Annotated in this window: 45 protein-coding genes; 19 read left to right on the top strand and 26 right to left on the bottom strand. The window is 64.0% G+C overall.

The genetic code is table 11. The features are described 5' to 3' along the window. Positions 1-1,253, top strand: a 1,253-nt coding sequence (locus M0D67_RS05505) for a molybdopterin oxidoreductase family protein (RefSeq protein ID WP_266237651.1), incomplete at its 5' end; no start/stop codon positions are given. Positions 1,254-1,261: 8 nt separating this feature from the next. Further along, the gene (locus M0D67_RS05500) at positions 1,262-1,513 is read left to right on the top strand and encodes a formate dehydrogenase subunit delta (RefSeq protein WP_266237650.1); all 252 of its coding nucleotides are present in this window, start codon (positions 1,262-1,264) and stop codon (positions 1,511-1,513) included. A gap of 60 nt (positions 1,514-1,573) precedes the next feature. On the opposite strand, the gene M0D67_RS05495 is transcribed toward M0D67_RS05500, so the two are convergent. The 3 genes from M0D67_RS05495 to M0D67_RS05485 all read right to left on the bottom strand — a co-directional run bounded on the left by M0D67_RS05495 (position 1,574) and on the right by M0D67_RS05485 (position 5,048). Continuing rightward, complete coding sequence (locus M0D67_RS05495) at positions 1,574-3,298, bottom strand: FAD-dependent monooxygenase (RefSeq protein ID WP_154559973.1); 1,725 nt, start codon at positions 3,296-3,298, stop codon at positions 1,574-1,576. A 68-nt stretch (positions 3,299-3,366) separates the two neighbouring features. Next, positions 3,367-4,704, bottom strand: coding sequence for a cation diffusion facilitator family transporter (locus M0D67_RS05490; RefSeq protein ID WP_266237648.1), 1,338 nt, complete (start codon positions 4,702-4,704; stop codon positions 3,367-3,369). Then, complete coding sequence (locus M0D67_RS05485) at positions 4,701-5,048, bottom strand: helix-turn-helix transcriptional regulator (protein ID WP_233464818.1); 348 nt, start codon at positions 5,046-5,048, stop codon at positions 4,701-4,703. Before M0D67_RS05485 ends, M0D67_RS05490 begins: the two co-directional genes overlap by 4 nt. A 138-nt stretch (positions 5,049-5,186) precedes the next feature. On the opposite strand from M0D67_RS05485, the gene M0D67_RS05480 reads away from it, so the two are divergent. Then, positions 5,187-7,034 (top strand): tetratricopeptide repeat protein, encoded by a 1,848-nt coding sequence (locus tag M0D67_RS05480; RefSeq protein WP_154559971.1) that lies wholly within the window; start codon positions 5,187-5,189, stop codon positions 7,032-7,034. 104 nt (positions 7,035-7,138) lie between these two features. Here M0D67_RS05480 and M0D67_RS05475 read toward each other — a convergent pair whose 3' ends face one another. Beyond that, the gene (locus M0D67_RS05475; protein ID WP_154559970.1) at positions 7,139-8,440 is read right to left on the bottom strand and encodes an MFS transporter; all 1,302 of its coding nucleotides are present in this window, start codon (positions 8,438-8,440) and stop codon (positions 7,139-7,141) included. Between the two features lie 310 nt (positions 8,441-8,750). Between M0D67_RS05475 and M0D67_RS05470 the strand changes: the two genes are divergently transcribed. Together M0D67_RS05470 and M0D67_RS05465 are read left to right on the top strand one after the other, a co-directional pair. Then, the gene (locus M0D67_RS05470) at positions 8,751-9,275 is read left to right on the top strand and encodes a GNAT family N-acetyltransferase (RefSeq protein ID WP_154559969.1); all 525 of its coding nucleotides are present in this window, start codon (positions 8,751-8,753) and stop codon (positions 9,273-9,275) included. A gap of 279 nt (positions 9,276-9,554) precedes the next feature. After that, positions 9,555-10,610 carry a hypothetical protein gene (locus tag M0D67_RS05465; protein ID WP_171927759.1) on the top strand — a complete coding sequence of 352 codons (1,056 nt, stop codon included), beginning with the start codon at positions 9,555-9,557 and terminating at the stop codon, positions 10,608-10,610. 119 nt (positions 10,611-10,729) lie between these two features. Here the strand turns inward: M0D67_RS05465 and M0D67_RS05460 are convergent, their stop codons facing one another. From M0D67_RS05460 to M0D67_RS05450, 3 genes are all read right to left on the bottom strand, one after another. Next, on the bottom strand, positions 10,730-11,449 hold the full coding sequence (locus M0D67_RS05460; protein ID WP_171927760.1) for a DUF2968 domain-containing protein: 720 nt from the start codon (positions 11,447-11,449) through the stop codon (positions 10,730-10,732). Between the two features lie 479 nt (positions 11,450-11,928). Then, positions 11,929-13,449: a gamma-glutamyl-gamma-aminobutyrate hydrolase family protein gene (locus M0D67_RS05455; RefSeq protein WP_154559966.1), complete on the bottom strand. Its 1,521-nt coding sequence runs from the start codon at positions 13,447-13,449 to the stop codon at positions 11,929-11,931. A 127-nt stretch (positions 13,450-13,576) separates the two neighbouring features. Continuing rightward, positions 13,577-15,334, bottom strand: a complete 1,758-nt coding sequence (locus M0D67_RS05450) for a cation:proton antiporter (RefSeq protein WP_154559965.1) — start codon at positions 15,332-15,334, stop codon at positions 13,577-13,579. A 209-nt stretch (positions 15,335-15,543) separates the two neighbouring features. On the opposite strand from M0D67_RS05450, the gene M0D67_RS05445 reads away from it, so the two are divergent. The 10 genes from M0D67_RS05445 to guaD all read left to right on the top strand — a co-directional run bounded on the left by M0D67_RS05445 (position 15,544) and on the right by guaD (position 28,611). Then, positions 15,544-16,230: a DUF2848 domain-containing protein gene (locus M0D67_RS05445; RefSeq protein ID WP_154559964.1), complete on the top strand. Its 687-nt coding sequence runs from the start codon at positions 15,544-15,546 to the stop codon at positions 16,228-16,230. Positions 16,231-16,237: 7 nt separating this feature from the next. Continuing rightward, a complete protein-coding gene (locus tag M0D67_RS05440) occupies positions 16,238-17,590 on the top strand; it encodes an MFS transporter (RefSeq protein WP_154559963.1) in 1,353 nt (450 codons plus the stop codon). A 144-nt stretch (positions 17,591-17,734) separates the two neighbouring features. Beyond that, entirely contained in the window at positions 17,735-18,415 is a 681-nt protein-coding gene (locus tag M0D67_RS05435) for a GntR family transcriptional regulator (protein ID WP_154559962.1), read from the top strand. Between the two features lie 88 nt (positions 18,416-18,503). Then, on the top strand, positions 18,504-19,883 hold the full coding sequence (locus M0D67_RS05430) for an amidase (RefSeq protein WP_154559961.1): 1,380 nt from the start codon (positions 18,504-18,506) through the stop codon (positions 19,881-19,883). Between the two features lie 135 nt (positions 19,884-20,018). Further along, positions 20,019-20,528 (top strand): disulfide bond formation protein B, encoded by a 510-nt coding sequence (locus M0D67_RS05425; protein ID WP_154559960.1) that lies wholly within the window; start codon positions 20,019-20,021, stop codon positions 20,526-20,528. Positions 20,529-20,873: 345 nt separating this feature from the next. Continuing rightward, entirely contained in the window at positions 20,874-22,421 is a 1,548-nt protein-coding gene (gene xdhA, locus M0D67_RS05420; RefSeq protein WP_171927763.1) for a xanthine dehydrogenase small subunit, read from the top strand. Further along, positions 22,421-24,868 (top strand): xanthine dehydrogenase molybdopterin binding subunit, encoded by a 2,448-nt coding sequence (gene xdhB, locus M0D67_RS05415; protein ID WP_266237640.1) that lies wholly within the window; start codon positions 22,421-22,423, stop codon positions 24,866-24,868. Before xdhA ends, xdhB begins: the two co-directional genes overlap by 1 nt. A 127-nt stretch (positions 24,869-24,995) precedes the next feature. Then, positions 24,996-26,009, top strand: coding sequence for a xanthine dehydrogenase accessory protein XdhC (gene xdhC, locus M0D67_RS05410; RefSeq protein ID WP_154559957.1), 1,014 nt, complete (start codon positions 24,996-24,998; stop codon positions 26,007-26,009). Between the two features lie 96 nt (positions 26,010-26,105). Continuing rightward, on the top strand, positions 26,106-27,158 hold the full coding sequence (locus M0D67_RS05405) for an adenosine deaminase (RefSeq protein WP_154559956.1): 1,053 nt from the start codon (positions 26,106-26,108) through the stop codon (positions 27,156-27,158). A gap of 106 nt (positions 27,159-27,264) precedes the next feature. Beyond that, positions 27,265-28,611 (top strand): guanine deaminase, encoded by a 1,347-nt coding sequence (gene guaD / locus M0D67_RS05400; protein WP_154559955.1) that lies wholly within the window; start codon positions 27,265-27,267, stop codon positions 28,609-28,611. A gap of 124 nt (positions 28,612-28,735) precedes the next feature. Here the strand turns inward: guaD and M0D67_RS05395 are convergent, their stop codons facing one another. Further along, entirely contained in the window at positions 28,736-29,989 is a 1,254-nt protein-coding gene (locus tag M0D67_RS05395; protein WP_154559954.1) for an NAD(P)/FAD-dependent oxidoreductase, read from the bottom strand. Between the two features lie 106 nt (positions 29,990-30,095). Here M0D67_RS05395 and M0D67_RS05390 point away from each other — a divergent pair, with 106 nt between their 5' ends. Beyond that, a complete protein-coding gene (locus tag M0D67_RS05390) occupies positions 30,096-30,824 on the top strand; it encodes a class I SAM-dependent methyltransferase (RefSeq protein WP_168435659.1) in 729 nt (242 codons plus the stop codon). A gap of 85 nt (positions 30,825-30,909) precedes the next feature. Here M0D67_RS05390 and M0D67_RS05385 read toward each other — a convergent pair whose 3' ends face one another. The 18 genes from M0D67_RS05385 to M0D67_RS05300 form a co-directional block, all read right to left on the bottom strand. Then, a complete protein-coding gene (locus M0D67_RS05385; RefSeq protein ID WP_154559953.1) occupies positions 30,910-31,332 on the bottom strand; it encodes a signal peptidase in 423 nt (140 codons plus the stop codon). Between the two features lie 35 nt (positions 31,333-31,367). After that, complete coding sequence (locus M0D67_RS05380) at positions 31,368-32,597, bottom strand: beta-ketoacyl synthase N-terminal-like domain-containing protein (protein WP_154559952.1); 1,230 nt, start codon at positions 32,595-32,597, stop codon at positions 31,368-31,370. After that, positions 32,594-33,820 carry a beta-ketoacyl-ACP synthase gene (locus M0D67_RS05375; RefSeq protein ID WP_266237635.1) on the bottom strand — a complete coding sequence of 409 codons (1,227 nt, stop codon included), beginning with the start codon at positions 33,818-33,820 and terminating at the stop codon, positions 32,594-32,596. Before M0D67_RS05375 ends, M0D67_RS05380 begins: the two co-directional genes overlap by 4 nt. Next, positions 33,820-34,545: a 3-ketoacyl-ACP reductase FabG2 gene (locus M0D67_RS05370; protein ID WP_154559950.1), complete on the bottom strand. Its 726-nt coding sequence runs from the start codon at positions 34,543-34,545 to the stop codon at positions 33,820-33,822. The genes M0D67_RS05375 and M0D67_RS05370 overlap by 1 nt, the downstream gene beginning before the upstream one ends. Next, entirely contained in the window at positions 34,542-35,027 is a 486-nt protein-coding gene (locus M0D67_RS05365; RefSeq protein WP_154559949.1) for a hotdog family protein, read from the bottom strand. The genes M0D67_RS05370 and M0D67_RS05365 overlap by 4 nt, the downstream gene beginning before the upstream one ends. Positions 35,028-35,035: 8 nt before the next feature. After that, positions 35,036-36,232 (bottom strand): beta-ketoacyl-[acyl-carrier-protein] synthase family protein, encoded by a 1,197-nt coding sequence (locus M0D67_RS05360; protein ID WP_154559948.1) that lies wholly within the window; start codon positions 36,230-36,232, stop codon positions 35,036-35,038. Then, entirely contained in the window at positions 36,229-38,637 is a 2,409-nt protein-coding gene (locus M0D67_RS05355; RefSeq protein ID WP_266237631.1) for an MMPL family transporter, read from the bottom strand. The genes M0D67_RS05360 and M0D67_RS05355 overlap by 4 nt, the downstream gene beginning before the upstream one ends. After that, positions 38,637-39,329: an outer membrane lipoprotein carrier protein LolA gene (locus tag M0D67_RS05350; protein WP_154559946.1), complete on the bottom strand. Its 693-nt coding sequence runs from the start codon at positions 39,327-39,329 to the stop codon at positions 38,637-38,639. Before M0D67_RS05350 ends, M0D67_RS05355 begins: the two co-directional genes overlap by 1 nt. Further along, positions 39,317-39,748: a thioesterase family protein gene (locus M0D67_RS05345; protein ID WP_154559945.1), complete on the bottom strand. Its 432-nt coding sequence runs from the start codon at positions 39,746-39,748 to the stop codon at positions 39,317-39,319. The genes M0D67_RS05350 and M0D67_RS05345 overlap by 13 nt, the downstream gene beginning before the upstream one ends. Continuing rightward, positions 39,745-41,364 carry a histidine ammonia-lyase gene (hutH, locus tag M0D67_RS05340; protein WP_266237627.1) on the bottom strand — a complete coding sequence of 540 codons (1,620 nt, stop codon included), beginning with the start codon at positions 41,362-41,364 and terminating at the stop codon, positions 39,745-39,747. The genes M0D67_RS05345 and hutH overlap by 4 nt, the downstream gene beginning before the upstream one ends. After that, the gene (locus M0D67_RS05335) at positions 41,351-43,138 is read right to left on the bottom strand and encodes a glycosyltransferase (protein WP_154559979.1); all 1,788 of its coding nucleotides are present in this window, start codon (positions 43,136-43,138) and stop codon (positions 41,351-41,353) included. The genes hutH and M0D67_RS05335 overlap by 14 nt, the downstream gene beginning before the upstream one ends. Beyond that, on the bottom strand, positions 43,138-44,880 hold the full coding sequence (locus M0D67_RS05330; RefSeq protein WP_266237625.1) for an AMP-binding protein: 1,743 nt from the start codon (positions 44,878-44,880) through the stop codon (positions 43,138-43,140). Before M0D67_RS05330 ends, M0D67_RS05335 begins: the two co-directional genes overlap by 1 nt. Continuing rightward, positions 44,877-45,539, bottom strand: coding sequence for a hypothetical protein (locus tag M0D67_RS05325; protein WP_154559942.1), 663 nt, complete (start codon positions 45,537-45,539; stop codon positions 44,877-44,879). Before M0D67_RS05325 ends, M0D67_RS05330 begins: the two co-directional genes overlap by 4 nt. Then, positions 45,539-45,790, bottom strand: coding sequence for an acyl carrier protein (locus M0D67_RS05320; RefSeq protein ID WP_020069032.1), 252 nt, complete (start codon positions 45,788-45,790; stop codon positions 45,539-45,541). Before M0D67_RS05320 ends, M0D67_RS05325 begins: the two co-directional genes overlap by 1 nt. Positions 45,791-45,792: 2 nt before the next feature. Next, complete coding sequence (locus tag M0D67_RS05315) at positions 45,793-46,092, bottom strand: phosphopantetheine-binding protein (protein WP_154559941.1); 300 nt, start codon at positions 46,090-46,092, stop codon at positions 45,793-45,795. Next, a complete protein-coding gene (locus M0D67_RS05310; RefSeq protein WP_093639093.1) occupies positions 46,067-46,861 on the bottom strand; it encodes a 1-acyl-sn-glycerol-3-phosphate acyltransferase in 795 nt (264 codons plus the stop codon). Before M0D67_RS05310 ends, M0D67_RS05315 begins: the two co-directional genes overlap by 26 nt. Beyond that, positions 46,845-47,624 (bottom strand): beta-ketoacyl synthase chain length factor, encoded by a 780-nt coding sequence (locus tag M0D67_RS05305; RefSeq protein WP_171927768.1) that lies wholly within the window; start codon positions 47,622-47,624, stop codon positions 46,845-46,847. The genes M0D67_RS05310 and M0D67_RS05305 overlap by 17 nt, the downstream gene beginning before the upstream one ends. 584 nt (positions 47,625-48,208) lie before the next feature. After that, a complete protein-coding gene (locus tag M0D67_RS05300) occupies positions 48,209-48,907 on the bottom strand; it encodes a DUF4136 domain-containing protein (protein WP_154559939.1) in 699 nt (232 codons plus the stop codon). A gap of 216 nt (positions 48,908-49,123) precedes the next feature. Here M0D67_RS05300 and pepN point away from each other — a divergent pair, with 216 nt between their 5' ends. The 3 genes from pepN (at position 49,124) to M0D67_RS05285 (ending at position 52,770) form a co-directional block, all read left to right on the top strand. Next, complete coding sequence (gene pepN / locus M0D67_RS05295; RefSeq protein WP_171927769.1) at positions 49,124-51,820, top strand: aminopeptidase N; 2,697 nt, start codon at positions 49,124-49,126, stop codon at positions 51,818-51,820. A 196-nt stretch (positions 51,821-52,016) separates the two neighbouring features. Further along, complete coding sequence (locus M0D67_RS05290; RefSeq protein ID WP_154559937.1) at positions 52,017-52,298, top strand: type II toxin-antitoxin system RelE/ParE family toxin; 282 nt, start codon at positions 52,017-52,019, stop codon at positions 52,296-52,298. 16 nt (positions 52,299-52,314) lie between these two features. Next, a complete protein-coding gene (locus tag M0D67_RS05285) occupies positions 52,315-52,770 on the top strand; it encodes a HigA family addiction module antitoxin (RefSeq protein WP_054037300.1) in 456 nt (151 codons plus the stop codon). Positions 52,771-52,856 lie beyond the last annotated feature (86 nt).

Genomic DNA, 52,856 nt, shown 5'->3' with positions numbered 1-52,856 from the left:
TCGGCGTCACCGAACACGCGCAAGGCTCGACGATGGTGATGGGTATCGCGAATCTGGCGATGGCGACCGGCAACATCGGCCGCGAAGGTGTCGGCGTGAATCCGTTGCGTGGCCAGAACAACGTGCAGGGTTCGTGCGACATGGGCTCGTTCCCGCACGAACTGCCGGGCTATCGGCATATCAGCGATTCGATCACGCGCGCGTTGTTCGAGGAAGCATGGAACGTCACGCTGCAGCCCGAACCGGGCCTGCGCATTCCGAACATGTTCGACGCCGCCGTGCACGGCACCTTCAAGGGCCTGTACTGCCAGGGCGAAGACATCGTGCAATCCGATCCGAACACGCACCACGTGTCGGCGGCGCTGTCGTCGATGGAATGCATCGTCGTGCAGGACATTTTCCTCAACGAGACCGCAAAGTACGCGCACGTGCTGCTGCCGGGTTCGTCGTTCCTCGAAAAGGACGGCACCTTCACCAACGCGGAACGCCGCATCTCGCGCGTGCGCAAGGTGATGCCGCCGGTGCCGGGTTACGCCGACTGGGAAGTCACCGTGATGCTCGCGCGCGCGCTCGGTTATGAAATGGACTACGCGCATCCGTCGCAGATCATGGACGAGATCGCACGTCTCACGCCGACTTTCCACGGCGTGTCGTACAGGAAGCTCGACGAGCTCGGCAGCATCCAGTGGCCGTGCAACGAGGACGCTCCAGACGGTACGCCGACCATGCACATCGACACCTTCGTGCGCGGCAAGGGCAAGTTCGTGATTACGAAGTTCATCGCAACGCCGGAAAAGGTCACGCGCAAGTTCCCGCTGCTGCTTACTACGGGCCGCATCCTGTCGCAGTACAACGTCGGCGCACAGACACGCCGCACCGAAAATTCGCGCTGGCATGACGAAGATCGTCTCGAGATCCACCCGCACGATGCGGAAGAACGCGGCATCAGGAATGACGATTGGGTCGGAATCGAATCCCGTGCCGGACAAACCGTATTGCGCGCGAAGGTGACCGAGCGGATGCAACCGGGCGTCGTCTACACGACGTTCCACTTCCCCGAATCGGGCGCGAACGTGATCACCACCGATAGCTCGGACTGGGCGACCAACTGTCCCGAGTACAAGGTGACCGCGGTGCAGGTGATGCCGGTCGAACAGCCGTCGCAATGGCAGCAGGACTATTCGCGCTTCAACACGGAGCAGCTCGATCTGCTGAAGCAGCGCGAGCTGGCCAACGCAACATCGGGTAAGTGAGGCAAGCCATGGACAATCAGAATCTGATCGACATGGCGAACCGGATCGGCGACTTTTTCGATTCGATGCCGGACCGTGAGGAAGCACTCGCCGGTATCGCCGATCATATCCGCCGCTTCTGGGAGCCGCGCATGCGGCGCGCGCTGCTGGCAGTGCTCGATGAGCCGGATGCAAGCGGTATCGAAATGTCGGGCATCGTCAGGGAAGCGCTCGTCAAGCATCGTGACGGGTTGACGCCGGCGGCTGCGGCTGCGGTGTAAGCGAAGGCCGGTCAGCCAGCGGATACGACGCGCGCGAGGCGCGTTCGTGTCAGCGCCTCCTCACAGCGCCGTCTGCTCCGGTATCACGCCACCCACTGCGAACCATGCTTCGCAGTGCCGCAGCAAGCCGTGCAGGTCGGACCCCGTGCGTCCGCGCGCGCTGATGTAGCCGTCCGGCCGCACCAGATAGAACGACGGCCGCGTGCGTCCATACGATTCGGACAGCGCCGGGCCGCCCTCGCCGCTCGTATCGGTCACGCGCCAGATGCGCACCGCGCCCGGCAACAATCTCTCGACTTCCGCAGCCAGCCGCTCCAGTTCCGGGTCCGGCGGCGGTGCGTGCTTCGCGGCCGGATCGAGCGGCGTGTCGTCGACGGCCAGCGGCGGGACCAGCAGGAACAACGAGAAGAACGCCGGATCGTGCAGATCGAAAATGCAACCGACGCCCGGCGCGCGGCCAAGCGGCCCATCCACTACGTGCACCAGCGCATCCGGCGCGCGCTCGCCGGCACGCGGGCCGCCGTCGAGCAGGCGTTCGAGCGTCAGCGGACTGCGCCGATACTGGACCGACAACTCGCTGATCGTCATACGCGCCGCATCGCGCAGCGGACCGAGCGCGGCCAGCACCGGCATCACGCGCTCGCGTAGCAGCTTCAGCGGTCCATGATCGGCCTCGGCCATATGCGTGATGAAGCCCGTTTGCCGCAGCACGTCGCGTTCGATCGGATGCCGTTCACTGTGATACGTGTCGAGCAGACGGTCAGGCGCCGCGCCTTTCAGAACGCGCGCGATCTTCCAGCCCAGATTGAACGCTTCCTGAATGCCCGTGTTCATCCCTTGCGCGCCGGCCGGGCTGTGTACGTGAGCCGCATCCCCCGCGAGGAAGATGCGGCCGACGCGCAGCCGCTCCACCATTCTGCTGTTCAGATGGAAATACGACGACCATGCCAGCTCCGACACGTCGACACGTTCCCGCACGCGCCGGGTAATCAGCGCCTTGCATTCGGCGAGCGACGGCGGCGAGACGTGATTGAGTGGCGGCTCGCCGAGCACAGCGGGCGTGACCGGCGCCGGGACCGGGGTCGGTTCGACCGGATGGTCCGCAATCAGACGGTGACGGCCATGACCCATCGGAAACAGTGCGACGAGACCCTCGCCCGACGCGAAGATATGGAATTCGTCCTCGGGCCAATCGGTTTCGGCATGCACATCGGCCAGCAGGAACGTCTGTTCGAAGGTGCTGCCCGCAAAGCTCACGCCGAGCCGGTGGCGGATCGTGCTGTGCGCGCCGTCAGCCGCGATGACGTACGACGGGCGCAGGGTCTCGGTACGGCCGTCCGCGCGACGCAGCGTCACCTGAATGCTGGCGGAACCCTGCACGAACATCATCAGTTCAACGCCGCGTTCGACGGTCACGCCGAGCGTCGCGAGATGCTCCGTCAGCAACCGTTCGGTTACGGATTGATCGAGAAACAGCAGATAGGGATAGCGCGTGCGCAACGGATCGAAATCGAGGCGCGCGAGACGCATGCCATTGGAAAAAAGATTGGCGATGCGCGCGCGATGACCGAGTTCGAGAAACGGCTCAATCAGGCGGTGCTGTTCAAACAGTTCGAGCGTGCGTGCCTGAATGCCGATGGCCCGTGAATGCGGGTTCGGTTGCAGCGCTTTGTCGATCAGACGCACGGGGATGTGGGCACGCGCCAGACTCATTGCCGCGGCGAGCCCGGTCGGACCCGCCCCAACGATCAGCACCGGCGACGCATCGTGTGCGGCAGCGTCCATGCGGGACTCCGGAGACAACAGATCGTTCTAGTGTACGCCGCCGATAACCCGCTCAACGGTGCGCTGCATCAATCGTGGGGATGATCCATCGCGCATCGATGCTCGGTGGTGCCGAGATCGACTTGCAGCGTGGCGTGCTGCATCGAAAAACGTTCGCGCAGTGTGACGACGATGGCGTCGATCGACTCGTCGCCGGGATGGCCTGCCGGCATCACCAGATGCGCGCTGAGCGCATTGCCGGTGGTCGACAGCGCCCAGACGTGCAGGTCGTGCACGTCGGTGACGCCGGGCTGTTCGGCGAGATAGTCGCGGATATCCTGCAGACTGACGCCGGGCGGCACGGCGTCGAGCGCCATGCGCACCGAATCGCGCAGCAGACCCCACGTGCCAACCACCACAACCGCGACCACGAACAGGCTCATCACCGGATCGAGCCACGTCCAGTTGGTATAGAGAATCACGAGACCGCTGATCGCGACCGCGGCCGAGATGGCGGCGTCCGCGGCCATATGCAGGAACGCGCCGCGAATGTTCAGATCTTCCTTCTGGCCGCGCATGAAGAGCCACGCCGAGAAGCCGTTCACGACCACGCCGACCGCCGCGACGACGAACACCACCAGTCCCGCGACGGGTGCCGGGTTCATCAGGCGACCGATCGCCTCCGCGACGATCACGCCGCACGCGAACAGCAACAACCCCGCGTTGGCGAGCGACGCCAGGATCGACGAACTGCCGTAGCCGAAGGTATAGCGCGCCGACGGACGACGCGCGGCGAGCCACGTTGCGCCCCAGGCGAGCAGCAGGCCGAGCACGTCGGAGAGATTGTGGCCGGCGTCGGCGAGCAGCGCGGTGGAATGCGCGATCACGCCGTAGACGGCTTGAACCAGCACGATCGCTACGTTCAGCCCGACGGCGAGCGCGAAGGCACGGCCGTGGCCTGGGGCGGGTGCGTGGGCGTGGCTGTGGCCGCTGTGGCTGTGGCCAGCGTGATTGTGGGCGCTGTGGCTGTGGCCGGCGTGGCTGCCGTGGTTGTGGTCGCTGTGACTATGGTCGGCGTGACTGCCGTGGTTGTGGTCGACGTGGCTGCTATGACTGTCGGCGCTGCGGTTATGGTCCGCGCCGTGATCATGCGCGATCTGCTTACACATACCGTGCGTGCTCGCCTCGCGCTCATGCGCTTCGTGCCCCTGCGTGCCGTGCCCCTCCGTGCCGCTCCCACCTGCATCGTCGACCTCAGGACGAACCGCGCCGTGCCGAAGCTCGCCCTGATCGCGAGCATCGCCTTCCTGCCCCCCGCCCTGCGCATCTTCCCCATCGATGCCATCGAATTCCCCCTCGAGCCACACCGGCGCGTGGTCGTCCTCGCGCTCTTCGGCGGCCCGGTTCGGGGCGGTAATTTTCTTCATGACGGGTCCAAAGAAAATTCGCCGGCCGGCTCAGCGACATGCTCGAGCATGCCGGCCAGCATCGCGCTGATGTGGCGGTCGGCGGCAAGATAGAACACCTGCTTGCCCTGCCGCTCCGCGCGCACGATCCGAGCCGCGCGCAGCAGCCGCAAATGGTGGCTCACCAGCGACGGCGACAGGCCCAGCCCCTGGGCGATCGCGCCGACCGCGCGCCGCTCGTCGACGCACGCGAGCACGATGCGCAAACGCGTCGGATCGCCAAGCAGGCGAAACAGGTCGGCCAGCGGCACAATCGTCTCCACCGGGCGGTCTTCGAAACTGACAGGCGAGATAGCGGAAGCCATGGCAAGCGGCATCATTGACATACATATGAACAGGTATTCATATGTTATAGATATCGAGGTGACAGGTCAAATTGGAGGGCGGCCCGACGAGTGTGGGAAAATGCGGCCTCTGCCTCACCCGAATGCCATCCCTCCGTCATGCAACAAGTATTTGACCGCGCTTTCGCGGCGCATCGTGACGGCCGCCTCGACGACGCCGAACGCGGCTACCGCGCGACGCTCGAGGGCAACCCCGTGCACGTCGATGCGTTGCACCTGCTGGGCGTCCTGCGCCACCAGCAGGGCCAGCACGCCGAAGCCGCCGAGCTCGTACGGCGCGCGGTGAACCTGCGCCCGGAAGACGCCGCGCTGCAGTTGAACCTCGGCAATGCGCTGAAGGCGCTCGGCCAGATCGACGACGCCATCGAACAGTTCCGCAATGCGCTTACGCTTGCGCCGTCTTTCCCGATGGCGCACTACAACCTGGGCAATGCATACGCGTCGGTGGGCCGCCACGAAGACGCCGCCGACGCCTTCGAGAAGTCGCTGCGCCTGCAACCGAACGACGCCTCGTCGCATAACAATCTGGGCAATGCATTGCACGCGCTCGGCCGGCATACGGAGGCGATCGCGTCGTTCCAGCGCGCGCTCGAACTGCGCCCTGGGCATGCGGGTGCGCTCAACAACATGGGCATGTCGCTGAACGCGCTTGACCGCGCGAACGAGGCGATCCCGCGCTTCCAGGCGGCACTGGCAGCCGAACCGCGTTTCGTCGCCGCACATTTCAATCTCGCCAATACGCTCGACGCCACCGGCCGCCACGCAGAAGCGGTCGCCTCTTTCCAGGCGGCGCTCGCCTTGCAGCCGAACCTGCCGCCCACCATCTTCGGGCTCGGCAACGCGCTCGCGGCGCTGGGACGCCATGCGCAAGCGCTGCCGTATCTCGAGCGCGCGGTGGGTCTCGATCCGCAGTTCGCGCTCGCATGGCTGAGTCTCGGCACTGCACACCAGGCACTGGGCGCGCATGCCGCGGCAGTGCGTGCCTTCGATCAGGCGCTGCGCTTGCGCCCCGATCTAGCGTCCGCGCACATGAACCGCGCGCTTGCCTGGCTCGCGTTGCGCGATTTCGCGCGCGGGCTGCCGGAATACGAATGGCGGCTGCAAACCACCGCGCAGCCGGTCATTCAGACGTTGCCGCGCTGGCATGGCGAGCCGATCGAACAACGCACGCTTCTCGTTCATGCCGAGCAGGGTTTCGGCGATACGCTGCAATTCGTCCGCTTCGTGCCACTGGCCGCGCAGCGTGCCGCGCGCGTTGTGCTCGAAGTGCAGCCGCAACTGCTGCCGCTGCTTGCACCGGCCGCGCAAGTGTGGCGCGTCACGCTGATCGCCCAGGGCACACCGCGTCCAGCGGCGGATCTGCAATGCCCGCTGCTGAGCTTGCCACTCGCGCTCGGCACAACCTACGACACGATTCCCGACCGCACGCCCTACCTCAGCGTACCTCCGGCTTACGGCCGCAAATGGCGCGGCTCGCTCGGCGGTCACGCGAAGCGCAAGATCGGCATCGCGTGGTCAGGACGCATCCAGCAGAACGAAACCCGTTCGATGCCGCTCGCCGCGCTCGCTCCGCTGTTCGCGCTCGAAGGGATCGACTGGATCGTGCTGCAACCTGAACTGGGCGCCGAGGAACACGCGGCGCTCGACGCGCATCCGCGCGCGGCGTCGATTCATCGCTTCGATAGGCGGATCGGCGATTTTGCGGATACTGCGGCGATCATCGAGCGGCTCGACGCAGTCGTGTCGATCGATACATCGATCGCTCACCTCGCCGGCGCACTGAAAAAGCCGCTATGGCTTATGCTGCCGTTCGCCGCGGATTGGCGCTGGTTCGTCGACGAGACGCGCAGTCCGTGGTATCCGGGCGCAACGCTGCTGCGCCAGCCACAGCCCGGCGCGTGGGGCGATGTGGTGGAGGCAGTGGCTCACGAATTGCGCCGCGGCTAACTGAGCCGAACTCACCGAAATCGGTCGCCGACGCAACGCTCAAGAAAAAACCCCGCGCTCGTGTGAAGCGCGGGGTTTTTGTTTGTCCGGATGAACGGCGACGCTTAAGCCGCTCGATACTGATTGCGCGACTCCGGCGTGCGATACAGCACCAGCGTCGCGATCAACCCGCAAATCGCCGCCACGCCCAGGAACAGTCCAGGCGCTGCCTTGTTGCCAGTGGTGTGAATGAGCAACGTGGAAATGGCCGGCGTGAAGCCGCCAATCGTCGTAGCCAGACTGTAGGCCAGCGAGAAGCCGGCGGTCCGCACTTCGACCGGCATCACTTCGGTCAGCGCCACCACCATGGCCCCGTTGTAGCTGCCGTACAGGAACGACAACCACAGCTCGACCGCCAGAAGGCGAGCGAACGACGGCTCAGCGACCAGCCATTGCAGGGCCGGGTATGCGGTGATGATCGTCAGGATAGTGAAGGCAATCAGCACCGGACGGCGGCCGATGCGGTCCGACAACGCGCCCGCGAGCGGCAGCCAGATCAGGTTCGACAAACCGATACAGACGGTGACGACGAGCGTATCGATCGACGACAGCTTCAGCACTTCCTTGCCGAAGGTCGGCGTGTAGGCCGTGATCATGTAGAACGACACGGTGGTCATGATGACCATGCCCATACCGCCCAGCACGATGCCCCAGTTGGCGGCCATCGTCTTCATGATCTCGCCCATGCTCGGACGATGCTTGCGCGCCTTGAATTCCTCGGTTTCCTGCAACGAACGGCGGATCAGGAACAGGAACGGCACGATCAGGCAACCGATCAGGAACGGCACGCGCCAGCCCCAGGCGGTCATCTGGTCAGCCGGCAACCACTTGTTCAGGAACACGCCGATCAGTGCGGCGAACACCACGGCAACCTGCTGGCTGCCGGACTGCCACGCGCAATAGAAGCCCTTGTTGCCCTTGGTGGCGATCTCCGACAGATAGACCGACACGCCGCCCAGTTCGACCCCGGCGGAGAAGCCTTGCAGCAGCCGGCCGCCCAGCACTAGCACGGGTGCGAGCACGCCGATGGTCGCGTAGCCTGGTATCGACGCGACCGTGAGGGTGCCGAGCGCCATCAGGCCGAGGGTAAGGATCAGGCCTTTGCGCCGGCCGTGATGGTCGATGTAAGCACCCAGCACGATTGCGCCAAGCGGCCGCATCAGGAAGCCCGCACCGAATACCGACAGCGACAGCATCAGCGAGGCGAATTCGTTACCGCTCGGGAAATAGGTCTTGGCAATCGCGGACGCGTAATAGCCGTAGACCATGAAGTCGTACATCTCAAGAAAGTTGCCGCTAACCACGCGGAAAACTGTCTTGAACTTGGATTCTTCGGATGAGGAAGCGGCGTGTGACGCGGTAGACATGACATTCTCTGATAAACCTGTCGCCACGCAGACGGGCGGCGCTCAGGCGGTTGAAACGATCCACTGCGTTCGGCAAGCGGATGCCGCGGGCAACTCAATTATTAGAACGCGCCGGGGGCGCCGCATTTTCATACTGAACACATTTGCGCGGTATCAGGGTAAACGTTGTGAAATACCCGGAACCCGCAACACGCAATGTTACCGTTCCTGGCGCTGTCGCGCATTCCATACAGTTTCATTACAGACAACATCTGCTCACCCTTGCGGTAGACTTTTCGCAGACAGGCCATTCCCGTTGACCACCATCCCGATGCAAACCTCCCACGCACTTTCACTGCGGCCTGCGACCCTCGCGGACGCGGCGCTAATCGCTTCGATCCATAGCGCCAGTTGGCAGGCCACCTATCGCGGCCTGCTGCCGGACGCGTTCCTCGACGGCGAGGTGACGCAGGAGCGCGCCGCCTATTGGGAAGCGCGCTTGCGCGCACCAGGCGGCGAGCGCCGCATCGTTCTGATCGCCGAGCTCGCGGGCGAGCCGATCGGTTTCGTCTGCGTCGAACGGCAGCCGGAGTCCGCGTGGGGTGTCTTGCTCGACAACCTGCATGCACTGCCTGCGCACCAGGGTATCGGCGCAGGCAAGCTGTTGATGCGTGCTGCCGAAGACTGGGCGCGCGCGCAAGGCGAGACGCAGTTGTATCTCTACGTGCTCGAAGGCAACACACCGGCGATCGGCTTTTATGAAAGGCAAGGCTGGCAGTTCGTCGGCGCCGAACCGGATCACATGGGCGGCGTGGATATTACTGCGTTGCGCTACGTGTACCGGCTGGATCGATGAGACTGGCGTGCCCGGTTTGATCATCGTCCAGAACTCGTCCGACTCAGGACGGACCGGCGCGTCTTTTTCGGAACAATCCGATCGTTAGTTCAGCCACTTCCTGGCATCATCTTCCGCATCCCGATGGCTTCACAGTAACCGCTCATGCGGCGGCGTGCTCGACCTGAGTACGGCGTTTCCATATGGCGTTGTGTACAGCGTTTTCATACGCATCGCTCCGAAGCCAGAGCCCCTGAGCCGCCAGCCGCGGCCCTTTTACGAGGCGCTGCGAAGAAACCGATGTCGACCACTATCCCCCTCACCCTCATCGAAGGCTCCATGGCGCTGCCGAGCCTGTCGCCCCTGGGCCGCCTGCTGCCCCCGCCATTCGGCCGCGACTGGGCGCTGCTGCCGCCAGGACACAGTTTGCGTGCGGAGCTCAAGGCGCTCTATGCGGCCGTCTTACGTACCTTTTGTCTGGATGCGGACACCATCCGCGCGCTCTGCCAGTGGGAGTCGTGGCGCTTGCCGCCGGCTGTGTCCTCAGGCTTCACCTCGCCTGCCAGCTCAACAACCGTGTTCGACACACCGGCCGACGAATCTTTGCGAACGTCCGCCGAAGCCGTACCTTTCTCGCCGGTTCCGGCCTCGCCGCGCGGCGGGTCGTTGCATTGGCGTGCGCTAGCGGGCGGCGCCTGCGCACTCGGCGGCGCCGCGATGCTTGCCTGGATTGGGTTCGGTCATCTGGCGCAGCGTCACACGATTAGCGATGCCAAACCGGCGGGCAAGGTCCCGATCCGTCAGGAGGCGCAGTCGGCGAATCGTCACTCGCCTGATGCTGCTGTTACACCCTACGCAGTTGCTGATACTCGTCCAGCGGTGATTGCGCCGAGCGCCACGACGGAAATCGTCACGCCCGTCACGGCAACACCGGCGCGCGCTATAGCCGGTCAAAACCTATCGCGTCGCCGGGATAAGCTACGCGAAAGCGCCCCGAACCAGTATAAAAGAAGCGGCCGCAGTTCGCAGACCACCATCGCGATGCAGTCGCTAGCGCAGGTGTCACGCATCTCGCCGACGAACTACGAAGTGCCGCAGATTCCACTGTCGGCGAATCCACAACGAGCTTCACCGAAACCCTCGTCGGCGGGAGCCTACTCGCCACTCGCGCCTTCGCAACTCGGCACCGACGAATACGGATCAATGACCCTGTCAGCTCGCACACACCTGCGCGATATTGCGCCGCCATCGCGCCCTGCTTCGACGATCAATCCGCCTGAAACCGGTGGGACAGAATGGATCAATCACGTATCGCAACGTCGCGTGACCGAGGTTCCCGATGAATTCGCGAAGTAACCGCGTCGTGATTGCAAAAACGGGCCGCAAATAAACAAAACCCCACGCTCCGAAAAGCGTGGGGTTGATCAGCAGACCAAGCCCGGCCATGAATGGCCTGGTTTTTTACGCTCGTCCGCCTACTTCTGCGTTGGCAATCCGAACTCGGTCTGCCGCTGCAACTGCATCACTTCACCCTGCACCTGACGCAATTGCGCCTGCGCCTTTTCCTTTTCCGCGTGCAGCGCAACCGCCTCGCCTTGCGTCTGCCGCTGATAGTCGTTGACCTTGGCCTGCTGCGTACGCGCGACGTCGAGGTCGGCCTGTAAGCGCTTAGCACGATCTTCCGACAATGCGATGATGTCTTCGATATACGCTTTCTGCGCCTGCAACTGCGTGCGGCGAATTTCGACGTCCGCGAGTTGCGCCGTCTGCTGAACAAAACCTGCATAGACCGCTTCCGCACGACCTATGTCCTCCGACTTGATCACGCGCCAGAAATGCTTGTCTTGAAAAAGCGCGACGTAGTACGTCATTTCTTGCGGATAGAAAAACAGACTCGCGCCGTAACTACCGTTATATGTGGTGCGCAGTTCGCTCAGCCTGGCGTCGTGAATCATCTCCATCAGTTCGGCGACGTTGCCTTGCGCGTCACCGGCAGTAGCCGGCGGCGTGGTTGATGCCGCACTACGCAGTGCGGCGGCGACCGGTTGCGGCGTGAGCGTATTGATGGCCGGCCGCGTGCCGACCAGAGGCGCGGTCTCGCCGCTTTGCGCCGCCAGTACGAAACCACCATGCTGCAACAGCGCACACGAGGCCGCGAGCAACATGGCGCGCCGTACAATTAAGGGGTACTTCATACGTGCATGCTCCATGCGAATCCAAAACAGCCTTGGATTATCGCGCGGATTAGTCGTTAAGCGAAGCACTCAAGCGTCGCGCTGACGGACTTTAAATCGAGATAAATCGATAGCGAATGATTCGGCCGGATGGACGTACCCGTCGCGAAATAAAAGATTTCAGATAAGACGAAAACGCAACAATTTGACTCGCGCATGACTCATGCGGACGTTTCCCAATCTGCATGGCGTTCGCGCGAATCCAACATCAAGCAGAGCTGCAATATGGAGATAGGCAGCAGCTTGATAAGCCACCGACGATGACCGGTGCATCACCCGCATAACCCGTAAAGGCCCTGATAGCGAAGCGAAGACGAACGGAAAGCCGCAGTGGGAAAACAACCTCACGGGGCGCCGCCGCCAAACATGGCGGCGGCCCGTGACAATCGTGCTTGAAAGACCGGACTCGAAACTCGAAAGCGCGGTTTAAAGGTGTGGCCTTAAAACCGCGTTTCGCGCGCCACTCGCAGGAAGGTGTCGAGCAACGGCGTGCAATCGAGCAACTCCGGACCGCCCGCGCGATGAAACTCCGGGTGCCACTGCACGCCCATCACAAACGGCGCACGCCGATAGCGCACGGCCTCGATGATGCCGTCCGACGCCGACACCGCCTCGATATTCAGATCGCGGCCGATGGTTTTGACCGCCTGATGGTGAATCGAGTTGACGATTGCCTCGCGCCGGCCCGGAAACATATTGGCCAGCGTCGAGCCGTCCGGGAAGTGAATGCCGTGCCGATGCTGATCGTAGTGCTCGTTGACGTGCGTGCCGGCGGTCGGCACTTCGGTGGCGATATCCTGGTACAAGGTGCCGCCGAACGCCACGTTGATCAACTGGCAACCGCGGCACACGCCGAGCACCGGCTTGCCCGACTCGATGAACTCATGCAGCAGTTCAAGTTCGTACATGTCGCGCACGCGGTCGCCCGGCCACTCGGGGCTCGTCGCCTGTTCCGCGTACGATTGCGGCGAGACGTCCGCGCCGCCTTGCAGCAGCAGACCGTCGAGATGCTTCGCGTAGTCGCGCAAACGGATATTGCTCGGGTGCAGCATGCCCTGATGGCCAACCGTCGGAATCATGAACACCAGCACGTCGCGCGACATCACCCAGTGCGCAATCGATTCCTCGAGGTATTGCAGCGTCTTGCCCCGCAGCCCCTTCGCACCCGGTTCCGGGTGAAAGATGCGCGCCGACACGCCGATGCGCAGCGTGCGCTGCGTGATCCGTTGGCCAGCGCGATCGAATAACTGACGCGCGCGCGCCGCGATGATGCGGCCGAACACGGTCCACGCCGAATCGCTTTGCCGCAGATAGCGCGGCGGCGACGGCGGCAACGCATTCGGCGGCGGCGGGTTCGTTGCGGTGAAGTCAGGCGCGGCGCCGAAACCCGGCGGCGGCGAGCCGGCCCGGCGGGCGGAAGCGGCCGCTTCTTGCGCTTTTTCCTCGTTTCCGGTGAGGGCAGCTTCGTCGGCCGGAGCGCTCAATTCGCCGGTGAGCGGTTCGCTGCTCTCGAGCGTGCCAGGAGGTGTGGCTGGACTCTTGTAGGCCTGTCCCGCCTTGCGTGCCGCCCGCTCGTGAACCTCGGCCTCCTGCTGTGCGGTCGACGCAGCCGCTGAACTGCGTGCTTCAGCCGCGTCGCGTTGCCGCGCCGTCTGCGCATCGGTGGGGGTGACAGTGGATGCGCTGTCAGGGTCGTCGGTCGACGATCTCGCCGCGGCCTCCCCGGCAGCCGGCAATGCAGCCGACGGCGCGACCACGTCCTTGATCGGGGACTGGATGGAATCTTCGTGGGAAAGCGGTAACGAGGCCGCCGGCTCAGGCGGCAAAACGTCGGGTTTCGACGCGCCGGGAGTTGCGCCGGACGACGTGGAAGGCCTTAAGGGCGTTGAGGACGCTGGCGTCGCCGAAGGCGACGATGGGCTGCCGGGCTTACCGGTGTTTTCAGGTTTGTTTTCGCTCATGACAGTCAGACAGGCCCCTTCCACGCGAACGAATGAATATGCCCTGATTATCCGCTAGCGCGGCAAGCCCGGCAAACCCGCACACAATTACTCACATTGTTGCGGTTCATAACGCAGGTCGTCCAACTCAGGGATCCGGCTGTTCTTCGAACGTTTCGCGCAGAGCGATCTGCATCGCCGCATGGATTTTCACGCACCAGCGCCACACCAGCGCCAGCAGTAGCGCAGCGCACACCAGCACCACAGTCAGGAGACCCGTCGGCGGCAAGATGCTGCTGGAGAGCGCCGCGACCAGCAGAAACACGCCGACCATCGAGACCACCGGCACCAGGTCGGAGATCGCGTAACGAATCGCACTGGTGAAGCGCCCCGCTGTCGCCGGCTGCACGCTCACCTCGGCGAGCAACAACGCAAGCGACTTGGTCTTGCGATAGACCGCGACCAGGAACGGCATCGACAGCACCAGCGCGATGCTCCACAGCACGACGCGCTGCATCGGCTCGGAATTCATCCACTGCCCGAGCAAGGTGCTGGTATAAGGCGCGCTATACGACACGATCAGGAAGATCGCCGCGACCAGCGCGAGATTGACGGCAATCTGCAAAATGATCCGCCGCGTCATGCTGAACAGCGTCGGCTCGCCGGTTCCCGTGCTCAAACTACGCAGCCACTGCCCGTACATGCCGAACACGTTGACGAGCGTGCGTGGCATCGCCTGCCCGAGACGCTGCGTCAGCGGATCGGCGGCACGAATCAGGTAAGGCGTGAAAAGCGTGGTCAAAGCGGAGACGGCCACCGCTATCGGATACAGAAACGCGCTCGTCACCTTCAAGGTCAAACCGAGCGACGCAATGATGAACGAGAACTCGCCGATCTGCGAAACGGTCATGCCGACCCGCATCGCCGTGCGCCCATCCTTGCCCGCGAGAAAAGTGCCGAGCCCGCACGACACGATCTTGCCGACGATCACCGCCACCGTAATCACCGCAATCGGCCAGGCATAGTCGACCAGCACGGCCGGGTTCAGCATCAGGCCGATCGTCACGAAGAAGATCGCGGAAAAGGCGTCGCGCAGTGGCGCGATCAGGTGCTCGATCCGATGCAGATGGCGCGACTCGGCCATGATCGCGCCGATCAGGAAAGCGCCAAGCGCAATGCTGTAATCGAGCTTCACCACCAGCAGACAGAAGCCGAAGCAGAAGCCGAGCACCGACACCAGCAGCATTTCGTCGCTCTTGGCGCGCGCCACGTAGTTCAGCGCGCGCGGCACGACCAGAATGCCCACCACTAACGACACCGTCATGAAGAGCAGCAACTTGCCGAGCGTCACGACGGCGACACCCGCGCTCAACTGCCCTGTCTGCGCAATGCCGGAGAGCAGCACCAGCATCGCGATGGCGAGAATATCCTCGACGATCAGAATCCCGAACACCAGTTGCGCGAAGCCCTCGCGCTTCAGGCCCAGCTCGGAGAGCGCCTTGACGATGATGGTCGTCGACGAGATCGCGAGAATCGCGCCGAGGAACAGCGAGTCCATCGAACTCCAGCCGAACGCGCTGCCGATCTCATAGCCGATCCAAAGCATCAGCACGATTTCGGAGAGCGCCGCGACGATCGCCGTCGCGCCGACCTTGAACAGCTTGCGCAGGCTGAATTCGAGTCCGAGCGAAAACATCAGGAACACCACGCCGAGTTCACCGAGCGTCTGGATGGTCTGCTCGTCGTGAATCAGTTGGAACGGCGGCGTGTACGGCCCGATGATCACGCCCGCGGCGATGTAGCCCAGCACCACCGGCTGCTTCAGGCGATGGAACAGCACGGTGACGACGCCGGCAAGCGCCATCACGACCGCCAGATCCTGAATGAAGCCGATGCCATGATGCATTGATGCGCCCCTTACAAAAAGTAATGTCTCAAAAACGCAGTGTAACGCACCCGCACGACGCGCCGAATCGCGCAAACGTCGAAAGGGCGTGGGATTGGCCGGATCAGGGGCCTAGCAACCGGACCGTAGGCCCGAAACTTTTTTGACACGCTGGACGCCAGTGAAATATCACAATAATATTTGCCGCATATTTTCTTGGGAGTCGGGTGATGCAGGTGTCCTTCAATGTCGTAAATCGTTCCGGCGACAGTCGCGCCGATATCGTCGAAGTGAATCGACTGACGATCGCCGGTTGGGCCGGGCGCGATCAGGCGGCGATCGAGCATCACATCGCCGAACTGGCGGAACTCGGCGTGAAGCGGCCGTCGACCACACCCTGCTTCTACCGCCTCGGCGCCGAGCTGCTGACGCAGGCCGAACAGATCGACGTGGTTGGTGTGAAGTCGAGCGGTGAAGCCGAGTGCGTGCTGGTGCGCTCGAAGGCGGGGCTCTTCGTCACCGTCGGCTCCGACCATACTGACCGCGAAGTCGAGGCCTACGGCGTCACCGTCTCCAAACAGGTCTGCCCGAAACCGCTCGCACGCGACGCATGGCGTTTCGACGATGTCGCCGGGCACTGGGATCAGCTCGAATTGCGTGCTTTCGCCGTGACAAAGAACGGCGAGCGGCGCGTCTACCAGCAAGGCACCGTCGCGTCGCTGCTGCCGGCCGCCGATCTGCTGGAACGCGCGCCCGTAGCGGATGGCGCCGCGATGTTCTGCGGCACGCTGGCGGTACAAGGCGGCATCGTCGGGATGGCCGACGGCGACGCGCTCGAACTCGAACTGCACGACCCCATCCTGAACCGCACGCTGCGCCACGCTTACCGCGTGCACGCGCTACCTATCGTCGAATGAGGCACCCATGAATCCCCCTTCGCTATCCGCCAACGCCGACGCGTCTTCCGACGCGTGGCTCGAAGCCGCCGCCCTGCGCAAGATCACCTGGCGCATCATGCCGTTCCTGTTTCTCGTCTACGTGCTGTCGTATCTGGACCGCGTCAACATCGGGTACGCGAAGCTGCAGTTCACCGGCGACCTCGGGCTTTCGAACGCGGCTTACGGACTCGGCGCGGGGATCTTCTTCTTCGGCTATTTCGTGTTCGAGGTACCGAGCAATCTGCTGCTGAAGAAGTTCGGCGCGCGCGCCACCATCGCCCGCATCACGATGCTGTGGGGGCTGCTGTCGTGTCTGATGATGTTCGTACGCTCGGAAACGATGTTCTACGTGCTGCGCTTTTTCCTCGGCGTCGCCGAGGCCGGACTGGTGCCGGGCGTGGTGCTGTATCTGACCTTCTGGTTTCCGTCCGACCGGCGCGCGCGGATGGTCGCCGTGTTCATGGCGGCGATTCCGGTGGCAGGGATCATCGGCGCGCCGTTGTCGGGCTTTCTGATGTCGGCGCTGCATGAAGCTCACGGCTTGCGCGGCTGGCAGTGGATGTTCCTGATCGAAGGTATTCCGTCGATCCTCGCCGGCTTCTGGGCGCTCGCCGTGTTGCGCAACACGCCCGCCGAAGCCGCCTGGCTTACCGACGACGAAAAGCGCGTGATCCTCACCCGCCTCTCGCGTGAAAACACGGCCGCTGCGGCAGCCGGCGCCGAGCAGAGTCTGGCGGTTGCCTTGCGCTCGGGCCGCTTCTGGCTGCTGACGCTGATCTACTTCTGCCTCGTCACCGGCAATGCGGGCTTCTCGTTCTGGCTGCCACAGATCGTCAAAGACCTCGGCGTCACGAATCTCGTTACGAACGGCTTCGTCACCGCGATTCCTTATCTCGCGGCGGGCATCGGCATGATTCTGATCGGCCGCTCGTCGGATATCACAGGCGAACGGCGCTGGCATTACGCCGTATGCTGCTTCATCGGCGCGGCGGGCCTGCTCGGCAGCGCCTCGGTGACCAATTCGATTCCGCTCGCCGTCACTGGTTTGTCGATCGCCTACATCGGCATTCTGGCGGGCTTCGGGATTTTCTGGTCGATGTCCACCACGTTCCTGCAAGGCTCCGCAGCCGTGGCCGGCATCGCCGTGATCAACTCGATTGCGAACCTTGCCGGCTATGTGAGCCCGTATGTGCTCGGCATCGTCAAAGATGCGACGCATAGCGTGACCTTCGGGCTGGTGCTGATCGCGGGGGCGTTGATCGTCGGCGGGTTGGTTACGTTGATGATGCCGCGCGTCAAGGTGCAGCACGCAGCGGCGGTGACGCCGAGGAGCGCCTGACACGTTGTGATTGCCGTGATTGCTGTGACGTGTGAGAACCACGCGTCATGCGCAAACGGCGCCGGGTGAGCAACCGCCCACCCGGCGCCGTCCGCGCAAAACCTTGTTCTACAATGCGGACGACAACGCCCGCACCTTCTTCACATGACGCTTTTGCAGACTGCCCGCCGCTCCAGTACCCCCCGCGAGACCGCCACGGCCAGCCTCGCCGAACAGGCCTATGCCTTCGTCAAGCGCGAGATCATCACGATGCGCCTGCGGCCAAGCGAGGTACTCAACGAAGCGGAATTGATGGTGCTGACCGGCATCGGCAGAACGCCCGTGCATCAGGCGCTGCACCGGCTGGTGCACGAGGGCATGCTGACCATCATGCCGAGAAAGGGCATCATGGTCCGCCCGGTTTCGCTCGACGATGTGCTGGCGATCATCGACGTGCGGCTCGTCAACGAAAGCTACTGCGTCGAGCTGGCCGCGCGCCATGCGCAGCAACACGATTTCGACGCGATGCAGGCCTTGTTGGACCGCTCGTCGGTGTGCGTCGCGGCGCACGATATCGAAGGCATGATGGATATCGACCGCGAGTTTCATCTGGCGATTTCGGCGGCGTCGCGCAACCCGGTGCTGGCCGACATTCTGCGTGGGCTGCATGAACGCTCGCTGCGCTTCTGGTTCATTTCGCTGTCCGAGCTGCATCATCTCGAAGACGTCCACGAAGAACATCTGGAGCTGTTTCGCCTGCTGCGCGAACGCGATGCCGAAGGCGCCCGCCAATCGGTGCAAAAGCATATCGAAGCGTTCCGCGCGACGCTTTTCAACCGCATCTGATCGACCGCGTCCCATCGACCGAATCTCTCGACCGCTTCCCATCCACCTTAACCGGCTTCCCCCGGTTCAACCGGATTCTCCCGACATCATGGCCACCGAATTCACGCCCTTCCCGCCGCTCGCCCAGCTTGCCGCCGACCTCGCCGCCGGCCGCACCACGAGCCGCGCGCTCGTTGAAACCGCGCTCGAACGGATCGCCGATCCTGCCGGCCAGGGTGCGGTCGCTTTCATGCACGTCGACGCCGACAGCGCCCGCGCCGCGGCCGATGCGCACGACCGCCTGCGCGCCGCCGGCACCGTCCTCTCGCCGCTCGCCGGGATTCCGGTGTCGGTCAAAGATCTGTTCGATATCGAAGGGCAGCCGACCCGCGCCGGTTCCGTGGTGCTAGCCGACGCGCCCGCCGCCAAAGCGGACGCGGTCGCGGTCGCGCGCCTGAAACGGGCGGGCGCGGTGATCGTCGGGCGCACCAATATGAGCGAGTTCGCGTTTTCCGGACTCGGCCTGAACCCGCACTACGGACATCCGCTGTCGCCGTATCAGCGCGACGTGAAGGGCGACGAGCGGATTTCGGGCGGCTCGTCGTCGGGGGCGGCGGCGTCGGTCGCGGACGGCATGGCGGCCGTCGCGCTCGGCACTGACACCGGCGGTTCGATCCGCATTCCGGCTGCGCTGTGCGGCCTGACGGGCTTCAAGCCGACCGCTGATCGCATTCCGAAGCAAGGCGGCGTACCGCTCTCTTCCACACTGGATTCGTTCGGGCCGATCGGCGTCTCAGTGGCGTGCTGCGCGCTGGTCGACCGCATGCTGGCCGGGCTCGAGCCGCGCATTCCGGCGGCCCGGCCGCTCGAAGGCGTGCGCCTTGGCGTATTGACCAATTTCGTGACCGACGGCGTCGAACCGGCGGTCGCCGCCGCGATCGACACGGCGCTCAAACATCTGGAAGCGGCCGGCGCGATCGTCACGGAAGTGCGCTTTGCACCGCTCGACCGTCTGCCCGAGATCAACCGCTTCGGCTTTTCGCCGATCGAAGCGTATGCATGGCACCGTCCGCTGCTGGAAAAGCACCGCGATCAATATGATCCGCGCGTGCTGGTACGCATCCTGAAAGGCCAGCCGGCCAGCGCCGTCGACTATCTGGACCTGCTCGCCGAGCGCCAGGCCATGCTCGACGAAGCCGCACGCACGCTGTGGCAGCGTTTCGACGCGGTGGTCGCACCGACCGTGCCGGTGGTGCCGCCGCGCGTGGCCGATCTGATCGACGACGATGAAGCATTTGGCCGCACCAACGCGCTGATCCTGCGCAACCCCAGCGTGTTCAACTTCCTCGACGCCTGCGCGCTGTCGCTGCCTTGCCATCTGCGCGGCGACGCGCCCGTCGGCCTGATGCTGGCAGGCGCACCGCACGCCGACGACGCCTTGCTGGCCATCGGCCGCGGCGCCCAGGCGGTGCTCAACGCGATTCGCTGATTGGGGCGCTGAACGGGATACGGCGCAGACACTGAGCGGGGATTGCGACTTAAAAGCGCGATAAGCGCCAGGGCGGGGGTTCGCGCTAGAATCGCGGGCACCCGCCCTTTTCGTTTCCAGACAGCCACACGACCCATGAATAACGACAATGCGATGCTGCGCCGCGAGCGCTCCCTGCTGGTTCTGCTTGGCCTGATCTGCGTCGGCCTCGTCGCCGGCGCGTTGTATCTGCAATACGGCTTGCACGAAGACCCGTGTCCGCTGTGCATCATCCAGCGGTATTTCTTCCTGCTGATCGCGATTTTTGCGTTCCTCGGCGCGCGCTTTAACAGTTGGCGTGGCGTGCGGCTGCTGGAAGTGCTGGCGGCCCTGTCGGCCCTGGGCGGCATCGTGACCGCCGCCCGGCACGTCTATGTGCAGGCCAATCCGGGCTTCAGTTGCGGCTTTGACGCGCTGCAGCCGGTGGTCGACAGCTTGCCGCCCGCGCAGTGGCTGCCGGGCGTCTTCAAAGTGGCAGGGCTCTGCGAAACAGCCTATCCGCCGATTCTGGGCCTGTCGCTGCCCACCTGGTCGCTGGTGGCGTTCGTCGTGGCTTTCGTGCCGCTGGCGCTGAGCCTGGTTAAGAATCACCGCCGGATCGCCTGATCGGCGCTTCCGGTCGATCTGATTGAATCGGCGCCGGCCTTTGATCCGTCTTCTCTGACGGGTTGAAGGCCGGCGTTTTCACGTCCGCTCCGCCCCCTTTTCTCGCCGTGCCCCGTCCCTCAAGGCTTTGCGCCACTCATCCCGCCTCACGCAACTTCCCGCCCTGGCGCGAATCGTACTTATCTCATGACCGCTTCCGAATAAGCTTCATGCGAGTTGGGAAATCTTTTCGGGACGAGGTAGTGCTATCTTCGGAACTGGATGGCGATCTACGTGCGCGAGGCCGGCTTTGGCGCGACCCCATGCGTAACGCGCGCCCGGTCCGCACTGTCTTTCGGATTCGCCATGACAACGCAAACCATCCGCTTTTATCACCAGGGGTCCGTCCGTGAGGTCGCGGGCGTCCCGGCGTCGCGCACCGTGCTTCAGCACCTGCGCGAGGACTTGCATTGCACGGGCACCAAGGAAGGTTGCGCGGAGGGCGACTGCGGCGCCTGCACGGTGGTGATTGGCGAACTGGATGCACAAGGCGGGCTCGCGCTGAAAGCGGTCAACGCCTGTATTCAGTTCCTGCCGACGCTGGACGGCAAAGCCCTCTTCACCGTCGAAGACCTGCGCGCCGCCGATGGCGCCCTGCACCCAGTCCAACAGGCCATGGTCGATTGCCACGGCTCGCAGTGCGGTTTCTGCACCCCCGGCTTCGTGATGTCGATGTGGGCGCTGTATGAAAACCAGCCGGCCGCCGCCGGCCTGCCCACCCGCGATGAGATCAACGCCGCGCTGTCCGGCAATTTGTGCCGCTGCACTGGCTACCGGCCGATTGTCGATGCGTCGCAGAAAATGTTCGACTATCCGCAATACCCACGCGTGACGCTGGACCGCAAGGCGGTCGCCGACAAGCTGCGTGAGATCCAACGCCGCGACACCTTCGAGTACAGCGCGCCCGATACGCGTGGCGCCACGTTCGGCTCGCCCACTTTCCATGCACCGATCTCGCTCGACGCGTTCGCCAAACTGCGCGCCGAGCATCCGCAAGCGCGTCTGCTGGCCGGCAGCACCGATGTCGGCCTCTGGGTCACCAAGCAGTTCCGCGATCTCGGCGACATCCTGTACATCGGCAACGTCGCCGAATTGAAGACGATCGAGCGCGATGCGCAGACGCTGACAATCGGCGCCGCCGTGACGCTCGAAGACGCCTACGCGGCGCTCGCCGTCGACTACCCGGAACTGGCCGAGATGTGGACGCGCTTCGCGTCGCTGCCGATCCGCAATGCCGGCACACTCGGCGGCAACGTCGCGAACGGCTCGCCAATCGGCGATTCGATGCCTGCGCTGCTCGCGCTCGACGCCGAAGTCGTGCTGCGCCAAGGCGCCAAAACCCGCACGCTGAAGCTCGACGCGTTCTACCTCGGCTATCAGAAAACCGCGCTCGCGGCCGGCGAATTCGTCGCAGCGCTGCGCGTGCCGCGTCCGGCGCGTGATCTGCGCTTCCGCACCTACAAAGTGTCAAAGCGTTACGATCAGGACATCTCCGCGGTGTGCGCCGCATTCGCGCTGCACATCGGCGAAAACGGCGCGATCAGGGAAGCCCGTATTGCATTCGGCGGCATGGCTGCGACGCCTAAACGCGCCGCGCAAACCGAGGCCGCGCTGAATGGCGCAACATGGAACGAAAGCACCGCGCGGCAAGCGATGAACGCACTCGTCGCCGATTACCAGCCGCTCACCGACATGCGCGCCTCGAGCGCCTATCGACTGAAGGTGGCGCGCAACCTGTTGTGGCGCTTCCACCTCGAAACGCGCGATGACGCGCCGCTCGCCCTCTTCGACGTGAATGCGTTCGCGTACGAAGCCGGCGCGCCCGACGCGGCCGTTGCGAAGGAGTCGTCGTGATGAACCGGACCGATGCTTTCGTCGAACATGCTGCCAGGCACGCCGCCGCTCAGGAGAGCGAGACGGCGATCGGCATCTCCTTGCCGCACGAATCGGCCGCGCTGCACGTGAGCGGCGAAGCCACCTACACCGACGACGTCCCCGAATTGCAAGGCACGCTGCACGCGGCGCTTGGGCTGTCGCGGCATGCACACGCCCGGATCGTGTCGCTCGATCTGGACGCTGTCAGAAAAGCGCCTGGCGTGATCGCCGTGCTGACCGCCGAAGACATCCCCGGCGAGAACAACTGCGGCCCGGTGCTGCACGACGATCCGATTCTCGCTGTGGACGAAGTGCTGTATCTCGGTCAACCGGTGTTCGCGGTGATCGCCGAAAGTCATGATCTCGCGCGGCGCGCGGCAGCGCTGGCGAAAAGCGATGACGTCGTGCGATATGAACCGCTCGAGGTCGTCCTCACTCCCGCCGAAGCGAAAGCCAATAAGCAGTTCGTCCTGCCGCCGCTGCATCTGAGGCGCGGCGAACCCGATGCGAAAATCGCTGCCGCGCCGCATAAGATCCGCGGCACGTTCGAAGTCGGCGGCCAGGAACAGTTTTATCTCGAAGGCCAGATCGCGTACGCCGTGCCGAAGGAAATGGACGGCATGCTCGTCTACAGTTCGACGCAGCATCCGAGCGAAATGCAGCAGGTCGTCGCGCATATGCTCGGCTGGCCGGCGCACAACGTCGTGTGCGAATGCCGGCGAATGGGTGGCGGCTTCGGCGGCAAGGAATCGCAATCGGCGGTGTTTGCGTGTGTGGCATCGTTGGCGGCGAAGCTGCTGCGCCGGCCGGTCAAACTACGTGCCGACCGCGACGACGATTTCATGATCACCGGCAAGCGCCACGACGCGGTCTACGAATACGAAGCAGGCTTTGACGATAGCGGCCGCATCCTCGGCGCACGCGTCGAAATTGCCTTGCGAGCCGGCTATTCCGCTGACTTGTCCGGTGCGGTCGCAACCCGTGCCGTCTGTCACTTCGACAACGCGTACTACCTGTCCGACGTCGACATCGTCGCGCTGTGCTGCAAGACCAATACGCAATCGAACACCGCATTCCGCGGCTTCGGCGGCCCGCAAGGCGCGCTGGTGATGGAAGTGATGCTCGACAGCATCGCGCGTCAATTGCACTGCGATCCGCTCGACGTGCGCCTCGCCAACTACTACGGCATCGGCGAACGCGACACGACGCCGTACGGACAGCCAGTCGAAGACAACATCATCGCCCCGCTAACGGATGAGTTGCTTGCAACCAGCGACTACCGCGCGCGCCGCGACGCGATCGCCGCGTTCAACGCAAAAAGTCCTGTGCTCAAACGCGGCCTCGCGTTCTCGCCGGTGAAGTTCGGCATCTCGTTCAACGTGCCGTTTCTGAATCAGGCCGGCGCGCTGGTGCACGTGTACAAAGACGGTTCGGTCCTCGTCAATCACGGCGGCACCGAAATGGGCCAGGGACTGAATACGAAGGTCGCGCAAGTCGTCGCGAACCAGCTCGGCCTGCCGCTTTCGCGCGTGCGCGTGACGGCGACCGATACGTCGAAGATCGCCAACACCTCGGCGACCGCCGCCTCCACTGGCAGCGACCTGAACGGCAAAGCCGCCGAAGCCGCTGCGCGGACCATTCGCGACAGGCTCGCCAAACTCGCGGCGAAGCAACTCGGCGGCACCGCCGATGCAGTGGAATTCGCCAGCGGTGAAGTGTCGGTGAACGGCGGTGCGATGCCATTCGAGCAACTGGTCGCCGCCGCATATCTGGCCCGTGTGCAGTTGTGGTCGGATGGGTTCTACACGACACCGAAAGTGCACTGGGATGCGAAAACGCTGACCGGTCACCCGTTTTATTACTTTGCCTACGGTGCGGCCGTGTCGGAAGTAGTGATCGATACGCTGACCGGCGAATGGAAATTGGTGCGAGCGGACGTGTTGCACGACGCCGGCCAATCGATCAATCCGGCGATCGATCTCGGCCAGGTGGAAGGCGGCTTCATTCAGGGCATGGGCTGGCTCACCACCGAAGAATTGTGGTGGAACCGCGATGGCCGCCTGATGACGCACGCGCCGTCGATCTACAAGATTCCCGCCGTCAGCGATACGCCCGCGGCATTTAACGTGCAGCTTTATCAGAATCAGAACGTCGAGCCGACCGTGTTCCATTCGAAGGCAGTAGGCGAGCCGCCACTGCTGTTGCCGTTCTCGGTGTTCCTCGCGATTCGTGACGCGGTCGCGGCCGCGGTGCCGGGCGCGGAAAACGCACCGCAGCTTCGCGCGCCGGCGACACCTGAAGCGATTCTCGACGCGCTGGACGCGTTGCAATCGCCCGCGACGACGACAGAACCCGCGACAGGACAGCCGACGGAACAAGCAACGGAAGCGGCAGCCGCAGCCACATCCGCCACCACGCCGGTTTAGCAAATTGATGAAGCGTTGAACGACGTTAAGCAACTTAAAGCCTGGGCCCGACGCGACACGAACGCGTCCCGCCACACTCAACCGGCCGCACGGACACCCCGCGCGGCCATGTATGGAGAACCGCCGGATGCAAGCCTGGCTACCTGACCTGCAACAACTGCTCGCGCACGGCGACGCCGCCGTGCTGGTGACGGTCGCACGCGTCGAAGGGTCGGCGCCCCGCGAAGCCGGCACCAAGATGATCGTCACACGCGATTCGGCCAAGCACACGATCGGCGGCGGGCACCTCGAATGGAAAGCCATCGAGACCGCGCGCCAGGTGCTGCGCGACGGCATGCGCTCGCCGCATATGCGCCGCCTCGAACGTTTCGCGCTTGGCCCCAGTCTCGGCCAGTGCTGCGGCGGCGCCGTGATTCTCGCCTTTGAACGCCTCGACATCGGCGACCTCGGCTGGATCACCTCGCTCGCGAAACGCGTGGCCGCGGGCCTTTCGACGGTGCGTAGCGTATCATTCGGCCCCGCACCGGATGCGGTGATGCTGTCCGACCCCGAACCGGGTGTCGATGCCTCCGACTGCCTGCTGTGGGACGGCGCCGGTTTCGACGACAGCGGCGCGCTGCTCACCGAAACCATCGCGCCAGGCGATTTCCAGGTCGTGCTGTTCGGCGCCGGTCACGTGGGCGCGGCGCTGGTTCGCGTGCTGGCCACGTTGCCTTGCACGGTACGCTGGGTCGACGAACGCGACGCGCAGTTTCCCCCCGTGGAGACGCTGCGTGCGCCCAACGTGAAGATCGATCCGAACGATGCACCCGACGAAGCCATCGACCAGGCTGCGCCGCACACGTACTTCATCGTGATGACGCACAACCATGCGCGCGATCTCGAGTTGGCCGAGCGCATTCTGCGGCGCGGCGATTTCGCGTTCTTCGGCATGATCGGCTCGCACAGCAAGCGCAAGCAGTTCGAACATCGGCTGGCCGCGCGTGGCATCGATCCTTCGCAGATTGCGCGGATGAAGTGCCCGCTCGGCGTCGACGGTATCGTCGACAAGTCGCCGGAGATCATTGCGATTTCCGCGGCTGCTCAAGTGTTGCAGGCAGTAGAGGCGAATGCGGGCGCGCACGCGGCGCAGACGGTCTGATTTGCCGCACAATCGACCTGCCGCCCCACAGCGATTGCGTTCTGTCCTGCATCCCGCATCCGGCGCGAAACGACTCCAACGAACTTCTGACCGACCATGAATACAACAACCGCTACCCCCACGGCACTCATTGAGAAAACCGCTCGCGCCCCGAAGGCCGAGTTGCACATTCATATTGAAGGCTCGCTCGAACCCGAGCTGATCTTCGCGCTTGCCGAACGCAACGGCGTGAAGCTCGCGTACGAGTCGATCGAAGCGCTGCGCGCCGCGTATGCGTTCACCGATCTGCAATCGTTCCTCGACATCTACTACGCCGGCGCGAGCGTGCTGCTGCACGAGCAGGACTTCTACGACATGACGACGGCGTATGTCGAGCGCTGTCTCGCCGACAACGTGATCCACAGCGAAATCTTCTTCGATCCGCAGACGCATACGGAGCGTGGCGTGCCGATCGCAACCGTCGTCGCAGGCATTGATCGCGCGTTGGCCGATGCGGAAAAGCGCGGTATGACGAGCAAGCTGATTCTGTGTTTCCTGCGTCACCTATCGGAAGAAGACGCGCTCGCCACGTTCGAAGAAGCGCTGCCGCTGTTCGAGCAATACAAACATCGGCTGATCGGCGTGGGTCTCGATTCGTCCGAACGCGGCCACCCGCCTTCGAAGTTCGAACGCGTCTTCGCCAAGGCACGCGCGTTCGGTCTGAAACTGGTCGCCCATGCGGGCGAAGAAGGCCCGCCGTCGTATATCTACGAAGCGCTCGACCTGCTCAAAGTGGACCGCGTCGACCACGGCGTGCGCAGCATCGAAGACCCGGCGCTCGTCACGCGTCTCGCCGATTCGCGCGTCGCGCTGACCGTGTGCCCACTGTCGAACCTGAAACTCTGCGTGTTCGACGACATGACCAAGCACACGCTGAAGGACCTGCTCGATCGCGGCGTCGCCGTCACGGTGAATTCCGACGATCCGGCTTATTTCGGCGGTTACGTGAACGCCAACTATTTCGCCACGATCGACGCGTTGAAGCTCAACGATGCCGAGGTCTACACGATCATCCGCAACAGCTTCGAAGCGTCGTTCGTCACGCCCGAGCAACGCAGCGAACTGATCGCGAAGCTCGACGCGCACTGGCACCCAGGCGGCCCGCACTGACGGGCCAATGAATGGCAGCCGGCGGCGGCACGGGTTCGTTTCGGACCCGGAATCAAGCCGCCGTCTGCGCTGTTTAGCTCCTCACAAATACGGAGACGGTTTTTCCATGACTCAACCGACACAATCAGCGTTCCGCGCACAACTGCTGACCTTCAACGGCGACCCTGCGCAATCGCCCAACGCGGCGGTCTTCAACGAGGACGGTTTGCTGATCGTCGAAGACGGCCATGTCGTCGCAGCGGGCGCGTATGCAGCGCTCGCGTCGCAACTCGCGCCGGGCACCCAGGTGCAGGAAATGCGCGACAAGCTGATCGTGCCGGGTTTCATCGATACGCACATTCACTATCCGCAGACCGACATGATCGCGTCGCCGGCGCCGGGTCTCCTGCCGTGGCTCGACACGTACACGTTCCCGACCGAGCGCCGTTTCACCGATCCGGCGTATGCACGCGATACGGCAAGCTTCTTTGTCGAAGAGCTGCTGGCTTGCGGCACGACCACCGCGCTCGTGTATTGCACGGTCCACAAGGAATCGGCCGACGCCCTCTTCACCGAGAGCGAAGCACGCAATTTGCGCATGGTGGCCGGCAAGGTGCTGATGGACCGCAACTGCCCCGAGTTTCTGCGCGACACCGCGCAATCGGGTTATGACGACAGCGCCGAGTTGATCGGCCGCTGGCACAACCGTGGCCGCCAGATGTACGCGCTCACGCCGCGTTTCGCGCCGACCTCGACCGAAGCGCAACTCGAAGCATGCGGCGTACTGGCGGGCAAGCATCCGGACATCTTCATCCAGAGCCACGTCGCGGAGAATACCGACGAAGTGAAATGGGTCGCCGATCTGTTCCCGGGCCACCGCAGCTACCTGGACATCTACGATCACTACGGCCTGCTGCGCCGCCGCGCGGTGTACGGCCATTGCATCTACCTCGACGAGGAAGACCGCAAACGCATGGCGCAAACCGGCACGGTCGCCTCGCATTGCCCGACCTCGAACCTGTTCCTCGGCAGCGGCCTGTTCGACTTCGACAAGGCCGACGAAGCCGGCATGCCGATCGCGCTAGCAACCGATGTAGGCGGCGGCACCTCGTTCTCGATGCTGCAAACCATGAACGAAGCGCACAAGGTCGCGCGGTTGACTGGTCATCATCTGACGGCCACGCGCATGTTCTATCTCGCCACCGCAGGGGCGGCCGAAGCGCTCGATCTGGCCGACAAGGTCGGCACGCTGAAGCCGAAGTCGGAAGCCGACTTCGTCGTGCTCGATCCGCAGGCCACGCCGCTGCTCGCACGCCGTACCGCACGCACCGAATCGCTCGAAGAACTGCTGTTCGCGTTCGCGCTGCTCGGCGACGACCGCGCGATCTACGAAACATATGCCGCGGGCAAGCGCGTGCATCGTCGCGACGACGTGCGTCAGCATGCGCCGCGCGTGGCGAAGATCGCGGCCTGATTGGATGGCCTGCTTGACTCTCTAGCGGACTCAGTCGATTGAGAAAAACGGCGCTTCTTTACAGAAGCGCCGTTTTCTTTTGCCCGTGCGGAGCATGGAAATGTTCCGATGCTTACAGCCTTGATCAACGATGCGTGCACACCTCATGCAACGCATTCAAGCGCCGCACCGGATCGGCGACATACGGATTCGTTTCGTCCCACGCGTAACCCGCCAGCACTGAACTGATCATGCGGCGAATCGAAGGCGTCTGGTCCGGATAGAAAATGATGTCCTGCAGCTCGCCCGTGTACCAACGCTCGACGAACGCGCGGAACGTATCGATCCCCTTGCGCAACGGTACGTCGTAAGCGGCCGACCAATCGACCTGTTCGCCATTTAGTTGCCGGTTCAACGTCTGCACCGCGAGGTGCGCGGAACGCAACGCAATCGTCACGCCGGATGAGAACACCGGATCGAGAAATTCACCCGCATTGCCGAGCAGCGCATAACCCGGTCCATGTAAACGCTCGACGTTCGCCGCGTAGCCGCCGATATGACGCACCGGCATCAGGAACGGTGCATTGCCGATCAACGGCCCGAGCGTCGGCTCCTGCTGGATCAACGCCCGCAGTTTCGCGTCGCGCTCAGCCTCCGGCACATCGAGGAAACTGGCCTCGGCAACGCATCCCACCGACGACCGGCCGCCCGCCAGCGGAATCATCCAGAACCACACGTCGCGGCGCTCCGGGTGCGTCGCCACGCAGATCTTGTTGCGATCGGTCGCGCCAGCCGGAATGCCATCGCGTACGTGCGTGAAGATCGCGGCACGTGTCGGCATGCGCGTAGGCGCTTCGAGGTTCAGCAAGCGCGGCAGCACGCGGCCGAAACCGCTCGCGTCGAACACGAAGTACGCCTCCACTTCATACGCGTTATCCGCTTCGTCGATCACGTCGAGCACCGGCTTGCTGCCATTTTCACCGGTTTGCATCGCACGCACCGTATGGCCGAAGCGCACGTCGGCGCCCTGCTCCGCCGCGCAGCGAATCAGAATATCGTCGAACACCGCGCGCTCGACCTGGTACGTGGTGCCCCACCCCGGCGAATGCTTGTCGCGGAAGTCGAACGCCGACGACTGGTCGCGGTAAACGAAATGCGCGCCGTTCTTGTACTGGAAACCGGCTTCGACCACCGCCTGCAGCATGCCCGCCTCTTCGAGGTAGGCCATGCTTTGCGGCAGCAGACTTTCGCCGATCGAGAAGCGCGGAAAATGCTGGCGCTCCAGCACCAGCACCGAACGGCCCGCCCGGCGCAAGAGCGCCGCCGCGACTGCGCCTGCCGGACCCGCACCGATGATCGCTACGTCGACAGTTATGCGCTTTGACGAATGTGTACTCAAGGTTGCCTCAATCGTTTGCTTGCACGGAACAGCGTTACGCTGCGCCCTTACTTTTCGTTACAATTACGCTTCACAGCAAGAACAATATTTCGTCGGGGAGCCCAGCGTGTCGCCATCCGAAACATCCAGTGTGCCTTTCGTGCCGGAAACGGCCTTCGGGATCTGGTTCCTGCGCACTTACACGTGGGAACATCACGTCCTGCGGGTCGCGATCAACGACCTCAAACGCCTGATCGACGCGCCCTTGCCAGCCGCGCCGGTTATCGTCGACGTCGGCTGCGGGCAAGGCATTTCGTTCCACCTGCTTGCCGAAGCGTTCAAGCCGCGCCGCCTTGTCGGCGTCGATTTTCACGAACCGTCGCTGGCGCTTGCCGCCAATGCAGCCCGCGCGTGCCGCGACAAGCTCGCCGATATCGAAGTGCTGCACGGCGACTGCGCGAAATTACCGCTGCCCGATGCCAGCGCCGACATCGTGTTCTGCCATCAAACTTTCCACCATCTCGTCGAGCAGGACCGCGCGCTCGCCGAATTCCGCCGCGTGCTCAAACCAGGCGGCATCCTGCTGTTCGCCGAATCCACCGACGCGTACATCAAATCGTGGGTGATCCGGCTGCTGTTCCGTCATCCCATGCATGTGCAGAAAAGCGCGGACGGGTACCTCGACATGATCCGCCGCGGCGGTTTCCGCTTCGAGCAGCGCAACGTCTCGCTGCCGTATCTCTGGTGGAGCCGCGCGAAAGACTTCGGCCTGCTGGAACGCCTCGGCATGTACCACCCGCAGCCTGGCAAGCGTCGGGAAACGTTGGTCAATGTCGCTGCAGTCAAGGCAGATTGAATCTCGCCAGGGCGGTGGCATGCCACCGCCCTGGTAAGCATCACGGCGTGCTTATTTGCGTGCTTATTTGCGTGTTCGATTCGACCTAGTTCGCTTCCAGCACGACAAGCTGGCCGCTCACGGCGATGGCGGCCGCGCTCGGGCTCACGCCGCAGGTGAAGTCGGTCGACGAGTTGCTCTCGGTGCTATGAAAGCGCGTCGACACGTCGATCACGGCGTTGGCGTTGCGTTCGTGGGCTGCAGCGCGCAGCTTCTGCACGGCTTGGGCAAGCGCTTCGTGGCATGCGTCATCCGGATTCGCCACCTTGCGCGCGATCCGCACAGAATAGGACACATCGCCCAACTGGCTCTTCACTGCCGGGTGGCTCTGCTGGCCAAAATAGATCTGCACACCACCGCGCGACTGGCCGCCGGCCGCCGCGAGCGGCACCGACTTCACGTCCGTGGCGCACCCCGTTTGCGTCAGCACCACCACTGCCAGTGCACCCAGTACAAAACGTTTTTTCATTTTTATTGCCCTCGTTTTTTTAAATGACGGCCGGTTCAGCCGCCCTGCCACACTTCAAACATCAGGCTTGCGCAACTGCCGCCGAACCCGAACGAAATCGACATCGCGGTGCCGATGCGCGCGTCACGCGTCGTGCGCACGAGCGGCATACCGACGACGCCCGGCTCCGGCGTCTCGATGCCTGCCGTCCCCGCGATGAAACCGTCGCGCATCATCAGCAACGTGTAGATCGCCTCGTGCGCGCCGCATGCGCCGAGCGGATGCCCGGTCATACCCTTGGTCGACGAAAACGCGGGGACTTCAGCGCCAAATACGTCAATCAAAGCGCGCAATTCCTCGACATCGCCAAGCGGTGTCGACGGTGCGTGTGTGTTGATGTAGTCCGGACGCTTGCCCGCTTCGCTCAACGCACCGCGCATTGCTCGTGCGATGCCTGCCGCACGCGGCGTGACCATGCCGGCCGCGTCCGTGCAGTCGCCGAAGCCGGTCAGCTCGGCGTAAATGCGGGCTCCACGCGCCAACGCATGATCGAGCGATTCGAGCACCAGCACACCGCCGCCCGAGGCGATCACGAAGCCGTCGCGTGCCGTGTCGTAGGGACGCGAAGCGCGCTGCGGCGTGTCGTTGAAGTTGCGCGACAGTGCGCCCATGGCGTCGAACATCAGCGTCATGTTGTCGTGCAAGGACTCGCTGCCACCGGCCAGCACGATGTGCTGGCGGCCGGTCTGGATCAACTGCATCGCCTGGCCGATGGCGAGCGCCGACGTCGTGCATGCCGACGATGGCGAATAGCTCACGCCCTCGAGTCCGAACACTTGCGCGACGTTGGCCGACGCGGTGCTGCTCATCGCATGCGGAACCGTATACGGCGGCACTTTGTCGACGCCGCGGGTATTCGCAATCGACATGGACACGTCGTAACTCGACATCGTGCCGACGCCCGAACCAATCACCGTCCCGGCGCGCGGCGAACGCAACGCGGCGAGGTCGAGCCCGGCATCGTCGATCGCTTTCTTCGCGGCATGGCACGCAAAGCGCGCGGTGTCGCCCATGAAGCGTTCGAGCTTGCGATCGAACGGCGGCTCCTGCGCGACCGATGCGACGCCCGCCACCTGCGAACCAAAACCGCGCTCACGCCACGCGTCGATCCGCTCGATGCGCGAGCGGCCCGCGCGCAGCGCGGCGGACACGTCGTCGAGCGTATTGCCGAGGCACGACACGATCCCCATGCCGGTGACGACCACGCGTTGCAGTGGCACGCTCATCGAACGCGCCTGAAAATCAGCGACGTGTTGATGCCGCCGAATGCAAAGTTGTTGCTCATCACATATTCGGCGTCGATCTCACGGCCTGTGCCGACGATGTAGTCGAGCGATGCGCAGGCCGGATCGACGTTCTCCAGATTCAAGGTCGGCGCATACCAGTTGCGCTTCATCATCTCGATGGTCCACCACGCCTCCAGTGCACCGCACGCACCGAGCGTGTGGCCGACATAGCTCTTGAGCGAACTGATCGGCATGCGTGCGCCGAAGGTCTGCGCGGTCGCATGGCTTTCGGCGATGTCGCCGCGGTCCGTCGAGGTGCCGTGCGCGTTCACGTAGGCAATCGCTTCGGGCGGCAGTTGCGCATCTTTCAAAGCGAGCTGCATGGCCAGCGCCATGGTTTCGGCGGTCGGCTGGGTCATATGCGCGCCGTCCGAATTGCAGCCGAAGCCGACGATCTCCGCGTGAATCTGCGCGCCGCGCGCCACCGCGTGTTCGTATTCTTCGAGCACCAGCGTCGCCGCGCCTTCGCCGACCACGAGGCCGTCGCGCGCGGCGTCGAACGGACGCGGCGTGAGATGCGGCTCGTCGTTGCGCGTGCTGGTGGCGTACAAGGTGTCGAACACGGCGACCGCCGGGCCCGACATTTCTTCCGCGCCGCCCGCCAGCATCAGCGTCTGCTTGCCGGCCTGGATCGCTTCATACGCGTAGCCGATCGCCTGGCTGCCCGATGCGCACGCGCACGAGGTCGGAATGATCCGCCCTTTCAGATCCCAGAACAGGCTGACGTTGACCGCCGTGGTGTGCGGCATCATCTGCACGTAGCTGTTCGACGTGACGTCGCTCATCGAGCCGGTTTCGAGCATCGTGCCGAACGCGCGAATCGGCTGCACCGAGCCCGACGACGAACCGTAGGCGACGCCCATGCGGCCGTCCTTGATGCTGGTGTCGCCGGCGAGGCCCGCGTCGGCGAGCGCCAGCTCGCTCGCGCGCACCGAGTACATCGACACCGGCCCCATCGAGCGGGTTTTCTTGCGCGGATAATGCGCAGGCACCGTGAAACCCGGCAACGGACACGCGAGCCGCGTGTGCAGCGACTCGAAGTAATCCCACTCAGGCATCCGGCGCACCGCGTTCACGCCGCTCTTCAGGCGTGCTTCGATTGCGTTCCAGTCGTCACCGAACGCCGTGACGCCCCCCATGCCCGTAATGACGACGCGTTTCATTACACCATCCCACCATTGACGCCGATCACTTGACGCGTGACATACGAGGCCGCATCGGACATCAGGAAGCTGACCACGGACGCCACTTCGGCAGGCTGGCCGACGCGGTTCATCGGCACCGTCTTCAATGCCTGCTCGAGCGGCATGTCGTCGAGCATGCCGGTATCGATCAAACCCGGCGCGACGCAATTGACGGTGATGTTGCGCGTCGCCAGTTCGACGGCGAGCGCCTTGGATGCGCCGATCAGGCCGGCCTTCGCCGCGCTGTAGTTGACCTGGCCGCGATTGCCCATCACGCCGGAGACCGACGCGATCGTGACGATGCGCCCGCCCTTTTTCGCCCGCACCATCGGCATGGTCAGCGGATGGACGACGTTGTAGAACGAGTCGAGACCGGTTTCGATCACGATGTCCCAGTCTTCTTCGGTGAGCGCAGGGAACGCGGCGTCGCGCGTCACGCCCGCGCTGCATACGATGCCGTAGTACGCGCCGTGCGCCACAACATCCACTTCGAGCACTTCGCGGCACGCGGCGCGATCGCGCACATCGAATTGCAGCACGCGCGCCGAACCGCCTTGCGCGGCAATGCCCGTTGCCACGGCTTCGGCTTCGGTGCGGCCCGTGCGGCAATGCACCGACACCGCGAAGCCGTCGGCGGCCAACTGATACGCAATCGCACGGCCGATGCCGCGGCTTGCGCCGGTAACGAGAACACGCCGGCTCATGAACTGAAACTCCCTTCGATGAATGACTGAAAATCACGCGGCTGAAAGATCTTGATGACCGCCTCGGCGCAACACACGTCGCCATGATGGATCGTGCATTCGTAGGCGCCGTGGCCTTCTTCGCTGCGCAGCAATTCTGTTGCGTGGATCAGCAACTGGGCATCGCCGGCAAACGACGGTTGCAAAGCGCGATAGCTGCGCGAGCCGAGCAGCACACCGGGGCGCGCCTGGCCACCGCCGCGCATGGCCAGCAGCGCGACGTGCGCCGCGATGGCCTGCGCCATCAACTCGATGCCGATCCATGCGGGCATCGCCCCGTCGGCGTCGGCATACCACGCGTCGGCATGAACAGTGGCACGCGCGCTCAGTGCGTCTTCGCTGAAAGTGCTCACGGCATCGATCAGCAGCATGGTGCCGCGATGCGGGATGATCGTTTCGATCGGTTGCAGGATGAGATCCTGAATGGAGGGCGTCTGGGTCATCGCGCGCGTCACCGTCCCAGGATCAGGCTGACATTGCTGCCGCCGAACGCAAACGAATTGCTCATCACGTACTGCGGTCCCGTGCCTTGCGGCAAAAAGCGTTCGGTTTCGACCAGGTCGAGCACCGGTAACGCGGGATCGGCAGCGCCGTCCCACAGATGACGCGGCAGCGGCACGGGTTGCGACTCATTCGCGCGTGCCAGCGTCAACCACGCGAAGGCGAGTTCGGTCGCGCCCGCCGCGCCGAGTTGGTGACCCGTCAGCGGCTTGGTGCCGCTCGTCGCCACGCCGTTGGGGAAGACACGCGCCATCAGCTTCGCTTCCATGTCGTCGTTCTTGCGTGTGGCGGTGGCATGCAGATTCACATAGCCGATTGCCGACGATGCGATGCCCGCGTCGGCCAACGCCGCTTGCAGCGCGAGTTCGCCGCCCACGCCTTGGGGGTCCGGCGAGGAAATATGATGCGCATCGCTCGATTCGCCGACACCCGCGAGGCGTACTGCCGCTTCTTCGCGGCTCATCAGGAACACGGCTGCGCCTTCGCCGACGTTGATCCCGCAGCGATTGCGGCTCATCGGATTGCTGCGCACACCGCTGGTCGATTCGAGCGAGGCGAAACCCTGCACCGTCAACTCGCACAGCGAATCGACGCCCCCCACCACCACCGCGTCGCACAGCCGCAATTGCAGCAGACGGCGCGCCGACGCAAAGGCCTTCGCGCTCGAAGTGCAAGCGGTCGAGATCGTGAATGCCGGGCCCTGCACGCCGAGCGCGGCGGCGGCGAACGGCGCGGCGGTGCCGATCTCCATCTGCCGGTAATTGAAATTGGCGGGCAGGTCGCCCGCTTGCGCGTGATAGACGAACGCGGCTTCGGCCGCTTCGATACCCGACGTGCTGGTGCCGAGCACCACGCCGATCCGATGCGCGCCGTAACGCTCGCGCGCCGCGTCGACCGCGGGCGCGATCTGTGTCAGCGCGGCCAGCAGCAAGCGGTTATTGCGGCAGTCGTACCGTGCGAGCCCGGCGGGCGGCGCAATATCGAGCGGCGTGAGTACGCTGCCGACAAACGCTTCGCCAATGCCCGTATGCGCGTGCGCCATACCGGGTGCGTGACCGGCGGCAAGCGCCGGGACGATTGCATCGAGGTCGCCGCCGAGCGCATTGATCATGCCGAGCGCGTGCAAATAAACTGATGGCGCCTTCATGCGGCCCTCCTTGATTCCGATGGCATGCCGATCGGTGCGAGCAGCACCGATACGAGGATGCCGAGCGCGAGCGTGGCGCCGAAACTCTTCAGCGCGGGCATCGCGCTCATGCCGAGCATGCCGAACGACAACAGCGTGGTGGCCGATGACAGCAGCACGCCGGTCCACACCGCGCCGAGATCCGCGTCCGCGCGCAAACAGCCTTCGCGCAGAAACACCGCATAGTTTGCGCCAACGCCGAGCACCAGCATCAGCGCGAGCCAGTTGAACAGATTGAGCGGCACGTGAACGTAGCCGAACACCGCGAGCGTGACGACGACCGCGAGCAGCACCGGCAGCGTCACGGCAATGCCGCCGCGCGCGCGGTAGCGCAGCATCAGCAGGACGAGCACGAGCGCGAGCGCACCGCCGAGCCACCACCCGCTGTCCACGCGATACGCGCCGAACAGCTTCGAGACGCTCGCCGCCTTGTCGACGAATACGACGCCGGGCAGCGCCTGCGCGGTGGCGATCAGCGCGGGTTCGTTCTGCGGCGTCACGCCTTGTGGAATCACGACCGCCGCATACGCTTTGGTGGCCGAATCGACTTCACCCAGCCACAGATGCCTGTAGGGCTGCGACCACGGTGCGGCGAGCCATGTGTCGACCGTAAGCAGCGGCTGCGGTTTCGCATACGCAGCGAGCCAGGCATCGGCGACTTCGTCTTTAAAGCCCGCCTGCAGCAGCGTCGCACGCAATGCCGCGGGATCGTTGAATACGTGCTGCGCAAGCAATGCACGGTCTTCGTTTTGCTGCTTCGCGGACGGCACGAACTGCGCCACCGACTGATAGCTGCCGACCTTGTTCGCCGTGCCGCTCAACCCGTCGAGCTTCGCGCCCAGCGCTTCGGCGCGCTGCAAGACGATTTCCGGCGTCTCGCCACGCACGACAAAAAACTGCGCGCTGTTATCGACACCCACCGCCGCGCGCACCTGGTCTTCCTGCGCGACCAGCGAAGGATCACGCTGGATCAGCAGATGGATATCGTCGTCGCTCGTCAGACGCAACCAGCCGGGAATCGCCAAGATCAGCAACAGCGCCGCGACGAACCATGCGCGCTTGCCGCCGATCGTGCGATGCCAGACCGTCAGCACACGCGCCGCACCAGCGAACAGGCGCCGCGGGCGCTTCGGCGGGTGCGTGAGCAGCGCGGGCAACAACCACAGCACGGAGGCATACGCCGTCACAATGCCTGCCATCGCGAAGCATGCAATCTGCTTGAGCGCGGGGAACGGCACCCACGTGAGGATCGCGTAGCCGAGCAGACTGGTGGCAAGCGCAACCGTCAAAGCCGGACGTACCGCACGCGCACCACGGCGCGAATCCCAATCGCGCTCCGCGCCGAGATAGACCACGAAATACTGAATCGAATAATCGACCGCTTCGCCGATCAGGCTCGCGCCGAACACCAGCGTCAACAGATGCAATTGACCGAACATCAGCATCGTGACCGCGAGCGCACATACGATGCCGAGCGCCGTCGAAACGAAACCGAGCAGCAACAGACGCGGCGAGCGGAACACCCACATCATCAGCAACGCAATCCCGCACAGCGACGCGACGCCGATCAGATGCACCTCGTGTTCCGATGCGCTACGTGCCGACTCCGCGTAGAACACCGCCCCGGTTCTCGCCACCGACACTTCGGGGAACGCCTGCTTCAAGGCGCTTTCGCCTTGCGCGAGCGCGGCGAGCACGGCGTGCTGCGTCTTCGATTCGTAGGCCGAGCCCGGCAGCGTGGCGACGATCAGCACACTGGTCGCAGCACCGCGATGCGCCACCAGCATGTTGTCTTCGAGTTCGAGATTCGACGTGGCGACCGGCAAACCGCCGAGCCAGTGTTCGAGCCAACCGAACGGATCGTCGGCGAGCGGCGTGGTCAGGCCGCCGTGCAATGGGCTGTAGATGCGCTGCGCGAGTGCGTCATGCAGCGCGGGGCTTGCCGCATTGCTCTGCGCGAGTGCCGCGCCGTCAACGGGCGCCAGCAAACCGAACCGATACGGCATATACAACGCGGCGATCTGTGACAGATCGAACGGCGGCAACTCCGCCGTCACCGAGCCGAACGCCCCGCTCTTCTGCAACGATGCGCCGAGTTGTTTCGCTGCCGCTTTGGCGTGCGCGTCATCGTTGCTGGTGACCAGAAAAACCGTGCGGTCGCCCAGCGCGCTCGCCAGCGTATCGACCGCCTTCTCGGCGACCGGATCCGCTTCCGTGGCAGGCAGCAACGCCAGCAGATTGGTCTGCAGCGGCGAAGGTCCCGCGAAACGCCAGCCGCAATACAGCACCGCGGCGAGCGCGAGCAGCAGCCACGCGGCGCGCATGCCCCACGCCTGTTTCGCGGACCGCTGTTGCAGCACCAGCATTACGGCGCTCCGAGCAGGCTGCGCTCAGCCGGCGTTGGTTCGGTCACCGCTGCGCTTTTAGCAAAGTCGAGTTTTGTGATGTCGCCGTTCGCGAGCGTGATGCGCAGGCTTTGAAGATAGTCGCCGCCGTTCATCTGCAAAACTTTGATCGACTGCGCGATCTGCGGCTGGTTCGGCGTGAGTTGCATGCGCCACTGCGCGGCGCTGCCTTCGGCCTGCACGTCGAATTGCGAATACAGCGCCGACAGATCGCCGCCGAGCATCGCGCGCATCATCTTCGAAACCTGCGCGACGCCGCGTGTGCCCTGGGCACTGTGAGCCGTCACGCGCTGGCCGTTGGTGTCGACTTCGGCGACGCCCGCATCGGTGATCACGTAGGTGGCTTTGTACGGCGTGTCGATCTGCCAGATCACGCCACGATCGCGGAAGAACAGCAGTGAACCCGTGCTGACGAGCGGCTGCTTCATCGCCGCGAGCGTTTGCGTTTGCGTGAATTGCGCGCGGACGCCCTTGGCCTGCGCGAGATGGGAGGCGATCTGCGAAACGAGAGCGGGGTTGCCGGCGGACTGTGCAGTTTCAGCCGCAGACGCCACAGTCGGCCATGCTGCCAGACTCGATACACTCAATACGCTTAGCGTGCCTAGCGCGAGAAACCCGCCCGCTGCCACACCGCGCAAGTTCATCGTCCCCATACACGCTCCAGCTTTTCGAATACGACGGGCGGTGACACGAACTGCAATTCCTGCGTCGCGGCATCGACTGCGACCTGGATCGTGTAGCCCTTCGTCAATCGCGTACCGGATGCGCAATCGACAATTTCATAGCCTATTTTCAGGCGGTTTTCGTGTTCGAGCAGTTGCGTGCGCACTTCGAGCGCCTGGCCGTAGGTGGCCGGGCGCACATACTTCAGATGCGCCTCGACGATCGGCCATAGGTAACCCGAGGCCTGCATCTCGCGGTAGTCGTAGTCGAAGGTGCGCAGGAGCGCCGCGCGGCCGATCTCGAAGTACTTAAGATAGTGGCCATGCCAGCACACGTTCATCGCGTCGACGTCGTGAAACGGCACTTCGACCATCGCGCTGGCTGTCAGCACTTTAGGGGAGCCGGTCATGCGTGCAATCCTCCCCGATAGTCGTTCAACAAATCGCACGCGGCGATGCGCGCAGTCAGCGCGCGCAGGTCGCTTTCCAGCGCGCGGTCCTCGTCGACGAACGGCGACTGCGCCGTCACGCTATCGATGAATACTTGTAGCGGCGCGGGAACCGGCGTGGTGCTGTCGATCTTCAACCGCAGGCGCGCGGCTTGCACCGTCGCCAGCGTATGCGCGGCGGCGACCTGCTCGGTCAACTCCAGCACGCGCAAACAGTCGCGCGCAGCGATCGTGCCCATGCTGACCTTGTCCTGATTGTGCGCCTCAGTCGAACGCGAGAACACGCTCGCGGGCATCGTGTTCTTCAACGCTTCGGCCGTCCATGCGGACGACGAAATCTGCACCGCCTTGAAACCGTGATTGATCGCGGCGCGCGCGGGCGCCGCACCCGACAGGTTGCGCGGCAAGCCGTTGTTGAAATTCACGTCGACCAGCAATGCAAGCTGCCGGTCCATCAGATCGGCGAGATTGGCGACCGCGACTTTCAGCGAGTCCATCGCGAACGCGATATGGCCGCCGTAGAAGTTGCCGCCGTGCAGCACGCGCTCGTTGTCGGGATCGATCAGCGGGTTGTCGTTCGCGCTGTTCAGTTCGTTCTCGACATCGCGGCGCACCCACGACAAGGCATCGCGAGCAACGCCGATCACATGCGGCGCGCAGCGAATCGAATAGCGATCCTGCAGACGATGCCCCGGCGTATCGTCGCGCCCGCTCAGATCGTCGCGAATCCACGCCGCGGCTTCAGCCTGGCCTGCATGCGGCTTCACTTCGAACAGCATCGCGTCGAAGTGCGCGGCACGGCCGTCGAGTGCAACGGTACAGAGCGCGGTGAGACGTGCGGTGAGGCGCGTCAGATGATCGGCACGCGCGAATGCGAGACAGGCGAGGCCCGTCATCACCGCGGTGCCGTTCATCAGCGCGAGGCCTTCTTTCGGCGCGAGCGTCAGCGGCTCGTGACCCAGTTCGGTCCAGACCTCGCGCACGTTGCGCAGACTGTCTTCGAACATCACATCGCGTTCACCCGCGAGCGCGGCGGCCACATACGAGAGCGGCGTCAAGTCGCCGCTTGCACCGACCGAGCCTTCCGACGGAATGCGCGGCAACACGCGATGATTGATCAGATCGGCAAGGCGTTCGAGCAACACCGGGCGTACGCCGGAGAAACCGTAGGCCAGCGAGTTGAGTCGCGCGGCGATCACCGCGAGCGTTTGCGCGTCGTCGAGATACTGGCCCATTCCGCAGCCGTGGTAACGCGTCAGTTGCAACGGCAAGGCTTCGACGAGTTCCATCGGCACGTCGACCACGCACGCGTCGCCATAGCCGGTGTTGACGCCGTACACGGTCGCGCCCGATGCCAGATGCCGGCGCAGAAAATCCGCGCCGCGCTGGATGCGCGCACGCCACGCCGGATCGGCGCTCAACGCAACTGGTGCGCGATGGTGGGCGATCGCAACGACTTCTTCGATCGTCAGCTTGCGGCCGCCGATCGTTACCGCCGCCGCGTTTGCGTTTGCGTTCCCGCGGGCATTCTCACTTGAGCTAGCGCTCTGCGCCTCGATCAGATCATGTTCGGCCATGTGTGCCTCGCTTGGGGCTGGCCCAGAAATCGAAGAAATTGAACCATTGATAGGGTGCCTTGCGGCAATAGTGTTCGAGGCGCGCCGCGTAACGCTGCGCCCACGCGGCAAGATGCTGCGCGCGTTCGCGGCGCGGCAACTCGATGCGCTCGGCGAACGGTTCGAAATACAGACGATAGCCGTCGCGCTCTTTCAGACAGAAGAACAGATAGACAGGGCAGCCCAACGCATGGGCGAGCACGTAGGGGCCTTGCGCGAACGGGGCGGTCGAGCCGAGAAATTGCGCTTCGGTCGTGCGGCCCGCTTCGTGTGCCGGCACGCGGTCGCCGACGATCACCAGCAGCTCGCCCGCATCGACGCGCTCCTGCATCATCATGGCGGTCTCGGGACCGAAGTCGCTGACTTCGAGTAGATGCCGCGCGAACTGGCTATTCGCCGAAGCCAGTACGCTATTGAAGCGCCGCGCGTGTTCGGTGTAGACCACGGCAGTGACTTTCGCGTAGGCGCCCTGCGCGGCGAGCGCGCGGGTCATTTCCAGATTGCCGAGATGCGCGCCGATCACGAGCGCACCTTTGCCGCTTGCGACCAATGCTTCGAATGCCGATGGGTCTTCGAATTTGACGTCGGCGTTGTTGACGCGGCCAGACCATGCCGCGAGCTTATCGAAGCCCGATTGCGCGAACGCCAGCATGTGGCGATAGGCGGACAGCCAACCCGGACGCGGCGTATCGCCGTGCGGTGCGGCTTCGCCAAGACGCGTGAAGTAGTTGCTCGACGCCTCGCGTGCGGCGCGGCCCGTCAGCAGAAAATACGCGACGATCGGATGCAGCCAGAGCGCCGTGAAACGGCGGCCGAACAGCTTGCAACTGAGCGCGAGCAAGGACATGCCCAGATGGCTGCCGCGTTCGGCGATCCGCCACCAGTCCTGGGGGCTTTGTTCGTTTTGCTCAGCGTGCTGGCCGGGTTCGCTCAGGTTGCCCGGCTTGCCCGGTTCGCTCTGCTTAACCGCCTCACTTGCGATCGCCAGACGGCGTGGCATCACTTTGTGCGCGAGCAGCATCGGCAGACGCCACAGCATGCCGAACACGAGGCGCGTGTGGCTGCGGCTGATGCGCACGTTGTCCCACAGCACGTCGAAATGCGAGACGCCATCGCTTGCGTAGGTGACGCGCGTCGGAATCGAGCGGAACGCGGCGCGCCGCCAGTACAAACGCACGAGAATTTCGATGTCGAAGTCCATGCGCGTCGGCAGTTGCACGCTGTCGATCAGCTCGCAGGCCAGCGCCAGCGGATACAGACGGAAGCCGCACATCGAATCGCGGATCGTCAGCGAGAGCGTTTCGATCCACACCCATACGTGCGTCAGATAACGGCCGTAGAGGCGCGATTTCGGCACGCTCTCGTCGTAGACCGGGCGGCCGAGGATCACCGCGCCCGGTTCGGCGAGCGCCGCTTCGATGAAACGTGGCACATCGGTCGCGTCGTGCTGGCCGTCGGCGTCGATCTGCAGAGCGTGCGTGTACTCCGCAGTGCGCGCGGCGCGCAGTCCCGCCATCACGGCCGCGCCCTTGCCGCCGTTAACTGGCAAACGCAGCAGCGTGAGCTGCCCCGCGTACTGTTGCGCGAGTGAGGCGAGCACCTGCTGGGTCGCCTCGTCGCTGCCGTCGTCGACGACAAAGATCGGCAAGCCGTGCACCGCGAGATGGGCAACGGTCGCGTCGACCGCGTCCTTGTGGTTGTAAATCGGAATAACGATGCAAGGAGCGAAGCGCATCATGCAGGCTCCCGATACACGATCACGCCCGATGCGCATTCACGCCCGCTCAGCCGGTACGCGAACTGCACGCGGCCACGCGCTGCGTCGTGTGCGAGCGTGAGATTCAGCACCGCGCCCGGCGGCACCGGCGCCATGAACTTGAGACGGTCGACCGATGCCAGCGCGCGCACGGCCGGCACGTGTTCGGCCGCCAGATGCATCGCCCAATGCACCTGGACCACGCCCGGCAAAATCGGCAGACCGGGGAAGTGGCCGGCGAAATGCACAAGCGTCGGCGGCACGCGCAGTTCGTAATGCAACGTGTCGGCACTGCGAGCTTCGGCGAGCACTTCCACGCCGTCCGCGCGCGGCTCGAATGCCGCCGCGACCGCAGCCACCGGCAGTTTGCCGCGCGCGTCGAACGGCAATGTGAGGCGAAAACGCCAGTGACGCGGCAGCACCACCACATCGAAATAGGCAGCGAGATGCCGGCGCAGGGTTTGCGCGAGCAGCACACGACCTTCGTCCCGCAATGCCTCGCAGCCGGCTTCCGTCAGCGCCACGACGGCGCCGACGCGCTCGCGCGAGGCGCCTTCAAGCGGCACGATCGCCGCTTGCGCGACATACGGATGCAGCGCGAGACGCGCTTCGAGCTCCGGCAGCGACACGCGCTTGCCGTCCAGCTTGAGCACGCGATCGAGCCGACCTTGCAGGCGGAAGCGGCCATCGGCGTCGAACGCGATCTTGTCGTCCGTGCGATGCCAGCCGGTGTGATCGAGATGCGGCGAGCGGACGTTCAGCGCGCCGTCTTCGTCGCGGCGCACTTCAATGCCGACGACCGGCTGCCAGGCATCAGTCTGATCCTGACGACGCCACGCGATGCCACCGGTTTCCGTACTGCCGTAGATTTCGAGCGGCGCAGCGCCATAAGCGGCGGCGTATTCCTGCGCGGCTTCCAGGGTGAGCGGGCCGCCCGAAGAAAAGAATGCGCGCGGCGCCGGCGTCAACGCGGCGAAACCAGGCAACGCGGGCCAACGCGACAACTGCGCGGGCGTCGAGACAACCACCGTCGCGCCGCATTGCTCGATCTGCGTTTGCAGATGCAAGGGCTCGATGCTGATCGCGCGGTCGAACGCGCGGCCCGCTGCAAGCGGCCACAGCACGCGAAACAGCAAACCGTAAATGTGATGATGCGGCACGCTCGCGAGCATCGTCGCATCGCCGACCAAAGCGCCCCACTGTTTTTCGAGCGTGTGCACTTCGGCGTTGAATTGCGCGAGGGTCTTGCGGATCGGCTTGGGGGCGCCGCTGCTGCCGGAGGTGTAGAGCGTCAACGGAGCTTGCGGATCGATCGTGTGCGAGGCGCCTGGCGTGTGTGTGGCATCGGCATCGGCATCGGCATCGGCATCGGCATCGGCATCGGCGTCAGCGTCTCGCACACCGCGCGGCAGATCGGCGTCGGTCAGCACGGCGTCGTACGCGTCGGCAAGATCGGCGAGATAGCCCGGCGTCGCATTGGCCGGAATCACCGGCTCTTTGCCGCACGCGAACAGCGCAAACAGCGCGCAGGCGAAATCGAACGGATCGTCGATGCATAACGCGTAGCGGCGCGCGTCTTGCGTTTGCATCAGCGTGACCAGAGCCGACACGCGCGCGCGAAACGCTGCGCGGTCGAGCACCGTCGCGCCGTCGCGGCATACCGGCGCATTCACAATGGCGGCCCCATGGCCCGCGGACAACAGATCATGCAGCGCAATCATGCCGCCTCCGAACGCGCGGCTCGCGGCAACACCACCAGATAACGCCAGATGACCTCGGCCACCAGCAGCACGCCGATCAACCCATACGCAATCGCGCCGTTATAGAGCGACCAGTTTGCGCGGCTCCAATAGAACGCCGTATAAGCGGAGAACGCGCCGTTCAGCGCGAAGAAAACACACCACACCTGGGTCACACGCCACGTATGGCGCACGGCGCCAGGTGGCAGATCCGGATTGCCCAGCCGCGCGAATTTTTCGATCATCGACGGCCCGCGCACCAGCGTCGCACCGAACGCGATCAACAGGCCCAGATTGACGAGCGACGGATAGAGGCGCAGCAGCAGCTCGCTGTTGGTGAACACGATCGCCGCCGAGGCGCAGCTCAGCAAGCCGACCACGGTCCAGTCGATCGTGGAGAGCCGGCGCAGCGAGGTTGCGACCGGACCACTGCCGGCCCAGCGTTGCAGCCACAGAATCGCAAACAGCATGCAGCCGACATAGCGCGGCGTGTCCCAGCGCCAGGCACACAGAATCAACGCGGGATATGCGAGTTTCAGCAGGACCTGCACCACCGTTTTGGCCCAGTGGCGCTCAGTGCCGGGCGATGCCTCGGCGGGCCGACTCGCCGCCGCTTGCATTCGCGAACGCACGGATGGCATCAGCCTTGTGCCGCCAGCAGGGACTCGACCGCACCGATCACATCGCCGACCGTGCGCACCGACTTGAATTCTTCCGGCTTGATGCGGCGGCCGGTCATTTCCTGCAGTTTGATCGCGAGGTCGACGGCGTCGATACTGTCGAGATCGAGGTCTTCGAAGAGATGTGCGTCGGGCGTCACGCGCTCCGGCTCGATCGCGAAGTTCTCTTTGAAGATGGCGCGGATGCGTTCAAGAATCTCTGCCTCGGACACGATTAATCCCCTTTTATTGTGGTTTCGTTCACAGCATGCGCCGTTTCGCGTTGACTCGCGACCAGCGCGGCCAGCGTGCTGATCGAGCGGAAGTGTTCGCGGGTGCGTTCGTCGTTCGCTGCGATGGTCAGTTGGTATTGTTTGCGCAGCACGATGCCGATCTCGAGCGCGTCGATCGAGTCGAGACCGATGCCGTCGGTATCGAACAACGGGGCGTCGTCGTCGATATCGGCCGGGCTCAGGTCTTCCAGATCGAGGGCTTCGATCAGAAGCTGTTTAATTTCCAGTTTTAAAGAATCCATAATCGAACAGGTGCTGAGTAATGTGGGCTTCGATGGCGCTGGTCACGCTGCGCGCCGCGAGAGACGGTGAAGTGTCGTGGTCGGCGAGTTGCTCGACGCCAAGCGGCTCGAGCACGTTCACCCGGATCCGGAAAGCGCGCGCCGGCACGTCGTACCAGCGCATCTGCTTGGTGAACGCTGGCGGATCGCAGTCCATCAGCACCGGCACGATCGGCGCGCCGACCTTCAACGCCATGTGCGCGAACCCGCGTGAAAACGCGTGCAGCCGGTTCGGCGCGGGGCTGCGCGTGCCCTCGGGAAAAATAATCATCGTGTAGCCCGCTGCTAGCTGCCGCGCGCCGGCTTCGACGAGCTCCGAGGGATCGGCGTTGCTCACATATTCCGCCGAGCGCACGATTCCCCAGAAACACGGGTTGCCCCAGTGCGCGTTTTTCACCACGCAACAGGCGCGCGGCGTGAGCGACAACAACACCATCACGTCCAGGTACGTCGGGTGATTGGCGACCACGATCGCCGGGCCGCCGGCGCGCAATGCCTGCCCACCCGATACCTCGAGCTCCATCACACCGATGCGCTGCAACACCGCGACCAGTGCGCGGAAAAACCAGTGAATCACGGTCGTCACCACGCGCTGACGCGACGCCCGGTGCGGCCACAGCCACGCGAGCGGGAACACCAGCACCGAAAACAGCACGCCGCAGATGCCGAACACCACGAAGGCCATGCCTGTCGCACAGAACCGCCAAACGTAATCAAGCCGCGCGTTCATGCCACCTCCAATGCCAGGCCGCGCCGGCGCCTTGCCAGACGGCGGGCCTGCCCGTTTCCAGACAGTGCTGCAGCGCCTGGCTCTGGGTCGCGAAACTTTCTTCCGCGCTTGCCTCCGCGGTTGCCACCGCAGTTGCCACCGCAGTTGCCATATTCCCCGCGTCTGCGTGATTTGCCTCCTGCGCGGCCCGGGCTGCCTCCGGCTCGCCTCCGCCGGACAACGTGCAGACCAGTTGCCCCGTCGCCGCTTCGCCGTTCAGCAGGATCGCGATCGCGCCGCCCTGCACTTCGTCTTCAATCGTGCCGTACGCCGGATCGGCCGGTTCGTCAGCGTACACCAGCAATACCGGTGAGCCGGGCTGCGTTGCGTATTGCGCGTACGCTTCCAGCAACGCATAACCGAGCGTCTCGGCGCCGGCCGAGATCGCGCTGGCAGCGGAACGGTCACCGCGCGCAATGCCGAAGACACCGGTCATGGCGTTCAGCACCGACAGGCTGAAGGCGGTCGGCGAGACCGGCTCGCCCGCGCTGATGGTACGCAGGATGTCCGTGGTGCGCCGCAATTCGCCATGGCGTGAAGCGAACACGACTCTGACCTCGTCTTGCGCCACGCAGTCGTGCGCGACCTTCAGGGCGACTTTGGACAGCGTGCTCAGGCGACGCCGCACGATCGGCTCGATAAAGCCGATGTCGGGTGCGGCAGATGCGGCAGCAGGCCAGCTAGACCAGCGAGCGACCGGAATGGTCCAGTGCAGATCGGGCATATCGGTGTTCGCGCGTAGAAGCGAGGAGAGGCTGAGGGTGCCTGACGGAATACGCAGCCGTCACAGCGTATGCGCGCCGCGCGGAACGACAATCTCCAGCCGGGGGTCAATCCAATCTTCTTATATAGGGTTCAGCGATTTAACGGCACTTGGCCCCGATTATTTAGGTGCCTTTGCCAATTAGTCTGATGGATTGACTCAGGCTCCCTGTGGTCGCCGGAATCATACTGAATATTGTGGATTAAATCAGCCACAAAAGACGTATCTATCTGTATCCGTATCGCGGGTGCGACGGATGCCTGGACAACGTCAAAATATAGGCCTGGCGGCCCTTGCGCGTCCGTGAAAAGCCTGCAAAGCCGCTTGCAGCGAGCTCCGCGGGCCAGACAGGCGCTGTCGCATCCGTAAATAGACGCGAATACTTTCATTTAGCTTTCTAAACAAGTGTTTCGTTTCGGAACACTTCAATGCGTCGGTGCCGCTCTGCTGAGTTAGATGCCGCGCGTCTCCCAAATCTCACGCGCCACTTACGGGCGCTTACCCCCGCGCCGGTGTAGCGCTTATTGCACGCCCTATTGCACGCCCTATTGCACGACCTTCGCACCCGGCGCCGAAGCCGGCGCGGCCGCGGGCGCGGCGCCCGTCGTTGCGACTTCGTTCGAGATCCCACCGTTCTTGTCGACGGGAATCTTCACGGTATGGACCACGCCGTTACCGAGCGGGAAGTCAGCCAGCGCGCTGCGTGCCAGATACGGCATGGCCCTCACCAGCGACGATTCTTCGTCCGAGTTGCGCGCCGTCACGTTATAGACCTCTTTGCCACTGGCGCGCTCGGTGATCCGCACGCCGAGCAGGTGCGTGAAGATCGGGTAGCTCTGGTTCACATAGGCGGTCGGAAACGCGCCCCACGGGCCCCACGGATCGAACGGCCGGCCCCAGTACGGCGCCGGCCAGGGGTTGTAATACACCGGCTGCGCGACCGTCACCATGTCCGAGCGAATCCCGTAAGAGAGCCCGACCAGATAACGCGCCTGGGAAGTGTCGACCTGGCGGAACGCATGCGTGGCAAGCTCATTGCCGACGAGACGCTCGTAGGTGGTGAGCTCGAGATTGTTCTGCTGATCCCCCGCCCGCGTGAAGGCATAGGTACGGGTGGCGTCGTTGCCGCTCCAGTCGGAAAACGCCGTGACCTGGGAGGTCACATAGCTCGTGCAGCCGGACAACAGCACCGTCAGCGTGGCCAGCAGCAGCGTAGCGCGGCGGGTCCATCGATCGAATTTCATGGTCTACCTCGTGATGCCTGTTATTGCCATTCTTGAGCGGGTTGGCTCATGCGCATGCTTTGCTGCGCCGAGCGGCCCCGATAATACGCTGACCAGGCGAATCGGTAAAAAGTTCGACCCGCACAATCCGCCGAGCCTTTGTACAATGGCTCGACAAGCCCGGCTCGCGCGCCATAAGCACGCGTGACGGCTCGAGTCCCATCACTACAGAACGCCATGGCCGATACCGCAACGCCCAATGTGATCCGCCGCGCCGATTACGCGCCGCCCGCCTTCCTGATCGACACCGTCGCACTGGAGTTCGATCTGATCCCCGAACGCACCGTCGTCAGGAACACGATGCGGGTGCGCCGCAACCCGGACGCGTCCCACGCCGCGAATTTCGAACTGATGGGCGAACAACTCGAGTTCGTCGGCGCCACGATCGACGGCGCCCCGTTCGCCCACGCGCATGCGCACGAACACGGCCTCACGCTCGACAACGTGCCGGATAACTTTGAGCTCACGCTCACCAGCATCTGCAATCCGGCGGAAAACACCACGCTGTCGGGCCTGTATGTGTCGGGCGGCAACTTCTTCACGCAGTGCGAGGCCGAGGGCTTTCGCCGCATCACCTATTTCCTCGACCGCCCTGACGTGATGGCGACCTTCACGGTCACACTGCGCGCCAGCAAGGCCGACTATCCGGTGCTGCTGTCGAACGGCAATCTGCTCGAAGAAGGCGATCTGCCGGACGGCCGCCATTTCGCCCGCTGGGAAGATCCGTTCAGGAAGCCGAGCTATCTGTTTGCGCTGGTCGCGGGCAAGCTGGTCGCGCTCGAAGAACGCGTGAAGAGCGGCTCGGGCAAGGAAAAGCTGTTGCAGGTGTGGGTCGAACCGCACGACCTGGACAAGACCCGTCACGCCATGGATTCGCTGATCAACTCGATCCGCTGGGACGAGTCGCGCTTCGGGCTGGAACTGGATCTGGACCGTTTCATGATCGTCGCGGTGAGCGACTTCAACATGGGCGCGATGGAGAACAAGGGGCTCAACATCTTCAACACGAAGTACGTGCTGGCGAACCCCGAAACGGCAACGGACACCGACTTCGCGAACATCGAGGCGGTGGTCGGCCACGAATACTTCCACAACTGGACCGGCAACCGCGTAACGTGCCGCGACTGGTTCCAGCTAAGCCTGAAAGAAGGCCTGACGGTGTTCCGCGATCAGGAATTCTCGGCCGACATGGCGGGCGGCGCGACCGACGAAGCCGCACGCGCCACCAAACGCATCGAGGATGTGCGTGTGCTGCGCCAGATGCAATTCGCCGAAGACGCGGGTCCGATGGCGCACCCGGTGCGTCCGGAAAGCTACGTCGAGATCAACAATTTCTACACGATGACGGTCTACGAAAAAGGCTCCGAAGTCGTGCGGATGTATCAGACGCTGTTTGGCCGCGACGGTTTCCGCAAAGGCATCGACCTGTACTTCAAGCGTCACGACGGCCAGGCTGTGACCTGCGACGACTTCCGTCACGCGCTCGCCGATGCGAACGGCCGCGATCTCGCGCAATTCGAACGCTGGTACAGTCAGGCCGGCACGCCGCGCGTCTCGGTACGCACGAAGTACGACGCCGCGCAGCAACGCTACAGCGTGACGCTCACGCAAGGCTACGGCGATGCCGCGCCAGCCGCGCGTGAAACGCAAAAAGGCCCGCTGCTGATCCCGTTCGCGATCGGTTTGATCGGCAAGGACGGCCACGACATGCCGCTGCAACTGGAAAGCGAAGCCAAGGCGTCGGACGCCACAACGCGCGTGCTGGAATTCACGCAGGCCGAACAGACCTTCACGTTCGTCAACGTCGCGCAGGAACCGCTGCCCTCGCTGCTGCGCAATTTCTCGGCGCCGGTGATCGTCGAATACGACTACTCGGCCGATCAGCTCGCGTTCCTGCTAGCGCACGACAGCGACCCGTTCAACCGCTGGGAAGCCGGTCAACGGCTCGCCACGCGCGAGTTGCTGACGCTCGCCGGGCGCGCCACAACCGGCGTGCCGCTGCAGCTCGACGACTCGGTCGTCGCTGCGTTCGCGCGCGTGCTAACCGACGAAACGCTCTCGCCGTCGTTCCGCGAACTGGCATTGATGCTGCCGTCGGAAGCGTATCTGGCTGAACAGATGGCCGAATCGAACCCGGCTGCCGTACACGCCGCGCGGCAATTCGTGCGCAAGCGCCTCGCGAATGCCCTCAGGAAGGACTGGCTTGCCGTGTACGAAAAGCACCGCACGCCGGGCGCCTATGAAGCGACGCCGGAGGCTTCCGGTCATCGTGCGTTGAAGAACCTTGCGTTGTCGTATCTCGCGGAACTCGACGATCCGGCTGAAGCCGTGCGTCTTGCATCCGCGCAATACGATGCCGCCAACAACATGACCGACCGCTCGGCGGCGCTCTCGGCGTTGCTCAATGCGTCGGCGGCGAACGGCGGCAGCGTTGAGGCGCAGCAGGCGCTGGACGACTTCTACCGGCGCTTCGAAAAGGAACCGCTCGTCATCGACAAGTGGTTTGCCTTGCAAGCCACGCAACGTGGCAGCGCGCAGCGTCCGGTGATCGAGATCGTACGCAAGCTGATGGCGCACCCGGCTTTCAACCTGAAGAATCCGAACCGGGCTCGCTCGCTGATTTTCAGCTTCTGCGCGGCGAACCCCGCACAGTTCCACGCCGAAGACGGTTCGGGCTATGCGTTCTGGGCCGAGCAGGTGATCGCGCTCGACGCCATCAATCCGCAAGTGGCCGCCCGCCTCGCCCGCTCGCTGGAACTGTGGCGCCGCTTTACGCCGACACTGCGTGACGGTATGCGCGCGGCGCTGGAGAAAGTGGCGTCGCAGGTGAAGTCGCGCGACGTGCGCGAGATCGTGGAGAAAGCGTTGGCGTGACGATCGTCTGACAGCGCTTTGCGCAGCGAAAAGCCGGCACGTGTTGCCGGCTTTTTTTCGTCCTGAATTTTGCGATGAAGCGGTGTGCGGACGTCAACGTTAGCCGTCTGGACGACTGTTCGTATCGGTTCGGCGGGTGGAAAGTAAACGCATTCATTTAACGGTTTACGTTTAACGCAACGCGTTATATCATCCCATGATCACGACATTCGGCGACAAGGCCACGGCAGCAATCTTTCAGGGCAAGTTCGTGCATTCACTGCCGCTTCATATGCAGGCGCTCGCGCGCCGCAAGCTGCTCATGATCGACGCCGCCAGGTCAATCCGCAACCTGCATGCGCCGCCGGGTAATCGGCTCGAATGCTTGCAAGGCCAGCGCAGCGGGCAGTGGAGTATTCGCATCAACGCGCAGTGGCGCATTTGTTTTCACTTTGTCGACGGGGAGGCGCTGAATGTCGAAATTGTCGACTATCACTGATTATTGGGAGACCGGCATGGTCATCAAACGCTCCGATCTGGGCAGCATCGATTTCTCCGACATCAGCACCGGCGAAAGCATCCCGGAAATCCATCCCGGCGAGATTCTGCGGTGCGAGTTCCTCGAACCGCTCGGCATGTCCGTCAACGCGCTCGCCCTTGCGCTGCGCGTACCGGCGCCGCGCATCAACGACATCGTGCGCGGCAAACGCGCCATCTCGGCCGACACCGCGCTACGGCTCGAACGCTACTTCGGCGCGAGTGCGCAGTTCTGGCTGAATCTCCAGATCGCCTACGACCTGCGTGTCGCTACCGCGGCGGCCGGGGAGCAGATCGAGCGCGAGATCGAGCCGATGCCCAAGGCGAACCGGCCCAAAATGCCGAAGGTCCCGGCCGAACACGCCCGTGCCGCCGCGCTTGCCACCCACGTGGCCGGCCATGTCACGGCCATCAAGGCTCGCCGCAAAGCCTGAGTTTCACGCGCGTTTACAGCCCTCAGCGAGGCGGGCGCACGCCCTCGTATCTCAAAAGCACGGAACCGACACAGCGAGCGGTTAAA

It is taken from the genome of Paraburkholderia sp. SECH4 (assembly GCF_030511745.1).
Lineage (GTDB): Bacteria > Pseudomonadota > Gammaproteobacteria > Burkholderiales > Burkholderiaceae > Paraburkholderia > Paraburkholderia madseniana.
The sequence above is the reverse complement of the archived record's forward strand: the minus strand, read 5'-3'. Positions and strand labels throughout refer to the sequence as shown.

Excerpts from the sequence above, each read along its gene's own strand:
- M0D67_RS05500 (WP_266237650.1), top strand. The coding sequence starts at position 1,262 with ATGGACAATCAGAATCTGATCGACATGGCGAACCGGATCGGCGACTTT.
- M0D67_RS05495 (WP_154559973.1), bottom strand. The coding sequence starts at position 3,298 with ATGGACGCTGCCGCACACGATGCGTCGCCGGTGCTGATCGTTGGGGCG.
- M0D67_RS05490 (WP_266237648.1), bottom strand. The coding sequence starts at position 4,704 with ATGAAGAAAATTACCGCCCCGAACCGGGCCGCCGAAGAGCGCGAGGAC.
- M0D67_RS05485 (WP_233464818.1), bottom strand. The coding sequence starts at position 5,048 with ATGGCTTCCGCTATCTCGCCTGTCAGTTTCGAAGACCGCCCGGTGGAG.
- M0D67_RS05480 (WP_154559971.1), top strand. The coding sequence starts at position 5,187 with ATGCAACAAGTATTTGACCGCGCTTTCGCGGCGCATCGTGACGGCCGC.
- M0D67_RS05475 (WP_154559970.1), bottom strand. The coding sequence starts at position 8,440 with ATGTCTACCGCGTCACACGCCGCTTCCTCATCCGAAGAATCCAAGTTC.
- M0D67_RS05470 (WP_154559969.1), top strand. The coding sequence starts at position 8,751 with ATGCAAACCTCCCACGCACTTTCACTGCGGCCTGCGACCCTCGCGGAC.
- M0D67_RS05465 (WP_171927759.1), top strand. The coding sequence starts at position 9,555 with ATGTCGACCACTATCCCCCTCACCCTCATCGAAGGCTCCATGGCGCTG.
- M0D67_RS05460 (WP_171927760.1), bottom strand. The coding sequence starts at position 11,449 with ATGAAGTACCCCTTAATTGTACGGCGCGCCATGTTGCTCGCGGCCTCG.
- M0D67_RS05455 (WP_154559966.1), bottom strand. The coding sequence starts at position 13,449 with ATGAGCGAAAACAAACCTGAAAACACCGGTAAGCCCGGCAGCCCATCG.
- M0D67_RS05450 (WP_154559965.1), bottom strand. The coding sequence starts at position 15,334 with ATGCATCATGGCATCGGCTTCATTCAGGATCTGGCGGTCGTGATGGCG.
- M0D67_RS05445 (WP_154559964.1), top strand. The coding sequence starts at position 15,544 with ATGCAGGTGTCCTTCAATGTCGTAAATCGTTCCGGCGACAGTCGCGCC.
- M0D67_RS05440 (WP_154559963.1), top strand. The coding sequence starts at position 16,238 with ATGAATCCCCCTTCGCTATCCGCCAACGCCGACGCGTCTTCCGACGCG.
- M0D67_RS05435 (WP_154559962.1), top strand. The coding sequence starts at position 17,735 with ATGACGCTTTTGCAGACTGCCCGCCGCTCCAGTACCCCCCGCGAGACC.
- M0D67_RS05430 (WP_154559961.1), top strand. The coding sequence starts at position 18,504 with ATGGCCACCGAATTCACGCCCTTCCCGCCGCTCGCCCAGCTTGCCGCC.
- M0D67_RS05425 (WP_154559960.1), top strand. The coding sequence starts at position 20,019 with ATGAATAACGACAATGCGATGCTGCGCCGCGAGCGCTCCCTGCTGGTT.
- xdhA (WP_171927763.1), top strand. The coding sequence starts at position 20,874 with ATGACAACGCAAACCATCCGCTTTTATCACCAGGGGTCCGTCCGTGAG.
- xdhB (WP_266237640.1), top strand. The coding sequence starts at position 22,421 with ATGAACCGGACCGATGCTTTCGTCGAACATGCTGCCAGGCACGCCGCC.
- xdhC (WP_154559957.1), top strand. The coding sequence starts at position 24,996 with ATGCAAGCCTGGCTACCTGACCTGCAACAACTGCTCGCGCACGGCGAC.
- M0D67_RS05405 (WP_154559956.1), top strand. The coding sequence starts at position 26,106 with ATGAATACAACAACCGCTACCCCCACGGCACTCATTGAGAAAACCGCT.
- guaD (WP_154559955.1), top strand. The coding sequence starts at position 27,265 with ATGACTCAACCGACACAATCAGCGTTCCGCGCACAACTGCTGACCTTC.
- M0D67_RS05385 (WP_154559953.1), bottom strand. The coding sequence starts at position 31,332 with ATGAAAAAACGTTTTGTACTGGGTGCACTGGCAGTGGTGGTGCTGACG.
- M0D67_RS05380 (WP_154559952.1), bottom strand. The coding sequence starts at position 32,597 with ATGAGCGTGCCACTGCAACGCGTGGTCGTCACCGGCATGGGGATCGTG.
- M0D67_RS05375 (WP_266237635.1), bottom strand. The coding sequence starts at position 33,820 with ATGAAACGCGTCGTCATTACGGGCATGGGGGGCGTCACGGCGTTCGGT.
- M0D67_RS05370 (WP_154559950.1), bottom strand. The coding sequence starts at position 34,545 with ATGAGCCGGCGTGTTCTCGTTACCGGCGCAAGCCGCGGCATCGGCCGT.
- M0D67_RS05365 (WP_154559949.1), bottom strand. The coding sequence starts at position 35,027 with ATGACCCAGACGCCCTCCATTCAGGATCTCATCCTGCAACCGATCGAA.
- M0D67_RS05360 (WP_154559948.1), bottom strand. The coding sequence starts at position 36,232 with ATGAAGGCGCCATCAGTTTATTTGCACGCGCTCGGCATGATCAATGCG.
- M0D67_RS05355 (WP_266237631.1), bottom strand. The coding sequence starts at position 38,637 with ATGCTGGTGCTGCAACAGCGGTCCGCGAAACAGGCGTGGGGCATGCGC.
- M0D67_RS05350 (WP_154559946.1), bottom strand. The coding sequence starts at position 39,329 with ATGGGGACGATGAACTTGCGCGGTGTGGCAGCGGGCGGGTTTCTCGCG.
- M0D67_RS05345 (WP_154559945.1), bottom strand. The coding sequence starts at position 39,748 with ATGACCGGCTCCCCTAAAGTGCTGACAGCCAGCGCGATGGTCGAAGTG.
- hutH (WP_266237627.1), bottom strand. The coding sequence starts at position 41,364 with ATGGCCGAACATGATCTGATCGAGGCGCAGAGCGCTAGCTCAAGTGAG.
- M0D67_RS05335 (WP_154559979.1), bottom strand. The coding sequence starts at position 43,138 with ATGCGCTTCGCTCCTTGCATCGTTATTCCGATTTACAACCACAAGGAC.
- M0D67_RS05330 (WP_266237625.1), bottom strand. The coding sequence starts at position 44,880 with ATGATTGCGCTGCATGATCTGTTGTCCGCGGGCCATGGGGCCGCCATT.
- M0D67_RS05325 (WP_154559942.1), bottom strand. The coding sequence starts at position 45,539 with ATGCCATCCGTGCGTTCGCGAATGCAAGCGGCGGCGAGTCGGCCCGCC.
- M0D67_RS05315 (WP_154559941.1), bottom strand. The coding sequence starts at position 46,092 with ATGGATTCTTTAAAACTGGAAATTAAACAGCTTCTGATCGAAGCCCTC.
- M0D67_RS05310 (WP_093639093.1), bottom strand. The coding sequence starts at position 46,861 with ATGAACGCGCGGCTTGATTACGTTTGGCGGTTCTGTGCGACAGGCATG.
- M0D67_RS05305 (WP_171927768.1), bottom strand. The coding sequence starts at position 47,624 with ATGCCCGATCTGCACTGGACCATTCCGGTCGCTCGCTGGTCTAGCTGG.
- M0D67_RS05300 (WP_154559939.1), bottom strand. The coding sequence starts at position 48,907 with ATGAAATTCGATCGATGGACCCGCCGCGCTACGCTGCTGCTGGCCACG.
- pepN (WP_171927769.1), top strand. The coding sequence starts at position 49,124 with ATGGCCGATACCGCAACGCCCAATGTGATCCGCCGCGCCGATTACGCG.
- M0D67_RS05290 (WP_154559937.1), top strand. The coding sequence starts at position 52,017 with ATGATCACGACATTCGGCGACAAGGCCACGGCAGCAATCTTTCAGGGC.
- M0D67_RS05285 (WP_054037300.1), top strand. The coding sequence starts at position 52,315 with ATGGTCATCAAACGCTCCGATCTGGGCAGCATCGATTTCTCCGACATC.